At 37.0% G+C, this 57671-nt stretch carries 52 protein-coding genes, 3 pseudogenes and 1 riboswitch (2 of these 56 only partly in view); of the genes and pseudogenes, 24 read left to right on the plus strand and 31 right to left on the minus strand.

The window, feature by feature from the left end:
* On the minus strand, positions 1–3172 hold the 5' portion of the coding sequence (locus NST46_RS02130) for a phosphodiester glycosidase family protein (RefSeq protein WP_341136674.1). 248 nt of this gene lie to the left of the window's left edge; 3172 of the gene's 3420 nt are visible here — the first part of the coding sequence; it begins with the start codon at positions 3170–3172; its stop codon lies beyond the left edge, outside the window.
* A 125-nt stretch (positions 3173–3297) separates the two neighbouring features.
* Positions 3298–3888 (minus strand): TasA family protein, encoded by a 591-nt coding sequence (locus tag NST46_RS02135; RefSeq protein ID WP_341136675.1) that lies wholly within the window; start codon positions 3886–3888, stop codon positions 3298–3300.
* Between the two features lie 615 nt (positions 3889–4503).
* Here NST46_RS02135 and NST46_RS02140 point away from each other — a divergent pair.
* Complete coding sequence (locus tag NST46_RS02140; RefSeq protein ID WP_341136676.1) at positions 4504–5694, plus strand: endonuclease; 1191 nt, start codon at positions 4504–4506, stop codon at positions 5692–5694.
* 738 nt (positions 5695–6432) lie between these two features.
* Here NST46_RS02140 and solA read toward each other — a convergent pair.
* From solA to NST46_RS02175, 7 genes are all read right to left on the minus strand, one after another.
* On the minus strand, positions 6433–7572 hold the full coding sequence (solA, locus tag NST46_RS02145) for an N-methyl-L-tryptophan oxidase (protein WP_340002263.1): 1140 nt from the start codon (positions 7570–7572) through the stop codon (positions 6433–6435).
* A gap of 115 nt (positions 7573–7687) precedes the next feature.
* Entirely contained in the window at positions 7688–9106 is a 1419-nt protein-coding gene (locus tag NST46_RS02150; RefSeq protein WP_341136677.1) for a sodium:solute symporter family protein, read from the minus strand.
* A 55-nt stretch (positions 9107–9161) separates the two neighbouring features.
* Positions 9162–10241, minus strand: coding sequence for an NAD(P)/FAD-dependent oxidoreductase (locus NST46_RS02155; RefSeq protein WP_341137309.1), 1080 nt, complete (start codon positions 10239–10241; stop codon positions 9162–9164).
* Positions 10234–10563 carry a (2Fe-2S)-binding protein gene (locus tag NST46_RS02160; RefSeq protein WP_340002265.1) on the minus strand — a complete coding sequence of 110 codons (330 nt, stop codon included), beginning with the start codon at positions 10561–10563 and terminating at the stop codon, positions 10234–10236. Before NST46_RS02160 ends, NST46_RS02155 begins: the two co-directional genes overlap by 8 nt.
* Positions 10556–11668, minus strand: coding sequence for an NAD(P)/FAD-dependent oxidoreductase (locus NST46_RS02165; RefSeq protein WP_341136678.1), 1113 nt, complete (start codon positions 11666–11668; stop codon positions 10556–10558). The genes NST46_RS02160 and NST46_RS02165 overlap by 8 nt, the downstream gene beginning before the upstream one ends.
* Positions 11658–11981 (minus strand): (2Fe-2S)-binding protein, encoded by a 324-nt coding sequence (locus tag NST46_RS02170; RefSeq protein ID WP_118890236.1) that lies wholly within the window; start codon positions 11979–11981, stop codon positions 11658–11660. Before NST46_RS02170 ends, NST46_RS02165 begins: the two co-directional genes overlap by 11 nt.
* Before the next feature lie 183 nt (positions 11982–12164).
* Entirely contained in the window at positions 12165–12887 is a 723-nt protein-coding gene (locus tag NST46_RS02175) for a GntR family transcriptional regulator (RefSeq protein WP_339316261.1), read from the minus strand.
* Between the two features lie 433 nt (positions 12888–13320).
* On the opposite strand from NST46_RS02175, the gene NST46_RS02180 reads away from it, so the two are divergent.
* Positions 13321–13560, plus strand: coding sequence for an alpha/beta-type small acid-soluble spore protein (locus tag NST46_RS02180; protein ID WP_432806675.1), 240 nt, complete (start codon positions 13321–13323; stop codon positions 13558–13560).
* Positions 13561–13618: 58 nt separating this feature from the next.
* Here NST46_RS02180 and NST46_RS02185 read toward each other — a convergent pair whose 3' ends face one another.
* From NST46_RS02185 to NST46_RS02195, 3 genes are all read right to left on the minus strand, one after another.
* Positions 13619–13804 (minus strand): gamma-type small acid-soluble spore protein, encoded by a 186-nt coding sequence (locus NST46_RS02185; RefSeq protein ID WP_118890238.1) that lies wholly within the window; start codon positions 13802–13804, stop codon positions 13619–13621.
* Positions 13805–14092: 288 nt separating this feature from the next.
* A complete protein-coding gene (locus NST46_RS02190; RefSeq protein WP_341136679.1) occupies positions 14093–15529 on the minus strand; it encodes an SLC13 family permease in 1437 nt (478 codons plus the stop codon).
* A gap of 8 nt (positions 15530–15537) precedes the next feature.
* Positions 15538–16725: a glycerate kinase family protein gene (locus NST46_RS02195; RefSeq protein WP_341136680.1), complete on the minus strand. Its 1188-nt coding sequence runs from the start codon at positions 16723–16725 to the stop codon at positions 15538–15540.
* A 432-nt stretch (positions 16726–17157) separates the two neighbouring features.
* Here NST46_RS02195 and NST46_RS02200 point away from each other — a divergent pair, with 432 nt between their 5' ends.
* The gene (locus NST46_RS02200) at positions 17158–18018 is read left to right on the plus strand and encodes a carbonic anhydrase (protein ID WP_341136681.1); all 861 of its coding nucleotides are present in this window, start codon (positions 17158–17160) and stop codon (positions 18016–18018) included.
* A 367-nt stretch (positions 18019–18385) separates the two neighbouring features.
* On the opposite strand, the gene NST46_RS02205 is transcribed toward NST46_RS02200, so the two are convergent.
* Both NST46_RS02205 and NST46_RS02210 read right to left on the minus strand, forming a co-directional pair.
* Positions 18386–19309: an LCP family glycopolymer transferase gene (locus NST46_RS02205; protein ID WP_303448934.1), complete on the minus strand. Its 924-nt coding sequence runs from the start codon at positions 19307–19309 to the stop codon at positions 18386–18388.
* A gap of 100 nt (positions 19310–19409) precedes the next feature.
* Entirely contained in the window at positions 19410–19862 is a 453-nt protein-coding gene (locus tag NST46_RS02210) for a VanZ family protein (RefSeq protein ID WP_251661183.1), read from the minus strand.
* A 422-nt stretch (positions 19863–20284) separates the two neighbouring features.
* Here NST46_RS02210 and NST46_RS02215 point away from each other — a divergent pair, with 422 nt between their 5' ends.
* Positions 20285–21538, plus strand: coding sequence for a YeeE/YedE family protein (locus NST46_RS02215; RefSeq protein ID WP_341136682.1), 1254 nt, complete (start codon positions 20285–20287; stop codon positions 21536–21538).
* A gap of 210 nt (positions 21539–21748) precedes the next feature.
* Here NST46_RS02215 and NST46_RS02220 read toward each other — a convergent pair whose 3' ends face one another.
* Positions 21749–22600: a MurR/RpiR family transcriptional regulator gene (locus NST46_RS02220; RefSeq protein WP_341136683.1), complete on the minus strand. Its 852-nt coding sequence runs from the start codon at positions 22598–22600 to the stop codon at positions 21749–21751.
* 407 nt (positions 22601–23007) lie between these two features.
* Between NST46_RS02220 and NST46_RS02225 the strand changes: the two genes are divergently transcribed.
* Genes NST46_RS02225 through NST46_RS02245 form a run of 5 tightly spaced genes read left to right on the plus strand, consistent with a single transcriptional unit; the run spans position 23008 to position 26855 of the window.
* Complete coding sequence (locus NST46_RS02225) at positions 23008–23430, plus strand: PTS sugar transporter subunit IIA (protein ID WP_341136684.1); 423 nt, start codon at positions 23008–23010, stop codon at positions 23428–23430.
* A 57-nt stretch (positions 23431–23487) separates the two neighbouring features.
* Positions 23488–23997 (plus strand): PTS system mannose/fructose/N-acetylgalactosamine-transporter subunit IIB, encoded by a 510-nt coding sequence (locus tag NST46_RS02230; protein ID WP_251661175.1) that lies wholly within the window; start codon positions 23488–23490, stop codon positions 23995–23997.
* Positions 23998–24015: 18 nt separating this feature from the next.
* Positions 24016–24768 carry a PTS mannose/fructose/sorbose/N-acetylgalactosamine transporter subunit IIC gene (locus NST46_RS02235; RefSeq protein ID WP_251661173.1) on the plus strand — a complete coding sequence of 251 codons (753 nt, stop codon included), beginning with the start codon at positions 24016–24018 and terminating at the stop codon, positions 24766–24768.
* Between the two features lie 2 nt (positions 24769–24770).
* Positions 24771–25631 carry a PTS system mannose/fructose/sorbose family transporter subunit IID gene (locus NST46_RS02240; protein ID WP_095313835.1) on the plus strand — a complete coding sequence of 287 codons (861 nt, stop codon included), beginning with the start codon at positions 24771–24773 and terminating at the stop codon, positions 25629–25631.
* A gap of 30 nt (positions 25632–25661) precedes the next feature.
* Positions 25662–26855, plus strand: a complete 1194-nt coding sequence (locus NST46_RS02245; protein WP_341136685.1) for a M20 family metallopeptidase — start codon at positions 25662–25664, stop codon at positions 26853–26855.
* A gap of 120 nt (positions 26856–26975) precedes the next feature.
* Here NST46_RS02245 and NST46_RS02250 read toward each other — a convergent pair whose 3' ends face one another.
* Positions 26976–27161: a hypothetical protein gene (locus NST46_RS02250; RefSeq protein ID WP_341136686.1), complete on the minus strand. Its 186-nt coding sequence runs from the start codon at positions 27159–27161 to the stop codon at positions 26976–26978.
* 257 nt (positions 27162–27418) lie between these two features.
* Positions 27419–28018 carry a hypothetical protein gene (locus tag NST46_RS02255; RefSeq protein ID WP_341136687.1) on the minus strand — a complete coding sequence of 200 codons (600 nt, stop codon included), beginning with the start codon at positions 28016–28018 and terminating at the stop codon, positions 27419–27421.
* Between the two features lie 305 nt (positions 28019–28323).
* On the opposite strand from NST46_RS02255, the gene NST46_RS02260 reads away from it, so the two are divergent.
* A complete protein-coding gene (locus NST46_RS02260; protein ID WP_341136688.1) occupies positions 28324–28866 on the plus strand; it encodes an NADPH-dependent FMN reductase in 543 nt (180 codons plus the stop codon).
* A 679-nt stretch (positions 28867–29545) separates the two neighbouring features.
* Here NST46_RS02260 and fba read toward each other — a convergent pair.
* From fba to NST46_RS02290, 6 genes are all read right to left on the minus strand, one after another.
* The gene (gene fba, locus NST46_RS02265) at positions 29546–30403 is read right to left on the minus strand and encodes a class II fructose-1,6-bisphosphate aldolase (protein ID WP_341136689.1); all 858 of its coding nucleotides are present in this window, start codon (positions 30401–30403) and stop codon (positions 29546–29548) included.
* A gap of 184 nt (positions 30404–30587) precedes the next feature.
* Positions 30588–31487 (minus strand): 3-hydroxy-5-phosphonooxypentane-2,4-dione thiolase, encoded by a 900-nt coding sequence (lsrF, locus tag NST46_RS02270; RefSeq protein ID WP_341136690.1) that lies wholly within the window; start codon positions 31485–31487, stop codon positions 30588–30590.
* A gap of 33 nt (positions 31488–31520) precedes the next feature.
* Positions 31521–32594 carry an autoinducer 2 ABC transporter substrate-binding protein LsrB gene (gene lsrB, locus NST46_RS02275; RefSeq protein WP_341136691.1) on the minus strand — a complete coding sequence of 358 codons (1074 nt, stop codon included), beginning with the start codon at positions 32592–32594 and terminating at the stop codon, positions 31521–31523.
* The gene (locus tag NST46_RS02280; protein ID WP_251661161.1) at positions 32594–33604 is read right to left on the minus strand and encodes an ABC transporter permease; all 1011 of its coding nucleotides are present in this window, start codon (positions 33602–33604) and stop codon (positions 32594–32596) included. Before NST46_RS02280 ends, lsrB begins: the two co-directional genes overlap by 1 nt.
* On the minus strand, positions 33588–34622 hold the full coding sequence (locus NST46_RS02285; protein ID WP_341136692.1) for an ABC transporter permease: 1035 nt from the start codon (positions 34620–34622) through the stop codon (positions 33588–33590). Before NST46_RS02285 ends, NST46_RS02280 begins: the two co-directional genes overlap by 17 nt.
* Positions 34591–36102 carry a sugar ABC transporter ATP-binding protein gene (locus tag NST46_RS02290; protein ID WP_251661158.1) on the minus strand — a complete coding sequence of 504 codons (1512 nt, stop codon included), beginning with the start codon at positions 36100–36102 and terminating at the stop codon, positions 34591–34593. Before NST46_RS02290 ends, NST46_RS02285 begins: the two co-directional genes overlap by 32 nt.
* Before the next feature lie 319 nt (positions 36103–36421).
* Between NST46_RS02290 and NST46_RS02295 the strand changes: the two genes are divergently transcribed.
* From NST46_RS02295 to NST46_RS02315, 5 genes are all read left to right on the plus strand, one after another.
* Positions 36422–37348, plus strand: coding sequence for a sugar-binding transcriptional regulator (locus NST46_RS02295; RefSeq protein WP_341136693.1), 927 nt, complete (start codon positions 36422–36424; stop codon positions 37346–37348).
* Positions 37349–37410: 62 nt separating this feature from the next.
* Positions 37411–38991, plus strand: a complete 1581-nt coding sequence (gene lsrK / locus NST46_RS02300) for an autoinducer-2 kinase (RefSeq protein WP_341136694.1) — start codon at positions 37411–37413, stop codon at positions 38989–38991.
* A 24-nt stretch (positions 38992–39015) separates the two neighbouring features.
* A complete protein-coding gene (locus NST46_RS02305) occupies positions 39016–39372 on the plus strand; it encodes a cupin domain-containing protein (protein ID WP_095313819.1) in 357 nt (118 codons plus the stop codon).
* Between the two features lie 812 nt (positions 39373–40184).
* On the plus strand, positions 40185–40433 hold the full coding sequence (locus tag NST46_RS02310; protein ID WP_095313818.1) for a DNA alkylation repair protein: 249 nt from the start codon (positions 40185–40187) through the stop codon (positions 40431–40433).
* 370 nt (positions 40434–40803) lie between these two features.
* On the plus strand, positions 40804–41376 hold the full coding sequence (locus tag NST46_RS02315) for a sigma-70 family RNA polymerase sigma factor (protein ID WP_341136695.1): 573 nt from the start codon (positions 40804–40806) through the stop codon (positions 41374–41376).
* A 239-nt stretch (positions 41377–41615) separates the two neighbouring features.
* Here the strand turns inward: NST46_RS02315 and NST46_RS02320 are convergent, their stop codons facing one another.
* Positions 41616–42329 carry a GntR family transcriptional regulator gene (locus NST46_RS02320; protein WP_341136696.1) on the minus strand — a complete coding sequence of 238 codons (714 nt, stop codon included), beginning with the start codon at positions 42327–42329 and terminating at the stop codon, positions 41616–41618.
* A gap of 44 nt (positions 42330–42373) precedes the next feature.
* Positions 42374–43423 (minus strand): ADP-ribosylglycohydrolase family protein, encoded by a 1050-nt coding sequence (locus tag NST46_RS02325; protein WP_095313812.1) that lies wholly within the window; start codon positions 43421–43423, stop codon positions 42374–42376.
* Between the two features lie 313 nt (positions 43424–43736).
* On the opposite strand from NST46_RS02325, the gene NST46_RS02330 reads away from it, so the two are divergent.
* Positions 43737–44921 (plus strand): IS110 family transposase, encoded by a 1185-nt coding sequence (locus NST46_RS02330; protein WP_341136697.1) that lies wholly within the window; start codon positions 43737–43739, stop codon positions 44919–44921.
* 35 nt (positions 44922–44956) lie between these two features.
* On the opposite strand, the gene NST46_RS02335 is transcribed toward NST46_RS02330, so the two are convergent.
* A complete protein-coding gene (locus NST46_RS02335; RefSeq protein WP_341136698.1) occupies positions 44957–46363 on the minus strand; it encodes a PTS transporter subunit EIIC in 1407 nt (468 codons plus the stop codon).
* 431 nt (positions 46364–46794) lie between these two features.
* Here NST46_RS02335 and NST46_RS02340 point away from each other — a divergent pair, with 431 nt between their 5' ends.
* Positions 46795–46995: a hypothetical protein gene (locus NST46_RS02340; RefSeq protein WP_118890260.1), complete on the plus strand. Its 201-nt coding sequence runs from the start codon at positions 46795–46797 to the stop codon at positions 46993–46995.
* Positions 46996–47094: 99 nt separating this feature from the next.
* On the opposite strand, the pseudogene NST46_RS02345 reads toward NST46_RS02340, so the two are convergent.
* The 4 genes and pseudogenes from NST46_RS02345 to hxlA all read right to left on the minus strand — a co-directional run bounded on the left by NST46_RS02345 (position 47095) and on the right by hxlA (position 51725).
* Positions 47095–48746 (minus strand): annotated as a pseudogene (locus NST46_RS02345) (IS1182 family transposase).
* Between the two features lie 106 nt (positions 48747–48852).
* A complete protein-coding gene (locus NST46_RS02350) occupies positions 48853–49986 on the minus strand; it encodes a zinc-dependent alcohol dehydrogenase (RefSeq protein ID WP_065180902.1) in 1134 nt (377 codons plus the stop codon).
* A 541-nt stretch (positions 49987–50527) separates the two neighbouring features.
* Positions 50528–51085 carry a 6-phospho-3-hexuloisomerase gene (gene hxlB, locus NST46_RS02355; protein ID WP_118890492.1) on the minus strand — a complete coding sequence of 186 codons (558 nt, stop codon included), beginning with the start codon at positions 51083–51085 and terminating at the stop codon, positions 50528–50530.
* A gap of 7 nt (positions 51086–51092) precedes the next feature.
* The gene (gene hxlA / locus NST46_RS02360) at positions 51093–51725 is read right to left on the minus strand and encodes a 3-hexulose-6-phosphate synthase (protein ID WP_118890493.1); all 633 of its coding nucleotides are present in this window, start codon (positions 51723–51725) and stop codon (positions 51093–51095) included.
* A gap of 249 nt (positions 51726–51974) precedes the next feature.
* On the opposite strand from hxlA, the pseudogene NST46_RS02365 reads away from it, so the two are divergent.
* The 7 genes and pseudogenes from NST46_RS02365 to NST46_RS02395 form a co-directional block, all read left to right on the plus strand.
* A pseudogene (locus NST46_RS02365) lies at positions 51975–53144 on the plus strand (transposase); the annotation flags it as partial.
* Positions 53137–53346, plus strand: coding sequence for a hypothetical protein (locus NST46_RS02370; RefSeq protein ID WP_095308359.1), 210 nt, complete (start codon positions 53137–53139; stop codon positions 53344–53346). The pseudogene NST46_RS02365 and the gene NST46_RS02370, both read left to right, overlap by 8 nt.
* 24 nt (positions 53347–53370) lie before the next feature.
* Positions 53371–53508 (plus strand): hypothetical protein, encoded by a 138-nt coding sequence (locus tag NST46_RS02375; protein WP_251660673.1) that lies wholly within the window; start codon positions 53371–53373, stop codon positions 53506–53508.
* 167 nt (positions 53509–53675) lie between these two features.
* Positions 53676–53921 (plus strand): DNA alkylation repair protein, encoded by a 246-nt coding sequence (locus NST46_RS02380; RefSeq protein ID WP_095308358.1) that lies wholly within the window; start codon positions 53676–53678, stop codon positions 53919–53921.
* Positions 53922–54176: 255 nt separating this feature from the next.
* A riboswitch (TPP riboswitch) is annotated at positions 54177–54276 on the plus strand.
* 150 nt (positions 54277–54426) lie between these two features.
* On the plus strand, positions 54427–55179 hold the full coding sequence (locus NST46_RS02385) for a 3-oxoacyl-ACP reductase (protein WP_095308357.1): 753 nt from the start codon (positions 54427–54429) through the stop codon (positions 55177–55179).
* 81 nt (positions 55180–55260) lie between these two features.
* The gene (locus NST46_RS02390; protein ID WP_303448833.1) at positions 55261–56571 is read left to right on the plus strand and encodes an LLM class flavin-dependent oxidoreductase; all 1311 of its coding nucleotides are present in this window, start codon (positions 55261–55263) and stop codon (positions 56569–56571) included.
* A gap of 487 nt (positions 56572–57058) precedes the next feature.
* Positions 57059–57556: pseudogene (locus tag NST46_RS02395) on the plus strand (transposase); the annotation flags it as partial.
* A 64-nt stretch (positions 57557–57620) separates the two neighbouring features.
* On the opposite strand, the gene NST46_RS02400 reads toward NST46_RS02395, so the two are convergent.
* Positions 57621–57671, minus strand: the end of a protein-coding gene (locus NST46_RS02400; protein WP_095308354.1) for an IclR family transcriptional regulator. Its footprint extends 729 nt past the window's final position; the window shows 51 of its 780 coding nt (coding positions 730–780); its start codon lies beyond the right edge, outside the window; it ends in the stop codon at positions 57621–57623.

Below are 57671 nucleotides of genomic sequence, written 5' to 3' on the forward strand. Positions count from 1 at the left end.
CTTTTACTTCAATCGTTTCACCTACGGCTAATTCTTCAGGTGCATCAACCGTTATTTCTTCAAGTAATGGATTTACTTCTGTTCTAATCCAATCTGTCTCTTCAGGACTTTGAATACCCCTTAATAATGAGGATTCATTTTCGACACCAAACATAGTCCAACCAAGGATTCCTCCATTATCAGGAGTACCATAAGGGTCTTTCCCCGCTGTTCCAGTCACAAAATATGGTACGCCATTGACCCGATTCACATTAAAAGTTGAAGCATGTGAAGAAATAAAAATTGCTCCTTTTCCTCCAGATGTCATTCTGAATTCAGATAGCCATTTTTCTACAAGGGCAACTTCTTTTCTGTCACTTAATTGACTAGCATCTGTTGGCATCGGATCATTAGTTGGATGATGGGAAAAAACTACTGTGTTACGAACTTCTGGATTACGTGCAGCCTTATTTAACGTGGCCTGTAATTCAACTAATTGTTGAAAGTCAGAAGCTCTATAGCTCCCTGCCGAGGAATTCAACATCACAAATTGCACTCCATTATGAACGAATGATTGACGCGTTTCTCCAAATACTTCTTCAAAATTGGTTAAATTCCCCGTACCCATCATTTCATGGTTTCCTGGAACGTAATAGATCGGAAAACGATCACCAACTTCTTCTTCTAAAACTTGTTTCGCCAATTGAAAATCCTCAGGGTATCCTGTATCTACAAAATCACCGTTGATTACTAAAAATTCAGGGTCCGCTGCTACTATTTGCTGTAACATTTCACGAGTTCTTCGCAATACATCACTGTTTGGATTTGCTGCAACGAATTGCGTGTCCGAAATAACAGCAAACTTCCAGCGCTCTTCACCAAATTCATCATTTTGAATCACAAGTGGGTCTGTTGTTATTTTTTCTTGTTCGGGTATGTCTACTTCTGGTGGTACCTGTACAGTCAACTCATCAAAGATCAAACTACCTGCATATTGCTGACTTTGAACCGTTTCGACAGGGTATATTCTCCACAATTTGACTGGATGTTGCACGCCCGCTGGTAACGAAGCTTCAACATATTTCCATCCTGTCCAATCTACTTCATCAGCTAGGTTTATTACATATTGAGTATTGCTGGTATCTCTGAGAACTGCACGAAGCCAAGCACCGTTTCCATCTCCGTAAATCCATAAACCAATTTTTTGCGTGTTCGTCGGAAGCTCCAGATCAGGAGTTGCTTGCAAGTATGCTGCGCGGGTTGCAGTAGTCGTACTAAAATCATAGTTTAATTGAATTGCATTACCTTCTCTGCCCTCCACTTCCTCTATAGAAGCCCCAACACTGGATGGATGTTTTTGAACACTCCAATCAGAAGAATCTTCGAACCCCGACACAACTTCCTCTTGAAATCCAATGGTAACAGGCAGATAGAATTTTTTATCTAAAACTGCCATGGTAATCGTTGTCGAAGCCCCATCTTGTTTTGGATTTACTGTGAAGCTTGCATCTTCATTGTTTGTAACCTCAATTACAGATTCATCATAATCTAATTGAATATCCTCTGGTTCAATAGGTGCAGCATAACCATTTTCATCAAAACCAATCACCGAAAAAGTATCGGGTTCTTCTAGAACTGTACTTATTCTGGATTTAGTTGCTTCAATTCTCTTTAAATCTCCTAAAACCTGAATTCTGCTTTCTGATTCAATATTACCTTCTTTCGCTTTAGCTACAGCAAGACCAGTCTTACTTGCGGTAAATACTCCCTCTTCGTTAAATGTGCCAAACTCACTTGGATAAGCTTCCCATTGAATATTCTCAGCAGACACAGCGTCATAAGCATCATCAAATCCCTTCACTGTGAAGCTCCTTGTTAATTCAGGGAAAACACGATAAGCATTTTCATGCTGCATAACTGTATCAACATTTAAACCTGTTAATTGTCCATTTTCTTTAGCAGTAAAAATACCAATACCATTTGGCACCGAACGTTCCACACCATCAGATGGATTGTTTTTCACTTCTGCTTCATTCTCTCCGGGCATCCTTGAAGTAAGTGTTGAGGAACCACCACCATCAAGATTTAATGCTTGATACGATCCGATTTCTTTCATGAATTCTGCCATCTCATATAAAGTCATCCCTCTGCTTGAACTTTGACGCCCATCAACCAATACGAGATACATCGTCCCACCATCTTCGGAAAATCCTACAGCCGTTCTAGGCGCAAGTGTTTCGTCATCAACATCTTGCAAAGCACCCTCTTTTACAAGTGTTGGATTACCGCCAATGGCAAATGCATACTCCCCATCCCCATTTGTTTTCGGTGCATATTCAACTGTTACGGAATCTCCAACCCGCATTTCTTTTAAAGTATCTGTCCCATTTCCCCTACCAATTAATATATTCCTATTTTTTGTGATTTCATCATCTGAGATTTCACTGCCAGTTTTCACAACTTCCCCTTCTTCAATAATCACTTCATAAACATTTGGATCCCCATGAACTGCTCCTTCCCTTGATGCTTGTCCCCATAAAGCATTATATAAACCGATGCCATTCTCTGGTATTGTATTCTGGTTGTAGGAAGCTAGTTCGTGTTCTTGCTCATTAAATGTAAAAGTACCTTCGAGAAAAATAGCAGCTATCTCTCCAATCCCTTCTGTTGTAACCCCTGCAGCCATTTCTCTTCCATTATTAGGACCTTTGATTATTTCATAATCCTTAATTTCAATGCCTAACGGAGCTTGAGTAGAATTAATATCAAAAAAGTCACCATTTACACTCGCAATAGCTCCTTCGCGTTTGGTTACTTCAGAAATTGGTTCTGATGCTGCCACTACTCCGTCTGCTGTTAAAAGATCAAGAGAAACAGCTTCATTTTTGAGATCAATCTCTAACATTTCACCATTAATCCACCCTCGAGCATCAAGCATTTCAAATGTAGTAAATGTAACTCCTTTACCAATCTGCTCCGATTCAGATTTTGTTTCAATTCGTTCACTTTGTTCAATTTCTGTCAGTATCTGGGTTTCATTTTCTTTTGATGATTGCGGCGTTTCCTTGCTTTCTATCATTATGTTTCCTGAACTATTTGACTCCGTATTTGCAGCATATCCTACTATTCCTATAGTTTGAAAGGTTAGTAGAAATACAAACGACAAAGCCAATATTTTTTTTACAGAACGCATGATTTTCACCCTTCATATTGAAATTATGATTCCCCACTTGTTCGATTCTTCGGTAGCTGCATTTCAAAATTATTAACCTTTGTTTCGCATCCTTTTACCGAGCTTTTTGAAAACATATTGATAGCTTATCTATCTTCACCAGCTGTTTGAAAAGATTCAAATGTCCATGTCAAGTCGAGTGAATCCCCTTGAAAAACATTCTGATTCTCACCATTGTCAACAAAATTAAATTTGACACCGAAGTCATGTACGGAACCAACAGGCATTCCTTTTTCGCCATACCAAGGATACATAATATGCTGATCAATAGCCTCTGGAGTCATTTCAACCAACTCAGAAACAGTCGTCTTGTAAATAATCTCATCCGAGTTGTTGTTATTGTATAAAAATTCGACTTCTATATGTTCGCCAAAATCTTCTTCTCCGTTGTCATTCGCTGCATCCGTTACAGAATAAGACGTTTCAAGTAAAACCTTTTCTATGTCTAAACTCCCATCATTTGTGAGTTCAAAATTACGATAAAACGAATCACCTGGCTTAATATTTTCAACATTAATTATGGTTGTTGAATTAACACTTAAATCCAGGGTACCTGCAGCAAAAGTATTGCTAGTTTCATCTGTATCGCTAAAATAAGCGAAAGTACCACCAGTGATTAATCCGACACCTAAAGCAAATGCAGAAATTCCTGTTATCAATTGTTTTTTTACTCCCATCTTCTTTTCCTCCTGATAGTGTAATAGATTAGGGCTTTCCAAAGACTACTCACTTCCATTGACTAAGCTAATGAAATTTCAACCTGTAATTCCTATAAGCATCACATCCTTCGAGAATAAACTAACTTTCAATTCAAATTGAAGTAATCGCTTTCGCTTTGTACCAGACTTTTTGCACAGAACTATTTTCGTATTCCTCTGTAATTTTAGACATTTACTATTAACTAAACGTTAATCAAAAGATAAAGAATTGTAAGATAAAGCACGATTTTAGTAGTGATTCTATATGCCCAACAATAAAGAGAATCAAATAAATAGTAAGTTTCAGATATCAATCATTTTTCATTTGATAAAAACTAGAAGTAATCCTGTGCGCCAATTTCACTTCTTCGTATTTGGTTCATTCCATTAATTAAATGATAAAAAAAGAGCAAGGAACAGCATGTTATTTACTAGGTTTTATACAGTTGTTTGTAGCGATGAAACTACTAAACCCATATTTTTGACTACGACCTATCTCATGTTTTTTGTTACAACAACTTTATACTTCAGTAAAGCTAACTTTATAACTGTGTTATATAATACAGTTGAACCAACCAAAAGGAGGAGAATCAATTGCAACGTAATCAAAAGAGAATATTGATAGCTGCTGTCTTATTGCTTGCATCTGTACTACTCTTTATCAAACCGGTAACCAATACTTTCGTGAATGCAAACACAGGTGACGGATCAGTCTCGTCCCCATATACAGTCACACAGGCTATGGCCAATCAAGATAACTCGACTAAAACGGTTGAGGGATACATTGTTGGTCAACCAGTCTCCACAACTTCAGTCATCAAGCTTAATTTCCCTAATAATTATGCTTTTGCATTAGCTGATAGTCCTTCTGCAACGAACATAGAAGAAATGATTTATGTTCAAATACCATCTTCATTCCGAACTTCATTTGGACTGCAATCCAATCCTTCCTTATTAGGAGAAAAAATCAAAGTAACTGGTACACTAACAAACTACTTTTCTCATGCTGGATTAAAGAACGGAACTGCTTTTGAACAGCACGAGGACGGTACACAGCCACCAGAATCAAACCCAGATCCAGAGCCTGAAACACCAAGCCCGGACGGCTATTATGATGCTGCGAATGGTAAATCAGGAGAACAATTAAAATCTGCTCTGCACGACATCATTGATGATCATACAGAAATCTCCTATTCCAATGTTTGGGAAGCACTGCGTGAAACAGATGAAGATCCAAGTAACTCGAATAATGTAATCCTTCTTTATACTGGACGTTCACAAGGGAAAAATGAAAATGGCGGAAATGCGGATGACTGGAATCGCGAACATGTTTGGGCAAAATCTCATGGAGATTTCGGTACATCGATGGGGCCTGGCACTGACCTTCATCATTTAAGACCAACAGATGCTTCCGTAAACAGCTCCAGAAGCAACCTTGACTTTGATGAAGGCGGCAGTGAGCATACAGAGGCAGCTGGAAACTATTATGACTCCGATTCCTGGGAACCAAGGGATAGTGTAAAAGGTGATGTAGCACGAATGATTTTTTATATGGATGTACGTTATGAAGGTGATAGCGGTGAACCAGATTTGGAATTAAATAATCAGGTCAATAATGGTTCTGCACCATACCACGGCAAGCTATCCGTATTGCTGGAGTGGCATGAGGAAGACCCGGTTGATGATTTGGAAAGAAGAAGAAACGAGATTATCTACACCGATTATCAGCATAATCGTAATCCATTTATTGATCACCCGGAATGGGTAGCGGAAATTTGGGATTAGAAATAGTTGGAAGATAAACCGCTGCATTGCGTTGACTTTTCAGCTAAGTTAGGTGTCCTTATACTAGGTAGATGGAAAGATACAACTGTAATGTAACGGGAATTAATTATTTTTAACAACGAAAACTTTCGTTGTACAATATGATCCAAGAATACCTAGAATCAAGGTCACTGGGTTAAAAATTAAATAGGGATTTTAAAAACCTGTCATCAACCTATTCTTACTAGATTTTGCTAAGAATCGTGGGACAGAAAAGGATTTTATTGCTCCTTGTTTTTGTTATTAAATCGATACCTGCCATAGAAACATGGTCAAGACACCAGCCAGGTTTAGACTAGTTAGTAGAATAAAGTAGAGTATTGCAAGCAGAGTCTCTAACGACAAAACATATGAGATTACATCTAGAAACAGGTATAATTCATGTTTTGTTTTATAGATAAAGAGAGAAGTGCGCTAACACTTCTCTCTGCAACCTCTACCGTCAGGATGATAGTTGTCAAAAAAAATATTTGTTTTGAGAACCACCTTTTGCTTGTGACGACGCGGGGTGGTTTTCTTTCGTTCAAGAAAAAATCTATTGAATAAATACGCACTAATTGCAGGTATAATCCTTTTCAAAACTACTTTTGTAATTAACACGAATATCCTTAAATTTTATGGTTCTACTGCTGTTCGATCGTTATCCAGCACAGAATAGTCTTCTTTTATTAATTACACCTTTAGTCGATTTTAACCCTACTACTTATAATGCTTTGATAATAATCTACCTGGATCAAGATGATTGATATTGCTTTTTGTTTTCCCTTCAATCAATAGTTCAGAAGAAATCCTGCCGATGATGGGTGCTAGTTTGAAACCATGACCAGAGAAACCACTTGCAATGATAGTATTATTCTTTCCTGGTAATTCTCCCAACAACGCATGATTATCCGGTGTATAAGCATCCATATAAGCACTCGCACGAACTGGGTCTGGATATAGCATTGGGAGCAAGGCTTTTACGGATTCTCGCAGTTTTTCAATTTCTTCTGGATATACGTCTCGGTATAATGAAGATGGATTTTCTATTGGCAAAGGATCTTTTGTATAGGAAGCTTTCACCATCGACCCATCTAGTGAAGGTGCTCCTGTAAGCCTGAAATCTCCGCGCATTCTAGCAAATATAGGTAGCTTATTTGCTTTTGTTTCAGCAAGATTTTTCGGTGTAAACCAGGTCAGCAATAATCTTTTCGGTATCAATTGCTTTTTTAAAGCTGGTAAAAGTTTCCCTGTCCATGCACCAGTGGTAATCAATACTTTTCCTACCTTGTACGTTTTCCCTTCTGCAATAATGCGTACACCAGCAGTTTCAGGAATAATTTCATCTACTGCGGTATATTTCATTAATTTCGCACCATGCTTCATAGCCAGTAAAGAAGCTGATACAACTGAAAGTTCCGGTCGAATAAAGCCTGCTTCCTTATCTAATATGACTAGGTCATCATCGTATATTTTAAATTGTGGATAGCGTATTGCTGCCTGGTCTCCCTCTAAAATTTCATGCTCCAGTTTAAAATCCTCGATGCTTTTTAAAACTGTTTTAATTTCCAGAGAGTTAGATTCTCCAATCATTAATCCCCCATTTAGCGTTAACAGTGAATTTCCGCTTTCTGTTTCCAGTTCCCTCCATAATTTTTTTGCTTCCTGTAGCATGGGAACATATTCAGGTCCTTCCATGTATGCTGTACGAAAAAGCCGGGATTCTCCTCCCGCAGCAGTTCGGTCATTTCCAATTCCAAACTGCTCAAAACCTATAACAGATACGCCCTTTTTTGCAAGTTGCCATGCAGCCATGCTTCCCATTGTTCCAACTCCAATGATGCCTATATCAGCGTCCATTTTTTTCTCCTCCTTCATATACTTACTATTGCTTAGGATTTCAATTACTAATTCTTTCATCATACAATTAATTATATTCCCGCAAATTTATAAATTAAGAAAATTCAAGTTGTACTTATAGACCAGAAACTTTCTTATCAAGCCCTCTTTTTTCTTTAAAAATCATACTGAATAAAAGGAAACCTACTAAGGAACCAACAACCCCATATACAGCATATGGAATGGCTGTATTTAATAATTGAGCAATTGCCGCTCCAATAACACCAGCGAATATACCACCCATGGCTCCTTTTGCTGAAAGTAACTTCGTTCGTCGCAAGGCAATACCCAAAAATATGGGAACTAGCAAACCTGCAGCTGAATAAGCGTATGTCGCTTGCAGCCATCCCAAAGCTTGCGGATAATACAATGATAAAACAATTGCAAGTACAATAATTATTACGGATAGCATTCGCGAAGCTTTGACCAATGTTCTATCCTTTACTTCGGGATTGATATATGATTTATAAATATCATTTGTTATATTAACTACTACAGACTGCATAGCACTGCTGACTGTTGACATGATAGTTGCGATGATAAAAGCTGAATAAATCGCCAGAAACCAAGTAGGAATTTGAGTTAGAAACCATCCTGCAGCCAACTCGGGATTATCCATACCAGGATTTTGCGAAAGAATAGCAATCCCCATAAAGGAAGCCCAAGTTCCACTAATAATTCCGGCAATTGCAGCTATGATAAAACCCTGTTTTGCCGTTTTGGCATCCTTAGCTGAATAGATTCTTTGATAAGACATTTGATTTGTAAGGGCACCAGGAAAAATGGCAAAAATCCAAAATACGATTGTTGTCAATCCAATCGCTCCCATCCCTTGAGGAAACGACACAAGGTTTTCAGGAACATTCGAAGCAATTCCCGACCAACCTCCAGCATAATTTAACATATATATTCCACTAACTATAGACAGTAGCAGCATAAAACAACCAAAAACAAAATCAGTCCATGCTACCGAAGCCATTCCTCCAGGTAAAACGAACAACAAACTGATAGCTGCAAATATAATAATCAATAAAGTAAAAGATAACCCCGTTATTTCAGTGAATAAGTTTCCGAATGCCACCAACTGTGTACATAACCAGCCAAATGGTACCACAATAGCTAGTAATGTAACAGAACTCATCATAATTTTGTGCTCTCCATATAACTTCTTGAAAATGTCAGGTAAGGTGGAAAAATTATGTTTCTTTAGCCACCCCGCTAGTAATACAAGAAGAACAATACCTATAGAATATAGCAAGTTATACGTTATTGCTGACCAGCCAGCACTGTATCCTATACCGACATGTGCAACAAGAACTCCTCCCCCCATGCCAGTAGCAAACTGTGTGCCCGCAACAACATACATTGGAAGGGATCTCCCTCCCACATTCCAATCTTCTATTCCCTTATTCCTCTTTCCTACCCAAAACGAAATAGCCACACCTACCCCTAAAACTACAATAGAGCTAATTACTATCGCTACAGCAGCATTCATCATTTTCCTCCCTTAATATATTTGGCTTTTTTTGATATTGTTTTAACATTCCATTTTAGACTCCTTCAAATCTTGCAAGGCTGTATCTAGTAAGGTCAATAGAAGTTTCACCATCTGTCAGCAATTCTGTCATTAATGTACCGACTAATGGTGATAATGTTATTCCACTGTGCATAACAGCCACATAGACACCTTCAATATTTGGGATCTCACCGATAATTGGAAATCCGTCTTTGGGCATTACTCTGATCCCGGAAAAAGTCCGAACAACATTTGCCTTGGCCAGTGCTGGAACGAAATCAGTCGCCATTTTTGCTGTTTGCTGAATAACATCCAATGTCGATCTTCTATCATAGCCCACCTCCTCTTTCGAATAGCCAATTAATACTTCACCATTGTCTGCCTGACGAATACCGCCAATAGTATATTTAAGAAACGGCTGAAGCGGTTCTGTAACAAGAATTTGCCCTCGTACCTGCTTCACCGGCATCTCTACACCTAACATGCTTCCTAAATCCTTTGACCAAGGACCGCCTGCCAATATAACTTTCTTCGCTCGAAAGACTCCTTTGTATGTTTCCAACCGAAAGATGTCACCAGATTTCTCTATATCGATTACTTGATTATAATAAGAACACTGGACCCCATTCCTCTTTGCAGCTTTCACATATAACTCAACGAGGCGAAATGGATTCACATTCCCATCTAGTTTACTGAAGGTAGCACCAGCTACATTAGAAGAGAGAGAAGGCTCTTTTTCCAGTACTTCGTCTCTTGTTAGAACTTCAATATCTATTCCGACCTCCGCCTGTTGTTCAACAAGTCTCCAAGCTTTTTCCCGTTCAGCTTCATTGAAAAAAGGGGCTATTCCACCAGTTCTTTTATACTCCACATCACCGATTTTCTTTTCTAGAAAAGGGTACAGTTCTGCGCTGAACATACTTAATTCCCCATACCAAGAAGGTACTTTGCTATGTACCCAAACCCATGCTTGCGTAGAACCGGAAGTGCCAGATAAAGGGAAATCCTTATCGATAAGCAGAATTTCATGATTTTTACTTTCTGAAAGATGGTAGGCAATACTGCTCCCGATAACCCCACTGCCAATCACAATAACATCAAATACATTATTCATTTTTTGTTTCACCATCTTCCACTGATTCTCCAAAAACAGATGCAACATTACCGCCTTCACTTCCATTTGTAAGCGCACTCATTCTTACGAGTTTTAATGGCATTCTCATCCTAGATATCCGAATATCTGCCAAAGGCTTGCCAGTATATTCAGCAATAATTTCTCTTACAGGATTAAGGCAAATCTTTGACTGGCAAGGACCCATCCCACATCTAGTCAGCCGCTTTATATCATCAAATGTTTCAGCACCATTCTTCATAGCTGTCTCAATCTCATCAACATTTATTTCTTCACAACGGCAGACGATTGTTGATTTATCCATACATCTTCCCTCCTCTTATCTTCATGAAATAATCCGGGAGATTCAATTCATGTTTCTGATGATAATCGGCTATCATTTCAGTCCTTGTTTTAAATACTTTTTCACTTTCCAAATTAGCCAACTCTCTCCAACATCTGCTTTTTTGTTCATCTCCCTCTGCTGAGCTGATGAATCCCATCGCCTCTAAAGCACTCAAAGCAGCAATTTCTCCTGTTAATAGAATTGGTCCAAGATCCGTAATCCCTGCCGCATTTCCAGCAATATAGCAGGAAGGATTGGTTGTCTGTAAATGAATATTGTACGCAGCTAGCCATCCTCCAAGTTCTTTTTGATAAACAAAATGACAATTCATAATTTCAAAAGGCTCCAGTATGGGACTGAATCCATTAGCAATACAAACAAGATCCGCATTAACTTCTTTTAACCCATCTGGTGTCTGAATTACGACATGTTCCACCTCTCCGGCACCCGTAACTATTTCAATCGTGCTATTTTTATAGACAGGAACGTTTTCCACAGCCTTCACTAACTCTGCATCAGAGCAGGTAATTTGATTCTTTTCCTCCACAATTGCAGCTACTGTTATTCCACAAGAATTGAGTTGTCTTGCAACTTCCAATGAGAAATCATTAGAGCCAACCATAACAGCACGCCTACCAGGCAATACTTTTTCCCTGTTTATTAGTATTTGAGCTGCTCCAGCAGTCATGACTCCAGGAAGTGTCCATCCTGGAAAAACCTTTGCCTCCTCTTGGGCTCCAGGCGCTATTATACTTTTTCGGGATTGGATTTCAAAAGTCTTATCCCCATCAGAAACACCAATGTTTCCATTAAGATAGGAACCAATCATGGTATGTTTCTTTAACACCTGTAGATTAGATGCTCCTACTTGATTAATAAGTTGTTCATTCACCCATGTACCGCGCTTCTTTCCATATCCATACTGTCCCGGAAGGTTAGAAAACCATTGAGTCTGTTGTCTCAATTGTCCACCGAGAGAAAATGATTCATCGGCTACTACTACCCTTGCCCCCGCTCTATCAGCAGTAAGAGCTGCATGCAGTCCTGCCGGTCCACCCCCTATAATCAGTAAATCAGTTTCCATATTTCTCACCTCTTATTTCTGGATCATTATTATTGGAAAAAACCTGCATATTGTTTTCCACAAGAGTAGTACAGCTTATCACATGATCGAGACCATTTATCGTTACAAAGCAGCTGGTACACCTTCCATTAGAACAATAAAGACCTCGAGGCTGAGAGAGTTTCCGACTCACTCCCAATTTCCGAATACCATTTGCCATAAGAGCAGCTGCCACCGTTTGTCCTTTTTTTGCTTCTAAACGATGATTATTAAAATAGAAAAAAACTTTTTCATTGGATTTCTCTTTCAAAACTGGATGTTCACTAATATGCATGAGAAAGCCTCCTTCAGGTTATATATTTTTATTTTTCGATAAATTTTGACTAAAAAAATTAAATTTTAATACAAATCTAGTTAGTTATACAATAATCTATTCATAACAGGTATTTTGTATGTGATAAAATTATAATGTTATAACATTATAATTTTGCAAGTTATATTAATGAGCAAGCATTAATTATAAATTAATCTCAAGAAAATATTTTGCATCTTTAAATACCGCCTTAAAACGGGAATATTCTACAATATAGTCATCTTCTGCTTTCGTATACCTATCCAATACTAATAATTGTTCACCAATGGGGATATTGAGTAACGCTGCTTCAGATTTATCTGCAGTTTTTGTAGAGATAAACACTTTTGCAGTATCCAGCTTAAGCCCATACTTTTTTGAAAATAAGTTATATAGTAGTTTATTTTCAATTTCCTCCTCTGTTAAACCTGGTGTTAAAGCTGCAGGTATCCAGGAATTTTCAATTATAACGGGCTTCTCTTCTTCTAGTTTAATCCTAGAAATATAATAGATTTCTTCATTCTTGTCTATCTGCAGATTCTTTATCAATTCAGTATTTCCTACTATTTTTTTAAAGCTTAATGTTTTATGGGGATAGGGCTTCTCATCTTCAAACTTATTATGTATGGAAACAAGTCTAGACAAGTCAGTTTTATCGTGTTTATTTACAAATGTACCCTTTCCGCTTTTCCTGTATAACTTCCCATTGTTAACTAGGTCAAGTACAGCGCGTTTTACTGTAATATTACTCACCTTAAAAAGGGATGAAAGCTGTTTTTCTGTTGGAATTTTATACCCCGGCTCCCACTCTCCAGAAATTATTTTGTTTTCTAGGTATTGTCTTATTTGCCTGTGTAATGGTATTGCTGAATTCTCTTCTAATGACATGTATTTCAACTCACTTTTGTTATAATATTATAATTTTTAAGAATTTATTTCTGTATATTATAGCTACATTATCATTCATAGTCAACATCATCTTTAGAATTTTCTAATTATATTTTGTGCTTCGTTTTTAACATTTCACATAGTTCTTATAAAAAAACTTTGTGCTTCAAAGTAAATATTACCTGCCAACCAGTCACTACTTGCGGGTACTATTCGATTTGTATTAATTGTTGTGTCTATAATTACATCCCTCATACCTATTTAGCATAATACTTTAAAAAGACATTCTGCTTTATTCTTTATGACTGGCATCACAGTTGAAATTACTGTGGTATCGACAAAAATATATGCTTTGTAAACTTTTAAAATATAACATATAAACCCGGATAAACTTAAAATTTTGGGAAATTATATTCATGAGGAGGTGTTTTGCGTGGGAAATAAAAACCTCAGTCAGTTCAAAGGTCGTGTCATGAAAGCCAATGGATATATCGTGGATAATAATAACCCGGATTATGTAAAATATGAAGTTGCTAAAGAACAAGGCATCACTTTGAAAAAAGGAAATAATGGAGACCTTACCTCCAGACAAGCAGGAAAAGTTGGAGGGTCAATTGGTGGCAGTATGGTTAAAGAAATGATTAACATAGCCAAAGAACAGATGAAAAAATAACTATAATTCTCCCCTGCTGCTTCTAACGCACGAATCAGCAGGGAACGTCGTTTTATTATCATTTTTGATTCTTTTTCCGAACCTGTTCTGTATTCGTGTCGCTATAAATTGCCGTTCCGTGGCCACCAGTAGTCCTAGCGATGTATTCCTTTGCTTCGTTATAAGACATGCCGGATTGTTCATTTGACTGTTTAACAGCTGCAATATTTGTGCCAGCTGCTGTATACTTTTTACTTCTTTCCATAAAATCACCTCTCTCTTGGTGAACTTAGTTTTCCCAGAAATGCTTTATTCAAATAGACAATTCTTTCCTTCCACTCACCCTAAAATGTAAAAATACTGTTTTATTACACATGAGTAAACAATCTATTTGATTTATGTATTCGATCTCTTATTTTTACATGAGGGATCGAATGGATAAGAACGGAGGGATAACTCGTTGAGTTGTAGCAGAGGGCAATGCCTCTTATAAAAATGAATATCCTTACAGGCAACAGACCCTCAAAGGTAACGCTGCCTGTTAAAGGTACCTTCATAGCCCCATCCCAACCCATTGCCAATACGAAAAATAGAATAACATCATAAGAAGTATATAGAGCGGCATTAATATAGCACTCATCTTTAATAGATTACTAGCATCATAGGATATGTCGCCTTCCTCATAAAAAAACAGCAATGCTTTTGAACTAACCGGAAATGTAACACAATAGTTCATCCCGACTAAACTTAAGAAAACAACTGCAACAGGATCAACTCCTATTGTTTCACTAAACATTAATAAACTTGGAATAAAAATAATCGCTCGTGTCGTATGAGAAGTAATATACAAATGACTCGTTACGGTCACAACCAAGATAATGAAAACAATGAGCCAATCTGGTGCTCCTACAAACAAATGCAGCACATGCAGCATTTCGTTTTCAATCCAGTGGACTACACCTGTATCGACTAACACTTTTCCTAGCGCAGTTGCAGCAGCAACAAATAAAATCAAATTCCAGGATACCGCCGCTAGTCCTTCTTTCCAACGAATGATTCCGTATTTCGGTATCATGACCAGGATGGCACCTATCATCGTAATAAATGCTATATCATAGCCATGGATTGTTTCTGTCATCCAGCCTGCAATTAAAAATGAAATCAAAATCAGTGTCTTCTTTTCACCCCCACACAACTGATTTCTTTGCATTGTTTTTTCTTCTGGTTTTACATCCATCTCCGTTGTTTCACCTTTTGGCCACAGGCACCATTTAATAATAAAAAATGAAACAAGCGTAACAATAAGCGCAAATGGAACTCCCCATAGAAACCATTTAAAATAGGAAATGGTTTGACCAGATGTACTTTCCAGTAAAGAGACTCCGATTAAATGAGAGCCTGCACCTATTAATGTTGCTGACGTGCTCATTAATATAAGTACAGGTGTGATAATAGCCAATACGCGTTGTTCTTTCGTTGAAAGCTTTTCACCTAGCTGATTCACAATCGGTCTGGATAATGCAGCCCGACCTGAGGTAGATGGAATGAAAAATGCAGATGCAAAGAAAACCGAGCCTATTCCAAAAAGCACACTGCTTTTTTTCGTTGACCTTCTGCATACAGAACGAGTTAATCGTTCTGCTAATCCAGATCGTTTCACTGCTTCACCGATAATAAAAGAACCAATCATTAGCCATACTACCTTCTCAGATAGTGATTCGTATAACAATTCCGTACCTGCCGCCTTCATCATGATGATAAACATAATAAGTGTAATCGCTACGAATCCCGCGGGTATTTTAGTTGTGATCCATAGCGTCATTGCTGATAAAAATGCGAATAATGCTATCTTTCCACTGAAGTCTAAATGACCAATGGATAGAGTCAGTGCTATTAGAAGGACATGTATGCTGATAATTACGACCGACTTCGTTGATAATTGGCTTACCCGTGATTTGTTCCAATTCTGCTTATCTAATCGTTTCTCCATGCGCGACATCACTTTTGATTCATGCCTTTCCTTAGCAATTTTCTTTCACCAATTCCTAAGCCAATAGCAACTTGTCGCAGTACGGATTCTGTACTTTCCTCAATCCACTTTGGCGCCTTTTTTATCGCCTTTTCTAAAGTTGTTGGTTTTTGAATAATACTACTGTAAGCATCTATACCCGCACGATAGTTTAAATTTGCTCCTTTACCGATTGTTCCAGTAATCGCAATCACTGGGATGTTATTTTTTTTCGCAATTCGTGCAACCTCCGCTGGAATTTTTCCATTTGGAGTTTGAAAATCTAAACTCCCTTCTGCAGTGAATACGATATCAGCATTAGAAATTTTTTCCTCAATACTAATATAGTCCATAATAATATTAAAACGCGGGTGTAATGTTGCACCGGTAAATGCAATTAATCCCGCACCTAATCCCCCTGAAGCACCGCTCCCTGGTAATGAACCTATCTCTATCCCAACTGATTCCTGAATTAACGCCGCATAATGCTCTAAAGAAGCTGATAACTTTTCTACTTGTAATGGGCTGGCCCCTTTTTGTGGACCGAAAACTCTGGCCACCCCTTTCTCGCCACATAAAATGTTTTGCCAATTACATGCAACATCGATAGTAACAGAATATAAGCGCTTATCTAATTTCGCTAGATTAAGAGAATCCACCTCCAATAAATCCTTCCCCCCGTTTATAGGAATTGATCGATGTTGCTTATCCAAAAACTGAACTCCTAAAGCTTGCGCCATTCCAGCACCACCATCAGACGTTCCAGAATCACCACAGCCGATTAAGATTCGATCAACACCTAAATCAAGAGCAGCTAATATTAACTCACCTACACCATAAGTAGTTGTTCTTAATGGATTTCGTTGATCACGAGGAACGAGCTTCAGCCCAGCAACTGCTGCCATTTCAATCACCGCAGTTCGTTTGCCATTCTCAACAAAAACGCCAAAATGGCTTAATATCTTCTGCCCAACAGGACCTGTAGCTTCTTCATATATTAATTCTCCATTTTTTAAATGAGTAATCGTCTTTGCAAATCCTTCTCCACCATCAATCATCGGAATAACTTCCATATCAATAAACGGATCAAAGCGTCTTACCCCGCGTTCCATTGCTGAAGCCACTTCCTCAGAGCCCAAACACTCTTTAAACCCGGACGGTACAATAACGATTTTCATGATAACATTCCTCCATATGTTTTTATTACTAATCAATATACCGCTGAAAGATGAGAACATAATGAGAGAATGATGGGAAAATTATTAAAAATTCGTTGTAATTGTATGATTAAGAATACGAAGATCCCCATTTTCTTAATTTTTTGGATTAAATCGCAGTCTCACCCGTCTTCTTTTGATTCAGGCCAGATGCAATTTATCGTTGATTCCCTTTTTCATCATTTTTCATCCAGGATTCAAATCGATAACTAGTTAATTAGTAGGAGGAATATTTCATATGCCGTTCTTTTATACTTATGAAATAATAGTCTGTTTTTACCGAAATATAGGATTCAAACAATTATTGAAAGATAACTATTTATTGTTCTTCTATTCTTTAGTATATTGTTGGATGAACAAGAAGAAAATGGAAAAAGGAGAGTCCTATTAAGTATGAAGAAGAATTTCGTTTATCTTATTTTAGCTGTATCTTTAAGCTTTTTTATAGGAGCTTGCTCGGAACAAACTCCGGAAACAGCTGGGTCAAAAGAGGAAAAGACAAATAATGCCAATGAGGAACAAAACACTGGTATGAAAGAAATGGAATCAGAAAAGGCAACTACACATACTTCTCAGTGGTCTTATAACGGGAATACAGGCCCTGAACACTGGGGAAAACTGGACAATGCAAACTTAGCCTGTGCCAATGGAACTGAACAATCACCCATTAATGTCGAATTTCCCCAAGTAAAAGCGAATAAAAAACAAGAGGAAATTCAGATTCAATATGAGCCAACAACATTTTCACTAGTAAACAACGGTCACACAGTTCAGGCAAATGCTGTAACAGAAAGCAGCAGCATTGTCATAGAAGGAAAGGACTACAAGCTCATTCAATTTCATTTTCATACTCCGAGTGAACATCAATTTAATGGCCAAAATTATGATATGGAGCTGCACCTAGTACATAACGATGCAAATGGCAATCTTGCCGTACTTGGATTAATGATTAAAGAAGGTAGCGAAAATGAAAATCTAGCATCTGTTTGGAATGCATTACCGAAGGAAGAAACGGAAAAAGATATTCCCGTAAAAGAACCGATTGATTTACAAGCACTGCTACCCCAAGATCAAACATCTTTCCATTATAACGGTTCGTTAACAACACCTCCTTGTACAGAAGAAGTGAAATGGATGATTTTTGAACAACCAATCGAAATGTCAAGCGTACAAATTCAAGCATTCCAAGACATTTTTCCTGACAACCATCGTCCCGTTCAATCTTTAAATGAACGAGAGATTATTAAAAACTAGATAGATTTCATTTTTTCACACAAAAAAACATATCTATTAATCTCGGTACCCATTATCCACTCTCCGGACAATAAAACAGATAAGCTCGATAATTCGTCTAGAGTTAATCAAAAAAGTGTACGAAAAACTTTTGGTTAGGATTAATAAATGTATCTCTTGACATTCACGAGTTTGCAATGAATTCAGTATAAACACAACACTACATGGAGAAGTGGTATTGGTAGGCTTATTTACTAAGCAAGATATAGCCTTTGACCTCTACCACAGAGGCTCCATGTCAAGTTCCATTAGATTGAATATATATACTTTCATCCGGATAATATCGAATGCCATTTCATACAAAAATCAAATGCCAGACTCACATTTCCTAAACCTCTCCTTCAAGCATCCCTCGCACCTTCGCAATCTCCTCACCTGTTACAATCAAATAATAAATCCCGTCAATCGTCGTTCCGTCCCCTTGCAATTGATAACTAACAACATTATTTCTTGTATCTTTATAGCCAGATAAGAGCTTTTTCATATCGTCAAAATCCAGATTTGTTGCCATATTATTCCCTAGAATATCAATTGTGCTGTTGATTTTTGTAACGGAACCTACAGAAGCACCTTTGTTAATAATGCCTTCGATTACTTGCCGTTGTCTGGATGTTCGTCCAAAGTCTCCGTTTGGATCTTGCTTCCGCATTCGGACGAAAGCCATTGTTTGGTCGCCGTCTAGTTCGACTGGGCCAACATTAAAATTATTTGTACCATCATTCCAAGCAATCTCATTATCTACTGTAATCGTCCCAAGCTCGTCTACTAATTCGGACAGTCCATCCATATTCATACGTACATAATAATCAAGCTCGATATCCAATAGATTCTCAACAGTCGCTATAGACATATCTGTACCGCCAAATGCATGCGCGTGATTAATCTTATCCTCGGTTCCTTTTCCGACGATTGTTGTTCTCGTATCCCGCGGGATACTAATTAGCTGCATGGAATCGTCTGTTGGATCAAGTGATAGAACCATTAATGCGTCAGATCGACCGCTCGTTCCTTCTTGTGAATCAATTCCCAATAATAATATAGTAAGCTTTTCGGTTGCTTTCATTTTCTTTTTCGTTGTTTCCCGATCAATCGAATCTACGGGCTCATGCATTTTTTCGTTTACAGTTTTGGCAACGTTATTGTAAATGGAAATGGCATATGCTCCCACTCCAAGGACAATCACCCCGATAAGTATCAATGGAATTTTCAACCATAGTTTTCTAGATTTTTTCTGATTTGATTTTCTAGTCATTACCTGTTTCCCTCTTTCAGCATTCGAATTAATTACGTTTATATCTAACTCTTGCAACATTCCTTACATTTACAAAACACATTGTCACCCGCCAAATCAATCACGTCTTGCGGACAATATTTATCAATCGACTTAACAACAGATAGCCAACTATCCCCACACTAGCTCCTGCGCTATCTATTAAAACATCCTTCACCTGGGCTCCCCTACCTGGAACAAATAGCTGATGCACTTCATCTGAAATCGCGTATAGCACACAGATGAGTAACGCTAACCCGATTGTTTTGCATCCAGTTCCTTTACTCATATTTAATGCATGAAGCACTAGCATTCCGAGGAAAAAATAAATGAAGAAGTGAGCGTTCTTTCTGATGATATGGTGGATGCTGCTAACATCTAAATCCTCATTTGGAACAACTTTTTCTATAAAGGCTAACACTATTTCTGTAACTCCTGTACTAAGTTCACTAGACGCTGCAGCAGCTTGATGTGATAAATGAAAAATTAACCCCATCCAGAGGATAACAGCTGCCCAGGAAAGGGTTTTTTGCATAGAAATCTTCCTTTGCTATTTATACGAATAACATTTTCAAATTTGCGAATAAAAATTTCAAGTAGAGACAATGGTCCCTCACTGAAATAATAAACTGCTTTTCGTGTATTAAGGGAGTAACATCCTATATATTATCAAATAAAAGAAAAATTATGAAGCAGCGATTATACATGAATTAATTCAATTACAAAATACAATAGAATACCACATAGTCTGATTAGTTAGACTAGGCTAGATTGTACTCTGTACTCTTCTGCTTCTTTATGTATATAAATGAAGCATCGCTATTACAGGAACGCTACCCCCGTCTAAATATAATTTTAACTCTTATCCAACAATAATATCTTTACAAACACCATTATTTCTTATAAACTTTATACACATAAACCCTATTAACTTAATAGGAATAAGGAGGTTTTTTCTTGGAACAGCAGGTGGCTGAATCATCAAAGACATGGATTAAACATCCCACAACCGTTATTAAAGAACTACAGCCTGTCCAAAAACCATTTTTAACACTCGGAGTTATTGCTTCCGTTATCTTATTTATTGCGATCGTTAGCACGACTGATATGGTGCAAGGAGTGCTTTATTTAATAGGTATTGCATTAGGTGTTACACTACTACAAGCTCGTTTTGGCTTTACATCAGCTTTCAGACGGCTTATGTCCGTTGGAAATACACAGGGACTCCAGGCGCATATGCTGATGCTCATGGTTGCAACAACATTGTTTGCCGTCATTCTTAGTACTGGTTTTTCATTTACTGGTGCCGATCCCGCAGGATATGTTTCTCCTGTAGGAATGAGCGTCATTTTTGGATCGTTTCTATTTGGTATTGGCATGCAGCTCGGAAACGGCTGTGCCTCTGGAACACTTTATAACCTCGGTGGTGGTTCCAGTTCGATGATCCTTACGCTGATAGCATTTATCATCGGATCAACAGTTGGCGCACTTCATTTCCCATTCTGGATGAGCACACCGTCACTTGAACCATTCTCCCTTGCTACATCAACAAGCCTGGGGTATGGTGGGGCTTGGATCGTACAAATAATTATGTTTGTTGTGATTTACTTTATTCTCGCTCAATTCGCAAAGAGAAAGAATCCTCCAAGAATGAAGCCACTCGTGACAACAAGCGGATGGAAAAAAATCTTTAGAGGAGCATGGCCGTTATTTGTTGCTGGAATAATTCTAGCAATCTTAAACGCTCTGACACTAGCAGTCCGTGGTCAGCCATGGGGAATAACATCCGCCTTTGCTTTATGGGGAGGAAAAACGCTTGATTCTGTCGGTGTCGATGTTGCTTCATGGGGATATTTCCAAGGGGCAAACGGCATGGCATTAAGCCAAACCGTTCTAGCTGACTCCACAAGTGTGATGAACTTTGGCGTTATCTTAGGAGCATTCATTGCTGCGACTGCGCAAGGTAACTTCAAACCTAAAAAACTAAAAGTCGGCCCAGCCAGCGCCTCTATTGTTGGCGGATTATTAATGGGATATGGCGCACGTCTTGCCTTTGGTTGTAATATTGGTGCTTATTTTGGCGGTATTGCATCATTTAGTTTACACGGTTGGGTATGGATGGTTATGGCAATGCTTGGCACAGGAGTTGCTTTGTTTATTAGGCCGTTGTTTGGTCTTAATAACCCGAAGAAGAATGATTTGTTCTGTTAGGGAAAACCTCGTCCGTTTTTGGGCGAGGTTTTTTGATAATTATAAACAGGTATTGGAGGTCTATGGGAACAAAATGTGGTCCTCCAATACTCATTGATTTTCTCAGTGCTTTAGGTAACAAAGGAACTTATCTCCAATCAATTTTTTCAAGTAAATTTCTTCAGGATGTTTTCTTACTTAAATTAGTCAATTGCACTAGATTAAGGGTTATTATAAATGTTTTAAGCTCACACTTTCCCTCATTTTTTGTAATGCACATCGCCCCAATTCTTTTCTCAAAATCATAACATTTGTATAAAGCGCATCAATTATAGATAATTGAGCAATTCTAGAAGATAGTACTTCTAATCGAAAGTCCGTTTCATCAGCAACCGTATATAGAGCAATATCTGCTCTCTCCGTTAAATATGATTTTGCAAAATTGGTAATCGCTAAAATAGGAACTTTGTTGTTTTTTAACACCTGTGAAATGTCTAATAAGTCTTTTGTTGAACCACTAAGTGATATAAGCACAGCAAGATCTTTATCTTTCATCTGAGATGCAGACATAATCTGAAGATGGGAATCCAAATCAGCATTGGCATTAATTCCACTTCTTATAAACTTGTGATACGCATCTAGGGCTACAATGGCTGATCCTCCAGATCCAAAAAAATGTACTCTATCTGCTTTCATTATAGCATTGACTGCTTTTATAATAAGATTTTCATCCTGGATTTGAAGTGTGTCTTCGATTGTTTTAATATTGGAACGAAAAATTTTTTCAGAAATTACTCCAATACTATCCTTCTCTTCTATTTTTTCGTTGATATTATCTATAGGGGCAACAACCTCTGCTGCAAGGGCAATTTTCATAGATTGAAAACCTTTAAAACCAATTCGTTTACAAAATCGAAAAACTGTGGAGTCAGCTATACTTAGTTTCTCTGAGATTTGGTTTATTGTATAATGAATAACTTTATCAGGATATTTTAATATAAAATCAGCAATTAAGCGTTCTTTATCACTAAAGTGACCATAATTGTTACGAATACTTACTAAACAGTGTTGGGTATTATTCAACGTACATTACCTCCTAAAAATATAATTTTTAACTGAAACATTTAATATAAAAGATTTCAAAAGTACACCTCTTAAGCCTTTTCTTTACAATCATCTATCAAAGAATTAAAAACGGTTATAAAAGTACAATCCAAATTTTTACACCTTATAAACAGGATTATATGTAGTTTACCAATCATGATATTCCTCTCTTTAAGAAAAATCATCGAAAAATTTTTTACAAAAATGCGAATAAAAGAAAAAATATTCTATATATTGGATTAAGCAGTTTTAAGTGCCTTCCAAGTTACTAACAAAATTAATTGTTCTTAAAAGATTATTATTGTAAACGTTTACAAAGTAAACTTTTGCTTACGGAACTCAACTATAAATATTAACTCTAGAAACCTTAAAAAGGAGGAGTAATTTTGGCAAACGACTCTTATCAAAGTGAAATTTTATTATTAACTCACGGGGGGTGGGGAGAAACACTTATAGATAAATTGACTATGATAATTGGTCAAATAAAAGGAGTAAGTGAAATAGCTCTAAATCCTTCTGATACACCAGAGGACTTCTTGCAAAAGGTAGAGCAAAAGATTAAAAAAATGCCAGCTAATTCTTTAATTATCACTGATATCGCTGGCGGTACAACGTCAAATGCTGCATTAAAGTTAAGTCAGAAATATAAAATTCATATATTATCCGGATTAAGTGCAATTATGTTGATTGAAGCCATTATAAGACAAAATCGACCTTTCACAGATGAAAGTATAAAAGAAATTAATGAGGCTGCAATTATGAACTGCCAACATTTGAAAGTACCAGCACCTGACCCAGATCAAGTATAAATATAATTTATATATGTTTTACCAAAATAGCAAAAAACTATCTAGGAGGAGATTTTAATGGCTCAAATAGAATTGGTAAGAGTAGACTTTCGTTTAATACACGGTCAAGTAATTACTAAATGGGTGCGCCAAACTTTTGCAAATCGTATTGTGATTATAGATGATAATTTAGCTAAAGATGAATTTATGAGAAGCATATATGTAATGGCAGCCCCATCAAATATAGAGGTGAATGTTTATTCGGTTGAATCTGCAATAAACAATTGGGTAGAAAACGAGATGGGACATGGGAAATTATTCATTTTGTTTAAAGATGTTGAAACAGCCTTTAAAACTATAAAGGGAGGAGTTCCAATTAAGGATTTACAAATTGGTGGTTTAGGGGCTGGTCCAGGAAGAAAGGCTATATTTGGTCCAATTACATTAAACGAAGAAGACGCTAATTTGTTAAAAGAATTAGATCAAGAAAATAATTGCCATGTATATTTGCATCAAGTACCAGATGAACCAAAAATGGAATTAAAAAAGGCTTTAGAAAAATTGGATTCTCTAAAAAATAAAAATTAGGGAAGAGGTGCACCACCAATGAATTTATTAGTAGCGGCATTATGCGGCATTTTATATTTCATAGGTACTAGTCGTCTTGGTTATGGTTTATCACAAGCAACAGGTTCACCTATTTTTTATGGTTTAATTCTAGGGTTGGTCTATGGAGAACTTGAAAAAGGTCTAATTATTGGTGCTACAATACAGCTAATTTATATTGGTATTATTTTTACAGGAGGCAATATGCCTGCCGATCAATCACTCGCAGGAATAATCGCTATCCCGATTGCTTTACAGACCGGTATGAATGTAGAAGTTGCTGTCGGACTTGCGGTTCCTTTTGGTATTCTAGGAATATTTATTGACCAACTAAGAAGAATTTCAAATTCTTACTGGGTATCAAAAGCGGAGAAGTATGCACAAGTTATGGATACAAGGAGAATTTTCCATTGCGCAATTACGTATCCAACCATAACTATATTTCTATTAACGTTTACTCCTGTTTTTGTTATTACCTTATTTGGTGCTAATGCTGTTACAAGTATAATGGACATTTTACCCCAAGGAATAATAGATGGTTTTAGCGTTGCAGGTGGTATACTTCCAGCTCTAGGATTTGCCATTATTATAATGGTTATAGGAAAAAGAGAGATAATGCCTTATTTCTTTATTGGATTCTTTTTAGTCGCTTATCTAAAAGTTGACGTTATGGCAGCAGCAGCATTTGGTTTCTGTGTCGCAGCTCTCACCATGTTTAATTCAATTAAACAGAATCAGAAGGAGGTTAATTAATAATGTCCTCTAATTTAGATGAAATACAAAAGCAACGCGAATTAACTAATAGAGATTTAATGAAAACCTATGCAAGATGGTATTTAGCAGTAGAAGTTAGTAATTCTTATGAGCGTTTACAAGCATTGGCATTTTGCAATGCTCTATCTGGGAGCTTAAAAAAGTTATATAAAGATGATGATCAAGGATATAGAGAAGCTTTAATACGACATTTGCAGTTTTATAATTCTGAAGGAACTTTTGGTGCCGTTATACATGGTGTCGTTTTATCAATGGAGGAAGAAAAGGCAAAAAGCAAAGATTCTTCAGATTCGCTTTCTGAAGAAGTTATTACAGGATTTAAAACAGGTTTAATGGGACCAATTGCTGGTATTGGAGATACATTAATTTGGGGAACCTTAAAGCCTATTATTCTAGCTCTAGCTTCTTCTTTAGCATTAAGTGGACTGTTTATCGGAGGTATTGTGCCGTTTTTATTCCCCTTAGCAGTTATCCTAATAGGATACGGTATGATGAAATCCGGATATTTATTAGGAAAAGAGTCTGTTACAAAGTTAATGAAATCCGGATTAATCAACAATCTTATTAACAGTGCTAGTATTTTAGGATTGTTTATGATGGGAGCACTTTCATCAACTTATATAAAAGTTTCCACTCCTTTAGAATTCTCTTTTAAAAATGCTGAGCCAATTGTTATTCAAGATATATTAGATCAAATTTTAGTAGGTATATTACCTCTTGCAGCTGTCTTTGGCATATATTTTTATTTTAAATTGAGAGGACAGTATTATAACAGGCTTATCATGTGGCTAATTGTTATTTCATTGATTACTGGGTTCTTTGGAATATTACAAGGCAGTTAAACATCAATAAATAAGTGAGAGGATTATTATATGGAAAAAGAAGCTATGAAACTACGATACGATGATTATTTGGATTCGAGACTTGATGAACTTTGGAAAATCGCACAATATGTTCATTCCAATCCCGAACTTGGGTTCAAAGAGGAAAAAGCTTATCGAATTCAATGTGATTTTCTAAGAAAAAATGGTTTTGTGGTAGAAGATAACTTAGGTGGGCTCTCAACTGCTTATAAAGCAGTATATCAATATGAACCGGGGGAGCTAACTATAGCTGTGGTATCTGAATATGATGCTTTGCCTCAAATTGGTCATGCTTGCGGACATAATTTAATTTGCGCCACTGCTTTAGGTACAGCTGTTCAAATAAAAAAGTATATGGAAGAACAAAAAGTACCCGGGACATTAAGTGTAATGGGCACACCTGCCGAAGAGTTTGGAGGGGGCAAAATAAAATTACTCGAAAAAAATGCCTGGGATGGTATTGATGCTATTTTATTTATGCATCCAACTAGTGATACAACACGACTTGCGGGTGAATGTATGTCTTCTAAGAGAATAAAAATAAAATTCAAAGGGAAATCTGCACATGCCGCATCACATCCTAGTAAAGGTGTCAATGCCTTGAATGCCGCAAATTTATATTTTGTAGCAACGGGTTTATTACGACAGCATACAAAATCAGATTTTCGCCTATCAGGGATTATAGAGTCTGGTGGAGAAAGTACAGGTTTAATACCGGATATTGCTTCAATAGAAGGATCACTCAGCTGTTTCAAATTAAGTGATCTAGATGATTATACTGAACGTGTGAGAAAATGTGCTGAAGGCGCAGCTATTGCTACTGGTTGTGAGGTTAATATTGAATTTATTCCTGGTTATTTAGGAAGAGTTCCTAATAAAACATTATCTGAAGTTTGCCGAAATGAACTAATATCTATAGAAGAACCAGTTATGGATGGTATGCCTTATGACTATGGTGGAGAAGATTTAGGCAATGTGTCAAGAGTAATTCCAATTTGCAATCCTTATGTCACTATTTTCCCTGATTATAAAATTTCAAATCACACCGAACAATTTAGAGATCTCGCCAACTCTTCCTCTGGAAAAAGGTGTATACAAGTTAGCAGTAAGGCTATGGCAAGAACCGCAATGGAATTGTTTATGAATCCTGATATAGTGGATGAGGCTAAGAAAGAACTGAATAAACGCATGCAAGATGAATAGGCATTTGGAGTTTCGAGGAGGAGGGGGGGTGACTAACCCTCGCCCTCTCACACCACCGTAGTGTCAAGATAACAACTACCCTCCCCTATATAAGTCTTGAAGCAAAACTACGTCTTTGAATTACTTATAAAAATGATACCCAAATGTTTTTCGTAATGTATGTGTACCGTTTCCTTCAAGACTTATATGCGACTTCCCTGAAATGTAACGGAAAGCCCCATATCTGCCTGCAATGTTTAAAGTATAACCCATAAAGGGATTGCCTCTAAAAAAAGCAATCCCTTTAATAATATTTACTCTAGACATAAAACGCAATAGATTCTCTCCATCCTAAAATCTACCTCCCTAACTCCTCATTTAATGCCTCATAAGGCTGCTCCATCTTATCCCGAAGGTTAGTTAAATATAAGATGAGTCATATTTCAACATGAAGTGGGAAAATGTAGCACCAGAGTTAGGTACTGCATGAAACTTCGGTAGCATGAAAGATTCTTAAGTAGAGATTAAAACTCCCTTTAAAACAAAAAAGACATTCGCCAGCTAAACTAGCAAATGCCTCACTCTTAAAGAATCAAAAAAATAACTCGATAAACAAAATAAAAACCAGCAACAAATAAGACCGCTGTCTTCAAGTTGTTTTTTGCAACAAAGAAGTAAGAAATCAAAAATATGGATAAATACAAAAATGTATACGCTAATGAACTAAACCATGAATAAATTGTAATGTCTACTAGCTCTAACGGAATGGATACGATTAATAATATGGCTGGAACGACAAGTAGTGCTCCCAGCTTTTCAAAGAAAAAGTTCAGATCATATGTTTTTCCATTTTTATTTGCGACATTTTTAAAAACAAACATCAATAATGCTAGTGCTGCCGCATAAGCAATAGTCCGTTCAAAATAATCGAAGTAGTCACTGAATCCAAGGTAACGCAACGCATCTAGATATGTAAAAATGCCAACAATATTACTTAGTAAAATAAGACCAAGAAAAGCTATTAATGTAATAAGGCCAAATTGCTGCTTGCTTTGCGTTTCATCTGAAAGAACATGGTCTGGATCCTTTAGGACTTGCTTCACATATTGAAAGTAATTACCTAGCTTTCCCTCATTTCCATTATTCCCTTTCTTCTTCTCCAATACTTCATTTTGGTTTTCCATTTTCCTGTTCATCCCTCCAATGTATTTATTACTTATGATATATAAGTTTTAGGTAATTTTATATACAAAACAGGAAGAATGAATCGTTAGTACCTCACTTTTCTTTTTATGGGTACAAAGTATGTAACCAACTTATAGTAGTCTTTTTTATTATCGCAATGAATACATTACCAAACATAGTACTATTTTTGACTCATTCACACCTCTAACACAAACCTAAGAATAGAACCTTCCCTCCTCAAATGATAAACTCATACTATACTATATCCAATTGAAAGAATAATAATTGAAATGAGGTAACCATAATGAAACTTGTCGGCGTATCAGGAGCACTAGCTGGCGAAAAGACATCCATTGTTGTAAATGATGTTTTAGTCGCTGCTCAACATCTTGACTCAAACATACAGACAGAATTAATCGACTTAAGGGACTATGAAATTGATTTATTTAATGGGTCTCCATTAATAGCATATAACGAAGATACTTGGAATGTTGTTCAAAAGATTTTATCTGCCGATTTCCTCGTATTTGGTACACCGATTTATCAAGCATCTATTTCAGGTGCTTTAAAAAATTTGTTAGACCACTTACCGGAATATGCATTTAAACATAAAGTAACCGGCATGGTTGCGACTGGATGGTCAAACAGACATTTTCTTGTCATGGAATACCATTTAAGATCAATCTTATCTTACTTCAAAGGTTTAGTTCCAACAGGTAATGTCTTTGTCCACAATAATTCTTTTAATGAAAATAGTGATGAAATTATAGATGAACGTGTTTCGGAAAGAATTCAAGCGCTCGCGGAAGAAATGGTTTATTTGCAGCATGGGATAAATAATAGGTAATCACAACGTGCCATGGCGAGAACATCGTACCATTTGATAGAGACCGGTTAAATTGCACGAAACGTTATTTAGCTCTAAAAAATCCTCAGCCTAATCTATAAGAGTAGCTGAGGATTTATCACACGTTTTATTTCGTTACACCGTGTACCATTTGTTTAAAAGCTTCATTATGGTTCAATTTCTTTCACTGATTTCTTAATAGAGCCACCAATAAACTTATGTTCATTTTCTCGTTGCAACCATTTTTTCTGTAGCAGCTATATTTCCCTATGAAATATTTTCCATTTTTCACTTGTAACTGAATCGATGAGAAATTACTCGTAGCTGCTTAGATGACATCCATTCCTTTTGAAAGCCCATTATTATTCTGTTGGAAAGACACTTCTAATTCCGTGAAGAAATCTGCAACTTCCTTTAATTTTAACCTTATTAACAGAAGACAGTACACTTCTATCCCTGTAAAATGCAGTAACTGAAGAAGTATTATCTAGTATATTGGGCAAAAATAGAGTTGTTGGCGGATCAGTGGAATTTGGTGGATCTTGGAAAAGGCCTTCTTCTAAATTTACTAGGTTTGTACTGTTCGATATGATTTGCTCATTAATTATTATAAATTTCCTAAGTAAGCATCATAAATCCACACACTTATACAGGTGGAATATAGCTAACACTCACTTTATTAAGCCTTACCAGAAGAACCAAATAATCTAATCTTTTCTTTTACCATTTCTTTAACCGCCATTCTCCCTTCTCTTATATAACGAGTTGCATCATACATATCCCTATTTTCATTTAATAACTGGCGCACTCGCTTTGTGAAAGCAAGATGATTATCCGCATTAACATTAATTTTTGCAGTTCCCGATAATATAGCCTGTTGTATTTGTTCAGGATAAAGACCAGAAGCGCCATGTAATACTAATGGAATTTGAATAGACTCACTAATCTTCTTCATTTTCTTGAAATCAACTTTTGGTTCACCTTTATATGGTCCATGAGCAGATCCGAGTGCAGGAGCTAAACTATTAATTTTGGTTAGTGTAACCAACTGTATGCATTCATCTATGTCTGCGTACACAGGGACATCAGAAACGATCTCGCCTTCTTTTCCACCAATACTCCCTAACTCAGCTTCTACTGTAACCCCTAGCTTATGTGCATAGTCAACGACCTCTTTCGTAGTCATGACATTTTCATAAAAAGGTAACTTTGAAGCATCAATCATCACGGAGGAAAATCCAGCTTGAATGGCAGATTTGCAATTTTCTAGGCTTGAGCCATGATCCAAGTGAAGAGCTATAGGGACAGTGATATCTTTCTCTCTTATAACGGAAATTACAAGTTCTTTGGCAACTGAAAAACCGCCAAAATAATCAATTGCTTCCTCGGTGACACCGAGAATAACAGGTGAATTTAACTCCTCAGCAGCTTCTAAAACCGATTGTACCCATTCTAAATTGTGAACATCAAAATGACCAACTGCATAATTTTCTTTTAAAGCCTTGTCCAGCATACCTTTTACAGATACTAACTCCATCTAAAATTACCTCCTAGTTACTATTCGCTATTAGAAAGCTTAGTTGTCACCACCACTTAGCTATCAGCCTGAGTTATAATTAACAGCAAGAAATTCTTTTTGCTTCTAACTATATGTTGCCAATTATATTAAAAGCACCATTGTTTAAGGCTTCTACTCTAAAATAGCAGAAGCCCCTATAGAATTATTTATTAACTTGTAGGTTTGCATTAGCTAAGTCAAGATAAAACGCATAAGCCTCTTTATCTGTAAATCCATCATGTACAACTTTATTAACTGCTTGAATCATCCCTTCCGGATACTCGGATTGAAAAATGTTTCTTCCCATATCTACCCCTGCAGCTCCACATTGAATAGAGTTATACGCAAGTGTAAGCGCATCCTTTTCAGGAACCTTTTTACCACCGGCAACGACTAATGGAACTGGGCAGGCTGCTACCACTTTTTCAAAATCATCGCAGTAGTATGTTTTTACAATTTGCGCACCAAACTCTGCTAACATTCTTGTTGCTAAAAGAAAGAAACGATTGGTACGCTCCATTTCTTTTCCAACAGCCACAACACCCAATGTCGGGATCGAATACCTAGAACCTAAGTTTACTGCTTTATTTAATGCTTCAATCGTTTCTTTTTGCCCCTCTGCACCGATAAAAGTCTGAATTGCAATTGCACTAGCATTCATTCTGATCGCATCTTCTATATCTACAACCATCGTTTCGTGACTTAAATCGTTTTGCAAAATACTCGATCCCGACGAGATTCTTAATGCAATTGATTTATTATAATTCGCTGGGACGCTCGTTCTGATTGCTCCCCTTGTTGCCATTAAACAATCCGCGTGCTTCGCTAATCTCGGAATTAACAAATCTAGTCTTTCTAATCCGGAAGTAGGCCCCATGAAATATCCATGATCAAATGCCAGCATCACAGTTTTTCCTGTTTCCGGTTTAAAAATTCTTGAAAGGCGATCCTTCATTCCCCAATCTAAATTAGAAGCCCCTCTTACATGGAAATCACCTGTATTAGCAAAAGCTACATCTTGGGCAAATTGTTTTGCATCTTTATTGCCTTCCATATCCGCCATAAATCGATCACTCCTCAAATAATATCGTTTAGACTAAAAGTCATAATCAGCTGTATTATCTTTTGTAAAGACGATTCGTTCAGGCAAGACAATGATTCCTGAATCATCAGCTTCATAGTCGTAACCTTGGACTGTATTCGGCTCAACCATGATTTCACCAATAGTTGGCACATCCAATGTATCCCCAACATTTAATGTATTGCCTTGTGCTAAATAATAGGCTATATAAACAGCCAATGCTCCCTGATCCTGTACATCCCAAAGACCATGGTTTACAATGGTTCCATTTTCAATGAACCCTCTCATTGAATTTGGTGATGCAAAACCTGTAATAATAAGATCTTCAGCAGTTAAACCTTTATTTTCTGCTGCTTGAGCCATCGCAGGAAGCGCAGTGGAATCCGGAGCTATAACCGCATCAAGATCTGGATATGAATCGATGATACTTTCACCAATTTGCAATGATTTTTGCTCATTTCCTTCTCCGAATTGCTTCGTTACAATTTCCCATTTAGGGTATTTATCTTTAATATATGTTTCCGCATAATCAACCCAGGAATTTTGGTCTGGTACTGTTGGACTTGAGTAAAACCATGCAACTTGATTTTCTCCATCTGGGTCATCCATTTGTTCTGCAGCCATATCCACCAGCATGGCCCCGAGGATCTCAGGTGTTCCTTGATTGATATAAAAGGATCGATATTCTGGATCCACATCAGAATCCCAGGTTACCACTTTAATACCTGCATCTAACGCTTTTTGCAATGCCTGATTCAAACCATCAGCGGACACAGATGATATTGCAATCGCATCAGCACCGCTACTAACAGCACTATTGATAATCTGTACCTGATTTGCTACAGTACCTTCAGGTGCACCATCATACTTAACCGTAAATCCCTCTGCTTCAGCCATCTTTTGAGCCCCATTATTTCCAGATTCAAAAAAGGCATTGCCAGTCATTTTTGGGATAAACACGACTTCGATATCCTCCTCATCCTTCCCATTATTTTCAGCTGCTCCTTCCTCATCTGAGCTACAAGCGACCAAAAAGAAACAAAGCATTAATAATCCAAGCAGAGATAATGTTAACCTTCGTTTTTCCATTATATATTTCCCTCCTTCGTGAATTTTGGCCTCCATAATTTTTTCATGTTCTCCTTTGCACTAGATGAAATACTTAGCAAAGCTACGGATATGATAAGAAGCAGCCCTGTTGCCAAGCCAATATATTGCGTTGAAACCCCTCCCATTTGCATCCCAACTTGAAGAAAACCTACGATTATACTAGCGAGAGCTGTTCCAATAATCCCCCCCTTCCCTCCAGTAATTAAGGTACCTCCTAAAACAACGACTGTTAAAATGGACATTAAATATTCAGCACCAAAATCTGCCCTGGCACTTCCCAAATAAGAAGTCAGCATGGTACCTGCTATTCCAGCACTCATGCCAGATAACACATACGTACTTGCAATTATTTTTTTCGTATTAATACCAGCGTAATCTGCTGCATCCTGGTTAATACCGGTTAGAAACAGATAGCGGCCATACTTCGTAACATGCAATAGAACATAGGCAATAATAAAGAGAGCGATAAACAAAATAATGGAGTTCGGTATTCCAAAAACGGTGCCGTAAGCTAGAATACTAAAGCTCTCGGGAAATCCAGAAATCCCTTCATAAGCGCTAACACCGGAAACTCCTACCAAAACAATTGCTATCCCGCTATACAATAGCAGCCCACCCAACGTAACCACCATGGCCTGCACACGTCCATAGGCGATGAGAATCCCATTCAGTAATCCACATAACCCTGCAGCTGCAATAGCGAGAATAATCGAAATCCACATATTTATACCGATTACTTGGGAGAGAATCCCAATTACTACGGACGTTAAGCCAATGATCGATCCTCCAGAAATATCAATTCCGCCAGTAATCATGACCAGTGTTACAAAGAAACCAATAACAGCAATCCCAATAAAATCATTGAAACTATTTAACAGTATGGAGATGTTCCAAAACCTTGGGTTGATAAGTCCAAATATCATTATTTCCAGCAGCAGAACAATAATTAAACCGAGATTCCATTTCGGTATTTTACTTAGCAGGGACATTTACTGACACCTCCTCCTGAAGCACCCTTGCCCTTAATCGCTCTTTTTTCGTCCGTTTATCAGCTCTTCTAGACAGTACTGCATCAATTACAACAATCGTTATTAACAATAATCCTGATATAGCATCATTCCAAAAAGCAGGTATCTTCATATATATAAGTGCCGAGTTAATGGATATCATAATAACCGCACCAATCGTTGCACCAAGGACCGTTCCAACTCCACCACTCAGTGATACACCACCAAGAACGGCAGCAGCAATTACAGTCATTTCGATCCCTAAACCGGCAGTTGTTGAAATAAATCCTACTTGACTAGCAAATATTAATCCGCCCAAAGCTGCACACACACCGGAGAATATAAAAGAGTATGTCACATAACGCTTCACAGGAACCCCTAACAAAATCGCTCCGTCAACATTGTCACCGATAGCAGAAAAATACCTTCCTTTACTACTCCTCGTTAAAAACAAATGCATGACTATAACTCCAGCTATAACGATAAGCAATAATAAATTCACGCCTAGTACATTCATTTGCGACAATTGTTTAAATCCTGCTGGCAAGTTCTCTACCCATTGTCCATCTGTATAAATAACTTGAATCACTCTAGTAATTTCCAGCATTCCCAATGTCATAATAAAGGACGAAATCTTTAACCTGGTGACTCCTAATCCATTAATCAATCCAATAATAGCCCCGATGAGGATTGCAACGATTATGGAAACAAAAATACTCCCGCCATTTTTTAATAGGATCCCGCTCACTGCAGCACTAAGTCCCAACGTACCGCCAACTGAAATATCAATATTCCCAGTTAAAAGGACGACTGTCAGACCAACTGCCAGCACAATGTAAAGCAAGCTGCTTTTTAAAGAGTTTTGGATATTGCCAACCGCTAAGAAATCGGAGTTCACTAGTCCTGCAATGATAAAAATTGCTACTAAAAAATATAAGGTTCTAAACTCTCTTTTCTGCATTATTGTCTTAAATATCGGCATCGGAATCACTTCCTTCATATGTTCCAAATGCAACCTTCATTACATTGGCAGCATTAATCTCCTCAAAACCAAGATAGGCATTACAGGTTCCCCGATAAATACCGTAAATTCGATCACTAATTCTTTCGATCTCTTCTAAATCGGAGGAGATTAATAAAATGGAAAAGCCTGCTTCTTTTAAATTATGGATAATCGAGTAAATATCACTTCTTGCTGCAGCATCAATTCCCCTTGTGGGCTCATCCATAATGATTAAATGTGGATTCGTCGATAGTATTCTGGAAATGACTGCTTTTTGCTGATTTCCACCGGATAATGATTTAATTTCTTGGTGATGATCTGCCATCTTAATTCGTAATCTATCAATATATTTATCTGTGACTTCTTTTTCATATTTATGATTTATGAAAACCCCTTTACTTCTTATTACCTGGGCTGTCATATTATTTCTAACGGAACTAATAGGAAAAATCCCATGCAGAAACCGATCTTCCGGAATATAGGAAAGGCCATTGGCAACGGTTTCATTTATACCAAGCTGAGTAATATCCTTTTCACCTAAAAGAATTTTCCCTTTTTGACATTTCGTTATCCCGTATATTGCTTCGGCAATCTCCGTTCTGCCAGCGCCTACAAGACCCGCAAGTCCAACTACTTCCCCTTGGTAAACCTCAAAGCTAATATTCTTAAATCCATCACCACTTATATTTTGAACAGTTAATACTGGCGGTCTATCCAGGTGACCAGTATATTTTTTCTCAAAAGCAGTACGAGACGTTGATTTATTTCCAACTGGCAATAATCCATCAATCAACATGTCTTTGGTGAAGTCCTTAATATTTCCTTTAAGTGTAACCTTTCCATCCCTTAAAATAACTGCATGGGTAGAGATTTCAAAAACCTCATCCAAACGATGTGTGATATAGAAGATACCTACAGCGGAATCCTTCAACTTTCTAATCACTTCAAACAATGATCTCGTTTCAGAGAAGGTCAACGCAGAAGTTGGTTCATCTAGAATCAGCACTTTGGCGTTTCTGAGCAGTCCTTTAATAATTTCTAATTGTTGCTGCTCAGCTATTGTTAAACTAGACGCTATACGAGTTAAATCGATCCCCCATCCTAACGCTGCATATAATTTTTTCGTTTCTTCTCTAATTTCATATTTCGATTTATTAAAACCAAATGTAATATTTTGCTCAACCGTCATATTTGGAAATAACAAAGGTTCCTGCGGTACAAGATAGATTCCCTTTTCATGAGCAATAGCAGGGTTATAATTATCAATTCTTTCTCCGCAAATTTCCATTGTTCCGCTGTCTGGTCGATATACCCCAGTCAGGATTTTCATTAGGGTACTTTTACCAGCACCATTACCGCCAATGATTGAAATTACTTCATGTTGAGCAAGTTTTAATGAAACACCTTTCAGCACATTATTTTTATGAAAACTTTTATAGATTCCCTCTAGATTAATAAGGTTATTAGCCTCATCCAAATTTCTCCCCCCTTTAGTACTTTCGTATCAATAAATTTACTTTACGTAAGCGTATTCTCTTTTTTGTAATTATATGATTGCTTAATACATATTATTAATCGTGCATAAAATTATTATTGTTTTCTTTCATCCCAATCAAGTCAAAAATAAATTTATGAAACCATTTTTGTAGAAATTCCCTCAATAAACTATAGATTTATAAACGTAATGAACCATATTTTTTCACTTCAGAATCTATCCAGATATATAACATTTGTTAAAGCCTAAATAATTTGTTGCACCTAATTAAAATGAACACCAGTGGAAAAGAGAGCGAGTGATGATGATGTCGTATGAGAAAGATACTGCAGTCAAAGTAGCCTGGAAGTACTATAACGAGGGACTAACTCAAACAGAAATCGCAACAGCTTTAAACCTTTCAAGGATGAAAGTTATTAAATACCTGGAAATTGCAAAAAAGAACCACATCATTCAATTTAAAATTGATTTAGAACAGGTATCCGATAAGGATTTACAAACAAAATTAATCGAAGAATTCGGTTTAGATGATGTATACATCGTTCCTTCGGCAAATGATCATTCTTTAGATAGTGTCACCATTGCAGCCGCAAACTATATAGAAGATAGAATCACTAGCGATACGATGATTAATATTGGGTATGGTGAAACTGTTTCAAGAACACTTGGCACTTTAAAAATATCTACAAAATATAAAGTAACTTTTGTATCTTTATCAGGTGGGGTTAAATTTTATATGCCAACTGCTATCGACCAAGCTTCTGATTACTATACCAATCCAAATTACAATCATTACATTCTGCCATCCCCTTTAATGGTCTCAGCTGCTGCCCTTGCAGAGAATTTAGTTAATGAACAGTCCATTAAAGATATCTTAGAAATGATTCCTTATTCTAATTTCACAGTAATAGGTGTTGGGGCATTGAATCAACAAGCAACTTTAGTAAAGGAAGGGCTTCTCAGTATAAGAGAAATGGAGATTTTGAAATCCCACGGTGCAGTGGGCGATTTATTAAGTCAGTTTTACGATATTAACGGGGATGTCTTAGATTTAAGTTTACACAATAGGCTTGTCAGTACAGAAATTCAATTATTGAAATCCTTGCATAATGTTGTCGCTGTAGCATGTGGTGTTGAGAAAAAAGAAGCGATAATTGGGGCATTAAAAGGAGGTTATATCGATATCTTAATAACGGATGAAAATGTTGCCCGTAGCTTACTAGAATAAATGGATTTTCCTCAATAAGCTTCAACTCATTTATTGCGTTAGAAATGGATAATCATTAAACAATGAAGGGATGGGTTATGGTGCAAAAGTATTTAATGGCAATTGATGCTGGAACAGGCAGTGTTCGAGTCATTTTATTTGATACTTATGGAAATGAAATATACGTTTCACAATCCGAATGGACGCATAAAGAAGATTCCCGATACCCAGGTTCCATGAATTTTGATGTTCATACGAATTTCAATATTATATCTAAATTAATTAAAAAGACCGTAACAGAAAGTAAAATTGATCCTAATCATATTCTTGCAATCTCCACAACGAGTATGCGAGAAGCAATCGTTCTATACGACGAAAACGGCATTGAATTATGGGCATGTGCGAATGTAGATTCAAGGTCTGATAATGAAGTTATAAATCTTAATAAATCATATCCAAAATTAGAAAAAGAAATCTATCAAATCTCAGGGCAAACCTTCTCTTTAGGTGCTATCCCGAGAATTCTCTGGGTAAAAAATAATCTGCCAAACCTTTATCAGAAGACTAGATATGTAACAATGCTTAATGATTGGATCACTTACAAATTAACAAATATTATTTCCGTAGAACCATCAAATGGTTGTACTACCGGTCTGTTTAATATTAAAAATCGTACATGGGATTCTACACTAGCTAATAGAGTAGATCTAAAAGATGACATCTATCCCATTGTACATGAGAGCGGCACAGTCATTGGAAATGTTACAAACGAAATAGCAGGATTAACTGGATTAAGCACGAAAACAAAAGTGGTTGCTGGTGGTGGTGATGCCCAGCTTGGATGCATTGGACTGGGGGTGATTCATGAGGGTGATGCAGCTGTTTTAGGAGGCAGCTTTTGGCAATATGAATATACGACAACAAGCATTAAGCCAGATGAAAGTGCTCGAGTAAGGGTTAATTGTCACGCCATACCAAATACATGGCAATATGAAGCCATCGCCTTTTACCCTGGTTTAGTGATGAGATGGTTTAGGGATAGTTTTTGTGAATTAGAAAAGTATATGCAAGATCAAATTAATCAAAACGTTTACGAACAAATGGAAAACAGAGCTGCAAAAGTTCCTGTTGGCAGCTATGGAATGATTGCTACTTTCTCTAATAAAATGAACTATATTTCTTGGAAACATGCTGCACCTAGCTTTATAAATTTTAAATTAGATGCCGTAAAATATAATAAAGCAACCTTTTATCGAGCCATTATGGAAAATGCTGCTTTTGTTACCAGGGGTAATATTGAATTAGTAAGTGACATTACGAATACCTATCCAGATACAATTATCTTTGCAGGCGGCGCTTCCAACAGTGATTTATGGTGTCAAATCGTTTCGGATGTATTAAACAAACCTGTAAAAGTTCCCATTGTTAAAGAATCAACTGCCCTAGGCGCAGCAATTTGTGCAGGTATTGGTGCTAACGTTTACGATAGTTTTCAAGATGCCATTTCTAAAGTTGTTAAGATTGAAAAGGAATATCAACCAATACAAGAAAATCATTTAATATATAGCAGGTTATATGAAAAATGGGAAAGTGTTTATCTACATCAGCTTAATCTGGCTGACAAGGGGCTTACAGAACACATGTGGAGTTCACCTGGAGTTTAGTCATAACAGAGGAGGAATTTGGTAATGACAATTATTAATGAAAACGATAGGGATTATAGATTCGGTGATAGTGGACCGAAATATTTACAAAAAGGACCTCGAATGAATTTCGGACTCGTAGTGTTAAAACCAGGGCAAGATTTTAATGCACATTTTCATCATATCATGGAAGAAAACTTTTATATATTAGAAGGCGAGCTTGAAATTCATATTGATGAAGAGGTCTTTCATTGCAAAAAAGGCGACTTTATTCATGTAGAGCCAAAAAAAGTCCACTACTTAATAAATAAGGGTGATACTGACTTTAAAGCTGCTTTTATGCTTTCCCCCTACCAAGAAAAAGACAAAGTTGAAGTGGACTATAAACCGTATGGTAATTAATGCAAGAACCATCATCAATTGTCCCAAAAAAGAGGTTACAAATCTCTAAAGCATGCTGTTGATCCAACTGGCGGCGGAATGGGTAACCGAATTGATTGAGTATTATCAAAAGGAAATGTAACGACTGAGACCAGCAAGATTATTGATTTCCAAAAAAATGGACAATATCCGAGTGAACATTATCCAGTATTGTCAAAAATACGTTTCTAGGATTCTTCTAAAAGTTGACGGCAAAAGACATGGTCTAATAGGGACGAAATAGATTGGTGAGACCGTATGGATGCAATGAAAAGGTTTTTGACAAAGCGAGATCTTTCGCTTTGTCATTTCTTTCTCTATACAACTCATGGTTTAGAAATATAGAAAATAGTTTACTGATCTTTTCACTTATTATTATACTTCAAAACGCCTATCCGACTTTATCCATTCTTCTTTACGTTACACTGTGATCGGTTCTGGCTGTCAGCAGTCGTTTCTATAGAAGTGTTTCCACTATCGGTGTTTCTCTCTGGATTTGTGGAATTATTAGAGGCAAGCAATAGCAATGAGTTCTTCCCACTGTGAAACGTTTTATCTGCCCTTCTAGGAGATTGCGGAAATTTTGAACGTGCTAAATTTGACAAATCCAGTCTCCACACATTCCTTTAGAAGCTCATTGGCTAAAACCAAAACTCTCCCAACATACCATTTCTTGAATAATAAAAAAGCAAATAGGCCATAATAAACACGCCCAAAGGAATAGTAGACGAATCTTTCTCTTCACATTCTAAAATTAGAAAGTGACCATCATCATTGAAATATGGAGGTGCAATATGAATAAGCCATACCGTTGCCCAAATTGCAAAACAAACAGATCTCGATTTAATATCATTGAGCAAATCGCAACGCCTGTCAAACTCGATGCAAAAACTGGGGAAGTCCTCGAAGATTATACATCTGAGAATACAGAAATGTTTCATCAGATGTATAATGGTCCAAAATACCGTATTCAATGCGGGGTATGTGGGTTGATAGAAAATAAAAATACATTTGAACAATTTGCTAAATACGAAGGGTCTTAAAGTTTGGTATATGTGTCTGCTGCTGCCCGATGATTTTTTGTTGGTGTGAAAACACTAAACACAGCAAGCCTTTTAAGGTGTAGATGTCATCTAAAATTAGGTTGTTTGGCATCATTATTAGAATTAATGCGTAATTAGATTATCGATTCATTGCTTATTGAGGATTTTTATAAATCAATTTCGCAGAGTTTGCTCAAAAAGGAACTTACTTTATCCATTTCCCTCTTCCTCTTCATCCGCAAACAAAAATAAACGTTCTGTAACAGGTCTATTTAAAATATTAACTAAAATTTCACTTTTTGCACCCCATATTGTAATGAATGGTCGATTATAGATATGAATACCGTTTATGATGAGGAGTGTAAATTAAATGAAAAAGAATACAAACACATTTACATTTGAAGAAATTTTTGAGCAAAATAAGCGTAGGATTCATTATCACCTTCACAAATTAAACATACAAGATCCTCACCAAGAGTTTTATCAAGAAGGAATTATCTCGATGTGGAGCGCATATAAAAACTACCAGCCAGATAAAGGCCCACTTTCCACATACTTCAACTTTATTATTCGCCATCGTCTGATTGATCTAATTCGAAAAGAGAGTCGTAGAATTGAAAGAGAAGTACTCGCCTCCACAGAGGAGGAAGCTACGTTTGAAGCAGAAGTGTATCATAAAGCGAGTAACACTAATTTTTCAGGATTAACTGTGAAAGAAAATATCAAAAGCGATGATTATCTTTGGCAGCAAGTTAAAGGAATATTAACCGATAAACAATGGAAATGGATAAGATATTACATTATTGAGGACAAGTCATTAAAAGAAATTGCTGAACAAGAGGAAGTTTCTATTGAAGCAGTAAAAAGCTGGGGAAAAGAGGCAAAAAAGAAGCTACGAAATGTTGATTTTGAGAAAATAATTATGGAGTGTATTGATCCGTAACGATGTGTGAAACAGAAAAATGTAACTTACAAGCCACATGAAATCAAGACGAAGACCTTGATTTTATGTGGCATTAGTATGGTATAGTCAATTGGAAGTTAAGTGCTAGTTTTTTTACACTATAATAGTTCAAGGTTTTATAAGACAGTTTCTTCTAAATGAATAGCTCAAATACCGGAATGATTCCAGTAAAAAAATGCTTTCGTTTATCAAGTGATAAATGCTTTCCTATATCCTCATCATGGAATTTCCAATTGAACATTGTACCGGTATCGATCCCCTCTATAAAAGAACTCAGCATATTCAATTAGTCGATCTTGTTCATCTCTTGTTACTCGTTGAACGTATAATAAGGGGCTATTTTCTGCTACTTTCAAAATTTTAGCCAATTCCTTATTCGCAACTACAGATTCAATTGTTTCATTAGCTTTTTTCACCATATATCCTTTTATGCGAAACAACTGATACAAGGAAGCATCCACTGAACTGAGCTCTTCAGCAAATAAAGGAATAGACGAAGGACAATATACACGTTGAAAGCCAATCGGAATTTCATCAATCCAGCGTATTCGTTCATGACAACTAACCATCGCATTTTTTGGCAAATCAAGTTGGGAACATACCAGCGGACTTGCTGGAATAGAAGCTTCGAATGAGAATAACGTTGATTGTATATTATGCTCTTTATTTTCCTCCGAAAAACTTAATAGGTTTTGTAATTGCAACGATTTTTTTTGACTAAGAACAATCGTTCCTACACCATGAATCCTTTCAACGTATCCTTCATCTACCAGTAATTGTACTGCATGCCTTACAGTAATTCGACTTACATTATATCGTTTTTGTAAGTCAGGCTCTGCTGGCATCAGATCACCAACGAGGTAGTCCCCATTGATGATCTGTTGTTGTAATTCTTCATAAATAGCTAAATATTTAACTTTGTTTCTTTTCATAAGCATCCACCATACTTACTAACAAATTTGCAACTCTACCATGTTTAATTTTGTTTCTCTTCCTTAGTATTCACTATACTTGCTAATGAATTGGCTAATTCTATCAAATTAAAATCATTAGCAACTTGTACAGTCTCATATAAAGACATAAAACTTGGATCGGTTAAATCCACAAACGACCCAACCATAGACCCTACAATTGTTGCAACAGTGTCGGTATCGTACCCAATATTTACAGCATCAATTACTGCTTGCAAGGCATTGTCTTTATTTAAAGCAACTATTCCAAATGCACAAGGCACAGCTTCAGAAATATGTAAGCCGCTCCCCACCACTTGTGATAATTTACGCAATTTTTCTTCTTTTGTACCAACACCGTTTACTATATCATACGCTAATCGGATACGTTCTACAACACTTGGACCTGCTACTTCACGAGAAATGAATTTTGCTTTCGTTTCACCACGTAAAGCCCCATAAAAACCTGCACTTAAAGCCTCATCAACTGTCGCATGGGGTGCTAAGGACGCACTTGTAGCAGCAGCCACTGCACAAGCACCAGAAATAGCCAAAGCGTTATCGTGTGTTACCTGTGTAATTGTAATTGCAGCATCAATCGCACCTTCCAAATCGTTAGGATATAAAATACCAGCTGGCGCAATTTTCATTGCTGCACCGTTTGTTGCTTTGGAGGCATAGTCCACCGTTGCTGCTCCTGGTAACGGCTTCATTTTTAACGAGGGGTCTTTATACATTGCTACTGCACTTCGTGTTGTAGGACCAGCAAAACGATCAAAATACCATGGAACATTTGACCAATCCAAAATAGCTTTAATTACAATATCTTTATTAATAATACCGTCATTTTTCAAGATAGCTTGGCATAGAAAATACACTTGGGAAAAATCATCTGTAACTTGTCCTGCCTCATTTCCTAGTGCAAATGCTGTTTCTCCCGGTTTTTCAAATTTAGTTATAGTTTTACCAAATTGCGTACGGATTTGATCAAACGATAGATTTTCTGTTGCTGCTCCCATTGCATCACCAATTGCTGCTAATCCTAAAATTCCTTGTATTTTTGAGTTTAAACTCATTTTTATCATCCTTGTATATTATATTTAAGGTTTTAGTCTCCCGACTGTGAAAGGAAAACCTTATGAACCTTTGCTATTCCTAGTTGGTATTTCCTCAATTATTTGAGAAAATATAGATAATGGATTGAGAGGTAGATCGTCTCATCCTTGGGTTATAAAACTCGTAACTGAAAGACTGATCCCTCTCTCTGTTAAGCTGATTACGAATGAGTTAGATGTTGAAGGCATTTTGCCTTACTCCGTATTTAGCACAAGGTCGTGACACTTTTCAGATGAGTGGCATTCAATCCAAATAAGTAAAGAAGGTGAATCCATGCTTTATCTCGGTATTGATATTGGCAAGCGTACGCATGTTGCTTCTGTTATGGATGATACAGGAAAAATTTTATTAAAAGGTTTTTCTTTTCCCAGTACTCTTGAAGGCGGTCACTCACTACTCAATCGTTTACGTACCATTTCTGATGATCCATCTCATTTCCTTACGGGAATGGAGGCGACAGGGCATTATTGGCTCACTCTATTTTCTTTTCTGGATAAAGCCGATTATTTTGTCCATGTCATTAACCCTATTCAAACAGATGGTTGGAGAAAAGGTACCGAAATTCGAAAACGAAAGACAGACATCATTGATTCCGTATTAATAGCCGACCTTATTCGTTATGGTTCATTTGAGGACACCACTTTAGCGCATGAAGAGATGTTCTCTTTACGTCAATTAACCCGATATCGATCGTACTTAGTTGGAACAGCTGGTGATTTCAAACGTAAAATCATAGCTGTTTTAGACCAAGTTTTTCCTGAGTACGATACTATCTTTTCAAAAGTTGGCGTGTTTGGAAAAGCTTCCAAAGCTGCGCTTTTAGAATATTCCTCACCTGATGCGTTTAATGAAATCACTGCCGATACTCTAGCCGAAACGCTTCGTTTAGCGAGTCGTAATCGCGTAGGATTAATTAAAGCAGAAGCATTAAAAAAAGTAGCTTCAAACTCTTTTGGTGTTCGATTTGCACAAGATGCATTCACTTTCCAACTACGTTCAATGATTGAACAACTTAACTTCTTAGAGAAACAAATCAAACAAACCGAAGAAGAAATAAGCCGATTGATGACTTCGATTAATTCCGTAATTGAAACAATTCCAGGTATTGGACCCATTACCGGCGCAACGATATTAGGCGAAATTGGTGATATTCATAAGTTTTCCAACCCTAAAAAATTAGTTGCTTACGCTGGCATTGATGCTTCTGTATCACAGTCTGGACAATTTGACGCAACACATAACGTCATGAGCAAACGTGGCTCCCCTTATTTGCGAAAAGCTCTGTTTCAAGCAGCCTTAGTTGCTTCACGCAGTGACCCTGTTTTGAAAGCATTTTATGAAAAAAAACGTTCTGAGGGGAAGCATCATTTAACAGCAATTGGTGCAGCTTCAAGAAAGCTCTGTTACATCATTCATGCGATTTTAACTAAAAACGCCCCTTACGAAATTCGTCAGTAAACGAAAAAATAGTCTTTCTATAAATAATCTTATATTTATTTTGAAGCAGACATTTCTGCTTTTGGATCCTTAATACCAAAAAGAAGTGTTAATAACAGACCACCCAAAAACGAAATTGTTAAACCAACGACATATGCCCATAACGTTGGTCCCGCAAATGCAGGGATTGTTGTCAATCCGCCAAATACAAATGCATTTCCTACTACATTAAATGCACCCATAAAGGCACCACCTAAAGCTGCACCTATACATCCCGCTACTAAAGGACTCTTAAATCTTACACCCAAACCGTAAATTGCTGGTTCAACAATTCCCGATAAAAAGACAGATGTTATTGCAGTTAATGAAAAATTCTTCAATTCCTGGCTTCTGCTACGTAGGAAAATTGCTAATGCTGCACCCGCCATACCAAAGTTCGCATTCGCACCATACGCAATAAAAGCAGAGCTACCTGTTGAAGCAATTTCCGGAATAATCACCATTGTATTCGGTGCCCAATGTACACCAAACATAATCAAAATATTCCAAATTCCACCAATAACAGCTCCCGTAACAATTTGATTTATATTTGCTAACCAATCTACAAAGCTAGCAATACCAATACTTAAGTAATTTCCAATTGGTCCAAATATTCCAGCGACTATAGGAACTAGTATCACTAATAATACTGTAGGGATTACAATCATATGCAAACTATTTGGTAGTTTACCTTTCATAAAGTGTTCCATTTTTGATTGTACCCAAGTAGTTAAAATCGCAGGAATGATTTGGCTAGTATAATTGAATACAGGAATTGAAAGACCTAGAAATGTAATCATATTTCCGCCATCACCCTGCACCAGGTTGATAAATTCAGGCATAATTAGTGCACCCATCACAGCAATCGCGATATACGGACTTGTATCAAATCGTTTTGCTGATGTAATAGCGACTAATAATGGTAAGAAATAAAACACTGAAGTCGCTGTAAGAGTTAAAATCAGATTTGTTGTGCTTTCAGTTGATAACCAGCCCAACTCATTAGCTAAGATCGTAAACCCTCGGAGCAAACCTGCACCAGCTAACAATGGCAATAATGGTGAAAAAATACTGACAACTAGAGCAATAAACTTATTGAACCAACTATGCTTCTTATTATCTGTCTGTTGAATATCTGTCATTTCCTTATCCGTATCATTTAATTCAGTTGATTTCCATACCTTTATAAATGCGTTATAAACTTCATCGACATTGGTACCAATTATTATTTGAAATCCTAGGTCCCTATCAACAACCCCTGCTACACCATCTAATATTTCGATTTTCTCCTTTTCAACTATCCCACGATTTTTTAATGTAGGGCGTAGCCGCGTCGCACAATGGGTTATCGACACAATATTATTCGCACCTCCCATCAACGATAACAACTGGTTTGCTAAAGATAAAGACTCTGTTTTTTTCATAAAAACTTCTCCTTTCTTTTAGACCTAGAAACATAATTGCTATCCCAATAAGACATTATAACGTCTTATCCTCATATTAAGAATACACAATTGTTCAATTATTGTAAAGGCTTACATTAATTGAACAATTAAATATAGTATCATATTATCCGTACAGCACACAGATAAGTAACTCCCTGGAATACGGTTTTCCATCAATGAACCAAAAACGGAATATCCCAAGTGTTTTCACTTCTTTCCACCCTGCCTACCAACAAATCTCCGCTCATCGTTTGATAATGCTAATCACTTGGAAATCTGACTGTGTAATAGGTAGTGACAGACACCTTAAATTAAAGATTGTGTAAGCAATTATAAGGCAATAATGTAATTACACAGTAGGAATGCTATACTTACTGAATTATTGGATACAAAAGGGGTTAAAGTAGCAGATGAAATATTATACATCTCACATGAAAAAACTGGTTATGCAAAATGAAGAATTACAAAAAGAGTTAAAAAGAATAATGAAAGAACATGATCTTGAAAAAAGCTTTGCGCTTAAGGCTTTGTACCATGCCGAGGTTGCTGCAGGCGCTTCAGGCGGGAAATATCAGGATGCATATCGGGAACTTGACTTACCCAATAGGTAGGTCTTTTTTTTGAAAATCGAAGTTCTAAAAACAGAAGCGTTCTTCTGATCCTAGAGTCTGTGTAAACAGCAAAAGAGGCTGAGACATAACTAGCCTAAATTACTGAAAAATGGTTCCGATCATCGGTTTTTGATGATCCGAACCATTTTGCTTTGGATTATTTTTATTATCTACTGTTTGATTTCTGTTCATGGGGGTGTACTTCCTCAAGTTTACCGCCATGAACGCAAAACCTAATTCATTTTCCACTTTTCCTTTTCCCCTCACAGAAAAGCGAGTGAAGCACAAATTAGCCTTCAGAAATCCGAAGACTGGTTCCACATCTATTTTATGTTTGCCGTAAATTTCTCCAGTTTCTTTATTCGAAAGCTGTTCTCTTATATATTCTTTTTGTTGTTCCCATTTTTCGTTATAATAAACTTTTCGGTTATTTCCTTCTTTTGCTTTTGTGCATAAGGAACGTAACGGACAATCTGAACAGTCTTCACATTCATAGACTTTAAATGTTCGTGTAAATCCGTATTTGTCTGTTCGATTAGATAGGTAGCGGAATGACAATGTTTTATTATTTGGGCAAGTAAACGAATCTTCCTCTTCATTATATTCCCAATTAGCTAAGTTAAAAGCGTCATTTTTATATTTCTTTTTCTTCTCTTTTCGATATTGATTATATGTAATGAGAGGTGTGCGTTTTCGATTCTCTATGGTATCTTCATAATTTTGTTCACTTCCATAACCTGCATCAGCCACGATATATGGAGGTAGCTCAAAGAAGCCTTCCTCTATTTTATCCAGAAAGGGGATGAAAGTACGTGTATCAGTTGGATTTGGGAATACATCATAAGCGAGCACATATTGTCCTTCTGTCGCAGCCTGCACATTATAACCTGCTTTTAGTTGGCCATTCTTCATATAATCATCTTTCATTCGCATAAAAGTGGCATCGTGATCCGTCTTCGAATAACTGTTACGTTCTCCGAAGATCTCCATGTCGTTTTGATATTTTTGTTTGCGTGCCAAATAATCCTTAAATTGTTTTCGATATTGTTTTGGTGCTTTACGCTCTGAACGGAGTTTTTTACGCTCGCTTACACCTTCACTCTCTTCTATTTTTTTGTCATATTTTTCTACCTTGTCGTCTAGCTTTTCCACTATTTTTTCGAGTTCTTCGGTTGATATTTATCCAGACTTTCTCGTTCTATTTCTGGAATAACTTCCTTTTCCAATAATTCATCGTACACTTGGTTAGACTTCTCCACCAAATTAGTACTATATTTTTCAATCGATTTACGCCAAACAAACGTAAACTTATTGGCATTGGCTTCAATCTTCGTTCCATCAATAAAAATTGCTTCCTCATCAATTAGTTTTTCTTGGACAAGTTGGCAGCGAAATTGAACGAAGCATTGACGTAGTAACTCCTTCACTTCTGGATGCACACGAAAACGATTGATGGTACGATAACTTGGTTCATATCCTTGTGCTAACCACATCATGCGTACACTGTCTTTTAATAACCCTTCTATCTTTCTGCCAGAAAAAACAGATTGCGTGTAGGCACACAGAATAACCTTCATCATCATTCGCGGATGATAGGCAGGACAACCGGTAGTACGCAAAAACTTAATGAATGCCTCATCTGGAATACTTTCCACCACATCGTTCACAGCGTAGGCAATATCATTTTCTTGAAGTTTTATTTCTAAATCTAACGGCAATACAACTTGATTCATGGTATAATGTTTAAACATAGGGACACCTCCGAAAATTATTGTCTGGTAACTTTAATTTTATCAAAAGGTGTCCTTTTTAATTACTGGGGTTTTGTCCCAGCCTCTTTTTGGAAAGAGAAGAGTATTACGGTTTTAAAACGACTTTTATACATTCATCCTCACGATTATTAAAAATTCGATAACCATGACTTGCTTCTTCAAGGGACATTTTGTGTGTGATAATATCTCTTGGGTCAAATTCGTTATTTGTTATTTTTTTAAACAATTCTGGCATAAAATGAATGACTGGAGCCTGTCCCATTCTAAGATTAATATTTCTAATCCAAAATGCACCTAATGGAAATAGATTATAGTTACCTCCATAAACACCAGTCATTTGCACTGTCCCATACTTTCGGACAGCTTTAGTAGAAATTTGAATAGGTCCAAGGGTTCCGCCCTGCAGTTTGAATTTTTGTTCCAGAAACTCTAGGGGGGATTTCTTTCCATCCATACCTACACAATCGATGACGACATCTGCCCCACCATGTGTGATTTCTTTTAAATGTTCCCCCATATCAGGGTATTTTGTGAACTCAAATACCTCAACATTGTTCATCTTTTTCGCATGATTGATTCGGTAATCCAAGTAATCAACTGCTATTACACGCTTTGCACCTTCCATCCAGGCAAATTTTTGTACCATCAACCCAACAGGTCCGCATCCAAGAACAATAACTGTATCGCCTGATTTTACACCTGCATTTTTTACACTCCAATAAGCTGTTGGCAGAACATCCGATAAAAAGAGCAGTGACTCATCCTCCAATTCGCATGACTCCGGGATAACAAAGGGAGTGAAGTTTCCAAAAGGGACTTTTAAATATTCAGCCTGACCACCCGGATGGTTACCGAACTTCTCAGTATAACCAAAGTATCCGCCAGAATCATAATGAGGGTTTGAGTTATCACATTGGCTTTCCATTTCATGTTGGCAATAAAAGCAATGTCCACATGAAACATTAAAGGGAACGACAACACGGTCTCCCTTTTTTACTTTTGTGACTTCAGGTCCAACTTCTTCCACAATACCCATTGGTTCGTGGCCAATAATATATCCTGGGGGTAATGGCATGTTACCTTGATATAAATGCAAATCAGATCCGCAAATAGCGGTAGAAGTAATCTTAACAATAATATCGTCTTTTTTTTCTAATTTTGCATCCTCTACTTGATTAACCTGTACATGATTTGGTCCTTGATAAGTTACAGCCTTCATAAAAGCAGGGCCCTCCTATTTCTAATACTGTTAACAGTCCTAACTATGGTTAACAAAGAAAGTAAATAATATACACTCTTAGCGTAATTGTTTTATGTAAGTTAAAGAAGTTGCACAATTATTTATAGACTGATTGGTAAAACCGATAGTCTATTTTATTATCAATAGGGTACACCCTATTGATAATAGTTGGCTCCTTGGGATCATTAGCTTATCATTTCAGGAGATATTTTGCGCTTATTTTAAGTGTTATTTTGCACATCCAACTTTAAAACCCAACTACCTTCACATGAGAAGATTAGCTGAGTTTCTTAGTCGATGCTATTCCACAATCACTTTTGCGAAATGATGGATTTGTTTATTTTTTGTCTTCAAATCTGTTTTTGACTTTACATTATAGAATAAATGGTAATATACGGAAAAGACCACAAACTTACAAAGAATGTGGCCTTTTCTGTATATTTTAGCTATGCTCTATTTTAGATAGGTATTTACCCGTTAATTTAATTATTTAAAGTAGGAGAAAATAATTTATTTTTCTCTATTCGAGATTTGCATGTTTACCATACATTTTATTAGAATCTAACCCTTTTTTCTCCATAAAACGCAAGATTATGGCATCATAAAATAACAACATCGTTTGCTCAAATAGAGATCCCATTGGTTGAATGGTCTTGTAATCACCTTTAGACTGGTCTTTCGTTACCCCCGGTAATTTAACAATAATATCAGCTAATTCTCCAATGGTTGATTCAGGAGAAATGGTTACAGCTGCGACTTTACCACCTAAGCTTTTAGCTTTTTCGGCAATGGCAACTAAGGTTTTGGTTTCTCCTGAACCTGAACCAATGATTAATAGATCGTCCTTTTCTAAATTAGCTGTTACTGTTTCACCAACTACATAGGCATCAATCCCCATGTGCATCATTCGCATTACAAAAGATTTACCCATTAATCCAGATCTGCCCGCACCAGCCACAAAGATTTTCTTGGATTCTAAAATCTGGTTTACTAATTTCTCTGCTTCTGAATCAGAAATTAAGTGGACCGTTTGACTTAATTCTTGAACGACTTCGGCTAAATATTGAGTAGTCTTCATAGTTGAATTAACCTTGTGTAATTAATTCTTGCATTTCGCGAGCTGTATCTTTTTTATTTTCTTTACTCGTGATTCCGCCACCTACGATAACTAAATCTGGGTTTTGTTTAATTACTTCAGGAAGTGTTTCTAATTTGATTCCACCTGCAATGGCCGTTTTCGCATTTTTAACAACGCTCTTGATGGTCGCAAGGTCTTCGAAAGAATTCTTTCCAACAGCTTGAAGATCATAACCTGTGTGAACGCAGATATAATCAACACCAAGTTCATCTAATTCTTTTGCACGGGCTGCAATATCCTTCACAGCGATCATATCAGCAAGGATTTGTTTACCTTGTTTTTTCGCTTCTTCTACTGCGCCTTTGATTGACTCATCTTCTGCCGTTCCAAGAATCGTAATGATGTCAGCGCCTGCAGCAGATGCTTGGCTTACTTCATATCCAGCTGCATCCATAATTTTTAAATCAGCTAATACGGTTAAGTTAGGAAATGCAGCTTTTACTTCTTTCACTGCTTTAAGACCTTCATTGATCACCACAGGTGTACCAATTTCTACAACATCAATATGCTCTTCTACCTCTTTCACTAATTCAATTGCTCCGGGAATATCGACAAGATCTAATGCTAATTGTAATTTCATTTATACTCACTCCTTATAGAATATTTTAATTTGTTGTACTAAGTGGCTGTCAATAGACATGGGCAAATGTTTCCTTTTGAAAATCTATTTACTCACTAGCACGTTGTTTAGTATACTCATTATGTTGCGAAATTAAAAGTACGCACTTTTACCACATATAGTGCTAAAAAGTATACTATTGGGTAAAATAGGAGGGGGAGTGACATGTATGCCAAATTTATCTTGGGGCGTTAAGCGAAACGAGCCAGGGATGATCGGGTTTTAATTGCTTGTCTGATTGCTTGGGGCACCAATATGGGGTTGGGGAGAATGGGTGAAATCTCCGACATCGGTTATCCCCTGCTTGCGGCTACATCTGAGAACTTTATACGATTGGAAACCTTAAAAGAAGCCAATGATCGCATCAGTAATGCTGTTCGAAGGCTGCCGATCTTTCACCACTTTGACATTAATGAGGTCATTCATTCGAGCAGTGACGGGCAGAAATTTGAGACGAGGATCCATACGATGCGCTCCCGTCATTCCCCCAAATATTTCGGCTTAAATAAGGGGATCGTTTCCTATACAGCGGTGGCCAATCATATTCCCATCAATGCCCGAGTCATTGGCGCAAATGAGCATAAAAGTCATTACGTGTTCGATATTTTATACAACAATACAACCGATATCCGACCGGATGTGCATTCCACCGACACCCATGGAACCAATGAAGTGAATTTCGCCATTCTTCACTCTTTTGATTATGATTTTGCACTCCGCTACAAGGATATCTATCGTACCGTGAGCAAGTCGTTATCCGGATTCAAACACCCGAGCCAATACGGGGATGTCCTCATCAAACCTGTTCGAAAAATCAATACGAAGCTGATTATTGAGGAATGGGACAATATCCAGCGTATTCTATTGTCACTTGCATTGAAATCTACAACACAGAGTATTATCATTGGGAAACTAAGTGCTTACGCCCGCAAAAACAAAACCATGCGGGCCTTGTGGGAGTACGATAACATCATCAAGAGTTTGTACCTTCTGAATTATATAGACTCCCCACCCCTACGTCAAAATGTGCAACGTACCCTGAATCGGGGTGAAAGTTATCATAAATTAAAGCGAGCCGTATCCTATGCGAACTTTGGTAAACTCCGTTTCAAAACAGAATAAGACCAACAAATTTGGGACGAATGCAGTCGTCTCATCGCCAATTGCATCATTTTTTACAATGCCAGTCTATTATCCAATATGCTAGAATACAGAGACAGGGAAGCCCTCAATTCAGATGTATTGAAACGCATTTCCCCCGTTGCATGGCAGCATATTAATTTTTACGGGCATTACGAATTTAACAAATATCCGGAATCAGTTAACATGGATGCCATTATCCAAGAGTTGGCTCAATTGGAGGTTATTCCGAATGAATAATTCATATCCATTCGAAGGAAAGGTGAGAATCAATGAAACCAGAACCAAATTGGCAGCCCGTTCTAAACCGCATATATTAGACGATGCCACAGTCAACCGTGTCATCCGATCCTACACGGAACAGCTTGAATTTGCGCCGATCTACGAAAGGCAACTCGTCAAGTGGCAACAGGAAACGGATTTATCGTCGGCGCAACTGTAGGAACTGCAACGGCTTCAAAATCAGGTGAGTGAATTGAAACAGGCCGTTACCGATATTTTAGACTTGGCCAATGAACTGAAAGAGGGAACCATTGAAAAAATGTTATCGAAAAGTGACTTTAACGTTTCATTCATCCTTATCGGCTATAGTGAAAGATACTAACAAGTTGTATATAAATATCCACCACACGTTGTCTTAGAAGCTCATTAACCAAAACAAAACTCCCAAACAAACAGTTTCCCGAATAATAAAAAGCAAATAGGCCACAATAAACATGAAAATCAGAAAATGACTGTCATCACTAAAAGACATATGGAGGTGCAATACGGATCAAGCCATACCGTTGTCCAAATTGCAAAACAAATAAATCCCGCTTTAATCTCATTGAGCAAATCGCAATACCTGTTAAACTAGACGCAAAAACTGGAGAATTACTGGAAAGTTATACAGATGAGAGTACGGAAATGTTCCATCAGATGTATAAGGGGCCAAAATACCGTATTCAATGTGGGATATGTGGTTTGATAGAGAATGAAAATACATTTGAACAGTTTGCTAAATATGCAGGTTTTTAATGTTTGTATGTGTGTCTGCTGCGACCCTAATGATTTTTTGTTGTTGAGAAAACATTTATTTGAACAAACCTTTTAAGGAACCTAAACTCTGTTAATTAATGATCGATTATAAATATGAATCCATTATGATCAAGAGTATAAATTGAATAAAAAAACAATCACGTTTTTATAGCAAAAAATCATAAAATTACGTTAACCATCCCTATTCCCTTGACATAAATTTCTAAAGATTATAACATATGGATATAACTTAATTATATGCACTAGGGGTGTTATTTAACTGAGATGAGTATTACTCAAACCCTTTGAACCTGAACTAGTTGAAACTAGCGTAGGAAAGTGTAAACTCTAAATACATACTTAAAGAACATTTATGCCTTATTCTTAATATGTAGTTATTTGTTTTTACGCAGCTTTCCTATGGGAAGGTTGCGTATTTTTTATTTTATCTATCATTTTTATGATGTAAGTTTCACGCTAAATTAATAGTATAGGAGTGGTTAGGATGATTAGAACAGTATTAGTAACAGGCAGCAGCAGAGGGTTAGGGGCAACTATTGCAAAGACATTGGCACAGCAAGGATTTCAAGTGGTTATCAACTACTATCAAAGCAAAGAAGCTGCTGAGAAGCTCGTTTCTGAGATTGGTGAAGAGAATGCTATTGCCATTCGGGCTGATGTAACAAATCGTAAAGAAGTAGATGAATTGATAAAAAAAGCAACGGAATATTTTGGCCAAATAGATGTTGTCGTCAATAATGCATTAATAGATTTCAAGTTTGATCCAACCAAACAAAAATCCTTCACAGAACTTACATGGGAAGATTATCAAAAACAACTGGATGGTACGTTAAAAGCAGCATTTAATGTCGTTCAAAGCGTCATCCCCCAATTTATTGAACGACAAAATGGAAGTATTATAAGCATTGGTACAAATTTATATCAAAATCCTGTTGTACCCTACCATGAATATACAACAGCAAAAGCTGGATTAATCGGTTTTACACGTAATATCGCTGCCGAATTAGGTGTATATGGCATAAAAGCGAATGTAGTTTCAGGTGGATTATTAAAAACAACTAACGCGAGTGCCGTTACAACACCAGAAGTATTCGATTTAATTGCTCAATCAACGCCATTGAAGAAAGTGACCACACCTCAAGATGTAGCCAATATGGTCGCTTATTTATCTTCAGAAAATGCTGACGGTATTACAGGGCAAAATTTCACAATAGACGGCGGTTTAACAATGAACTAATAGCTTAAAATACGATAGCTGATCCTTCAAAAACGGAATGTACAAGACAGTTAATAATGATGTATGTTGAGGTGTAAATAAATGACAAAAACGAAAGAAAGACAACTGCATTTAGGTGTTTTGCTGTATGGTTGCGGACACCATCAAGCTGCTTGGTTAATGCCTGACTCAAGCATTGAACATATTGGGGAGATTTCTTATTATCAATCTTTAGCACAGGTTGCGGAAAAAGGTTATTTTGATGCAGTATTTTTTGCTGATAATCAATCATTTCCGGCTAAACATGCCAGTGATATGCCAGCATTTTGGTTTGATCCAGTAGTCAATTTAACAGCTATTTCCCAAGTGACAAATCATGTTGGATTAGTTGCAACAATTTCAAGCACTTTTTCTAATCCTTTCACAGCTTCCCGGCAGCTCTTAAGCTTAGACCATATTACAAAAGGGCGTGTTGGCTGGAATCTCGTTACCTCCATGACTGATTTAGAGGCGTTGAATCATAGTATGGAAGAGCTGCCTCCTCGTGACAAACGTTATGAAAAGGCAGATGAATTCGCTGCTTTAATGAATAAGTTATTTATTTCATGGGATGATAATGCGTTTCTGCATCAGCGGGAAGAAAGAAAATTGATAAACCCATCAAACATTCAGCCTTTTCATCACGATGGTACGTATTTTAAAGTGCATGGCCCATCCACCACGCCAAAAAGTCCGCAAGGCAAGCCAGTATCCATGCAAGCGGGGGCATCTAAACAAGGCATTGCATTAGCCGCAAAATATGCCGATGCAGTCTATTCCGTGTCGTGGAACTTAAAGCAAGCAAAAAGTTTTCATAAAAAATTAGATGAACAAGTTAAACAAAGCGAAGACAGCAATAGACATATTAAAGTATTCCCAGGCCTAGTAACTTATGTAGGGCATACACGTGAAGAAGCTTTAGCCAAAAAAGCAGCTTTAGATGAGCAATTACCTATTGAAACAGCTTTAAAACAGTTGAGTTTCTTTATTCAGCAGGACTGTTCGAATTGGGAAATTGATAAAGCAGTCCCTCCATTACCTCCAGTAGAAGAATTTACTGGTCCAGTTGGACGTTACGAAACAATACTGGAAATTATCAATGATACCCAGCCTACAGTAAAAGAATTATTAGGTTATCTCAGTGCAGGCGGTGGACATCACACACTAATAGGTACACCCGAAGAAATTGTGGATCAAATGGAGGTCTGGTTTGAAGCTGGTGTTGCTGACGGATTTAATCTAATGCCTCCTACATTACCCGGCAGTTTAGAAGACTTTGTGGAACTGATTGTTCCTGAAATGCAAAGAAGAGGGATTTTCAGAAAGAATTATGAAAGTCATACCTTCCGTGAACATTTAGGGTTAAACAAATAATGAAAGTGCTGCACTATTATTTTGCCATTGAAATAGAGCAGCACAGTCAAAATTAAACAACCTGTTATCTTGGACTTGAAATTATGAATACAAAGAAAATAAATCCGGTAATGAGTAGTTAAGCAAATCTATTATAGATTTAACAAGTGAGGAAACTTAAACAGGATATAAGTTCCGATTACATTAATAAGAAAAAAGAAAAACCAGGCAAACCCCGACCGGTCCTTTTAGAAATTGATATTTAACCGTTACACTAATCTATTTTTCTCTTTCGCTAACCGAATAACTTCTCTAATCGTATTCCTTGAATGACCACAGTTCGAAGCCACCTCACTCTGTGTGACTCCCTGCAATAAAGCCTTAGAATTTCTGGATACTGAAACACAAAATAACTCCTATATAATAAATTTGCACGTATGTGCTCCTTTATTATATAGGAGGTTGGGTCAGTCATGTATTACGTAAATCACACATTATGTCCCAAGTAGTGAGTGGTTTGAAAGAAGGAGTACGAGCAATTTTCCCTGACGTAATCGTTCAATGATGCATGGTTCATTTGATTCGTAACTCCGTCAAATATGTTCCTAGTAAGGATTATCCCCAAAGCGTTAAAGAAAGTCTATGGTGCACCATGCCTTAAGGCTTGCCTAAGTGTTTTTGAATATTTTCAACAACAAGGGGCTGCATATCCAGGAGCTATTGATTTATGGACAAGAAACTTCCACCATGTCTAGCAACTTTATGATTATGGAAGTTCCATTCGTAAAGTTATGTACACAACCAATGCGGTAGAAAGTATCCATTCCAGCTTTAGAAAAGCAACCAAAAAAGGAGCATTCCCCAACGAGAACGCCTATTAAAAGTATTATTTTCACGGGTAAAAGAACTTGAAACCAAATGGGAAGGTGGCCATATCCAAAACTGGGCAATGGTTATGAACCAACTACTTCTCCAAAACGAGCTAAAAGATAGAGTGTTAAAGTAGCTTGAGTAAACTGGGACTTACACACTTTATTTGACAGACCCGGCTTTGCTCTTTCGTCGATCGTTTATCTCTCCATTAATGAGTTATTAGATTGTCCAGATCGTTCTGAAAGTCT

The sequence above is a fragment of the Oceanobacillus sp. FSL W7-1309 genome (assembly GCF_038002145.1).
Classification (GTDB): Bacteria; Bacillota; Bacilli; order Bacillales; family Amphibacillaceae; genus Oceanobacillus; species Oceanobacillus profundus.

What these genes read in the sequence shown, in the direction of transcription:
- NST46_RS02385 (WP_095308357.1), top strand. Translation starts at nt 54,427, where the DNA reads ATGATTAGAACAGTATTAGTAACAGGCAGCAGCAGAGGGTTAGGGGCA.
- NST46_RS02155 (WP_341137309.1), bottom strand. Translation starts at nt 10,241, where the DNA reads ATGAATAATGTATTTGATGTTATTGTGATTGGCAGTGGGGTTATCGGG.
- NST46_RS02370 (WP_095308359.1), top strand. Translation starts at nt 53,137, where the DNA reads ATGAATAATTCATATCCATTCGAAGGAAAGGTGAGAATCAATGAAACC.
- solA (WP_340002263.1), bottom strand. Translation starts at nt 7,572, where the DNA reads ATGGACGCTGATATAGGCATCATTGGAGTTGGAACAATGGGAAGCATG.
- NST46_RS02230 (WP_251661175.1), top strand. Translation starts at nt 23,488, where the DNA reads ATGGCTCAAATAGAATTGGTAAGAGTAGACTTTCGTTTAATACACGGT.
- NST46_RS02135 (WP_341136675.1), bottom strand. Translation starts at nt 3,888, where the DNA reads ATGGGAGTAAAAAAACAATTGATAACAGGAATTTCTGCATTTGCTTTA.
- NST46_RS02340 (WP_118890260.1), top strand. Translation starts at nt 46,795, where the DNA reads ATGAAATATTATACATCTCACATGAAAAAACTGGTTATGCAAAATGAA.
- NST46_RS02280 (WP_251661161.1), bottom strand. Translation starts at nt 33,604, where the DNA reads ATGTCCCTGCTAAGTAAAATACCGAAATGGAATCTCGGTTTAATTATT.
- NST46_RS02325 (WP_095313812.1), bottom strand. Translation starts at nt 43,423, where the DNA reads ATGAGTTTAAACTCAAAAATACAAGGAATTTTAGGATTAGCAGCAATT.
- NST46_RS02390 (WP_303448833.1), top strand. Translation starts at nt 55,261, where the DNA reads ATGACAAAAACGAAAGAAAGACAACTGCATTTAGGTGTTTTGCTGTAT.
- NST46_RS02285 (WP_341136692.1), bottom strand. Translation starts at nt 34,622, where the DNA reads ATGAAGGAAGTGATTCCGATGCCGATATTTAAGACAATAATGCAGAAA.
- NST46_RS02240 (WP_095313835.1), top strand. Translation starts at nt 24,771, where the DNA reads ATGTCCTCTAATTTAGATGAAATACAAAAGCAACGCGAATTAACTAAT.
- NST46_RS02190 (WP_341136679.1), bottom strand. Translation starts at nt 15,529, where the DNA reads ATGGAGAAACGATTAGATAAGCAGAATTGGAACAAATCACGGGTAAGC.
- NST46_RS02255 (WP_341136687.1), bottom strand. Translation starts at nt 28,018, where the DNA reads ATGGAAAACCAAAATGAAGTATTGGAGAAGAAGAAAGGGAATAATGGA.
- NST46_RS02185 (WP_118890238.1), bottom strand. Translation starts at nt 13,804, where the DNA reads ATGGAAAGAAGTAAAAAGTATACAGCAGCTGGCACAAATATTGCAGCT.
- NST46_RS02310 (WP_095313818.1), top strand. Translation starts at nt 40,185, where the DNA reads ATGAATAAGCCATACCGTTGCCCAAATTGCAAAACAAACAGATCTCGA.
- NST46_RS02260 (WP_341136688.1), top strand. Translation starts at nt 28,324, where the DNA reads ATGAAACTTGTCGGCGTATCAGGAGCACTAGCTGGCGAAAAGACATCC.
- NST46_RS02320 (WP_341136696.1), bottom strand. Translation starts at nt 42,329, where the DNA reads ATGAAAAGAAACAAAGTTAAATATTTAGCTATTTATGAAGAATTACAA.
- NST46_RS02235 (WP_251661173.1), top strand. Translation starts at nt 24,016, where the DNA reads ATGAATTTATTAGTAGCGGCATTATGCGGCATTTTATATTTCATAGGT.
- NST46_RS02200 (WP_341136681.1), top strand. Translation starts at nt 17,158, where the DNA reads ATGAAGAAGAATTTCGTTTATCTTATTTTAGCTGTATCTTTAAGCTTT.
- lsrK (WP_341136694.1), top strand. Translation starts at nt 37,411, where the DNA reads ATGAAGGGATGGGTTATGGTGCAAAAGTATTTAATGGCAATTGATGCT.
- NST46_RS02305 (WP_095313819.1), top strand. Translation starts at nt 39,016, where the DNA reads ATGACAATTATTAATGAAAACGATAGGGATTATAGATTCGGTGATAGT.
- NST46_RS02165 (WP_341136678.1), bottom strand. Translation starts at nt 11,668, where the DNA reads ATGGAAACTGATTTACTGATTATAGGGGGTGGACCGGCAGGACTGCAT.
- NST46_RS02250 (WP_341136686.1), bottom strand. Translation starts at nt 27,161, where the DNA reads ATGTCTAGAGTAAATATTATTAAAGGGATTGCTTTTTTTAGAGGCAAT.
- NST46_RS02150 (WP_341136677.1), bottom strand. Translation starts at nt 9,106, where the DNA reads ATGAATGCTGCTGTAGCGATAGTAATTAGCTCTATTGTAGTTTTAGGG.
- NST46_RS02295 (WP_341136693.1), top strand. Translation starts at nt 36,422, where the DNA reads ATGATGATGTCGTATGAGAAAGATACTGCAGTCAAAGTAGCCTGGAAG.
- fba (WP_341136689.1), bottom strand. Translation starts at nt 30,403, where the DNA reads ATGGAGTTAGTATCTGTAAAAGGTATGCTGGACAAGGCTTTAAAAGAA.
- NST46_RS02330 (WP_341136697.1), top strand. Translation starts at nt 43,737, where the DNA reads ATGCTTTATCTCGGTATTGATATTGGCAAGCGTACGCATGTTGCTTCT.
- lsrF (WP_341136690.1), bottom strand. Translation starts at nt 31,487, where the DNA reads ATGGCGGATATGGAAGGCAATAAAGATGCAAAACAATTTGCCCAAGAT.
- NST46_RS02350 (WP_065180902.1), bottom strand. Translation starts at nt 49,986, where the DNA reads ATGAAGGCTGTAACTTATCAAGGACCAAATCATGTACAGGTTAATCAA.
- NST46_RS02210 (WP_251661183.1), bottom strand. Translation starts at nt 19,862, where the DNA reads ATGCAAAAAACCCTTTCCTGGGCAGCTGTTATCCTCTGGATGGGGTTA.
- NST46_RS02315 (WP_341136695.1), top strand. Translation starts at nt 40,804, where the DNA reads ATGAAAAAGAATACAAACACATTTACATTTGAAGAAATTTTTGAGCAA.
- NST46_RS02195 (WP_341136680.1), bottom strand. Translation starts at nt 16,725, where the DNA reads ATGAAAATCGTTATTGTACCGTCCGGGTTTAAAGAGTGTTTGGGCTCT.
- lsrB (WP_341136691.1), bottom strand. Translation starts at nt 32,594, where the DNA reads ATGGAAAAACGAAGGTTAACATTATCTCTGCTTGGATTATTAATGCTT.
- NST46_RS02160 (WP_340002265.1), bottom strand. Translation starts at nt 10,563, where the DNA reads ATGGATAAATCAACAATCGTCTGCCGTTGTGAAGAAATAAATGTTGAT.
- NST46_RS02175 (WP_339316261.1), bottom strand. Translation starts at nt 12,887, where the DNA reads ATGTCATTAGAAGAGAATTCAGCAATACCATTACACAGGCAAATAAGA.
- hxlA (WP_118890493.1), bottom strand. Translation starts at nt 51,725, where the DNA reads ATGAAATTACAATTAGCATTAGATCTTGTCGATATTCCCGGAGCAATT.
- NST46_RS02205 (WP_303448934.1), bottom strand. Translation starts at nt 19,309, where the DNA reads ATGACTAGAAAATCAAATCAGAAAAAATCTAGAAAACTATGGTTGAAA.
- NST46_RS02170 (WP_118890236.1), bottom strand. Translation starts at nt 11,981, where the DNA reads ATGCATATTAGTGAACATCCAGTTTTGAAAGAGAAATCCAATGAAAAA.
- hxlB (WP_118890492.1), bottom strand. Translation starts at nt 51,085, where the DNA reads ATGAAGACTACTCAATATTTAGCCGAAGTCGTTCAAGAATTAAGTCAA.
- NST46_RS02335 (WP_341136698.1), bottom strand. Translation starts at nt 46,363, where the DNA reads ATGAAAAAAACAGAGTCTTTATCTTTAGCAAACCAGTTGTTATCGTTG.
- NST46_RS02245 (WP_341136685.1), top strand. Translation starts at nt 25,662, where the DNA reads ATGGAAAAAGAAGCTATGAAACTACGATACGATGATTATTTGGATTCG.